At 71.1% G+C, this 57671-nt stretch carries 40 protein-coding genes, 2 pseudogenes and 1 riboswitch; of the genes and pseudogenes, 26 read left to right on the top strand and 16 right to left on the bottom strand.

The window, feature by feature from the left end; all coding sequences use genetic code 11:
• Positions 1–58: 58 nt before the first annotated feature.
• The 5 genes from JR065_RS17655 to JR065_RS17635 all read right to left on the bottom strand — a co-directional run bounded on the left by JR065_RS17655 (position 59) and on the right by JR065_RS17635 (position 9630).
• Positions 59–2488: a membrane-bound PQQ-dependent dehydrogenase, glucose/quinate/shikimate family gene (locus JR065_RS17655; RefSeq protein WP_206235686.1), complete on the bottom strand. Its 2430-nt coding sequence runs from the start codon at positions 2486–2488 to the stop codon at positions 59–61.
• Positions 2489–3004: 516 nt separating this feature from the next.
• Entirely contained in the window at positions 3005–4369 is a 1365-nt protein-coding gene (gene otsA, locus JR065_RS17650; RefSeq protein ID WP_206235668.1) for an alpha,alpha-trehalose-phosphate synthase (UDP-forming), read from the bottom strand.
• Positions 4366–6147, bottom strand: a complete 1782-nt coding sequence (locus JR065_RS17645; RefSeq protein WP_206235667.1) for a glycoside hydrolase family 15 protein — start codon at positions 6145–6147, stop codon at positions 4366–4368. Before JR065_RS17645 ends, otsA begins: the two co-directional genes overlap by 4 nt.
• Positions 6148–6259: 112 nt before the next feature.
• Positions 6260–7012: a trehalose-phosphatase gene (gene otsB, locus JR065_RS17640; RefSeq protein WP_206235665.1), complete on the bottom strand. Its 753-nt coding sequence runs from the start codon at positions 7010–7012 to the stop codon at positions 6260–6262.
• Between the two features lie 179 nt (positions 7013–7191).
• On the bottom strand, positions 7192–9630 hold the full coding sequence (locus JR065_RS17635) for a TonB-dependent receptor plug domain-containing protein (RefSeq protein ID WP_206235658.1): 2439 nt from the start codon (positions 9628–9630) through the stop codon (positions 7192–7194).
• A gap of 244 nt (positions 9631–9874) precedes the next feature.
• Here JR065_RS17635 and JR065_RS17630 point away from each other — a divergent pair, with 244 nt between their 5' ends.
• The 4 genes from JR065_RS17630 to JR065_RS17615 all read left to right on the top strand — a co-directional run bounded on the left by JR065_RS17630 (position 9875) and on the right by JR065_RS17615 (position 13817).
• Entirely contained in the window at positions 9875–10354 is a 480-nt protein-coding gene (locus tag JR065_RS17630; protein ID WP_206235657.1) for a DUF3574 domain-containing protein, read from the top strand.
• An 89-nt stretch (positions 10355–10443) separates the two neighbouring features.
• Positions 10444–10863 carry a GNAT family N-acetyltransferase gene (locus JR065_RS17625; protein WP_206235656.1) on the top strand — a complete coding sequence of 140 codons (420 nt, stop codon included), beginning with the start codon at positions 10444–10446 and terminating at the stop codon, positions 10861–10863.
• 106 nt (positions 10864–10969) lie between these two features.
• Positions 10970–12568, top strand: coding sequence for a hypothetical protein (locus tag JR065_RS17620; protein WP_206235685.1), 1599 nt, complete (start codon positions 10970–10972; stop codon positions 12566–12568).
• A gap of 58 nt (positions 12569–12626) precedes the next feature.
• Positions 12627–13817 (top strand): lysozyme inhibitor LprI family protein, encoded by a 1191-nt coding sequence (locus JR065_RS17615; protein ID WP_241093716.1) that lies wholly within the window; start codon positions 12627–12629, stop codon positions 13815–13817.
• A gap of 174 nt (positions 13818–13991) precedes the next feature.
• Here the strand turns inward: JR065_RS17615 and JR065_RS17610 are convergent, their stop codons facing one another.
• Entirely contained in the window at positions 13992–14696 is a 705-nt protein-coding gene (locus JR065_RS17610; RefSeq protein WP_206235655.1) for a glutathione S-transferase, read from the bottom strand.
• A gap of 267 nt (positions 14697–14963) precedes the next feature.
• Between JR065_RS17610 and clpB the strand changes: the two genes are divergently transcribed.
• From clpB to JR065_RS17540, 14 genes and pseudogenes are all read left to right on the top strand, one after another.
• A complete protein-coding gene (gene clpB, locus JR065_RS17605) occupies positions 14964–17549 on the top strand; it encodes an ATP-dependent chaperone ClpB (protein WP_206235654.1) in 2586 nt (861 codons plus the stop codon).
• 256 nt (positions 17550–17805) lie between these two features.
• Positions 17806–19638, top strand: a complete 1833-nt coding sequence (locus JR065_RS17600) for a serine hydrolase (RefSeq protein ID WP_206235653.1) — start codon at positions 17806–17808, stop codon at positions 19636–19638.
• Positions 19639–19878: 240 nt separating this feature from the next.
• Positions 19879–20110, top strand: a riboswitch (cobalamin riboswitch).
• Between the two features lie 122 nt (positions 20111–20232).
• Positions 20233–22125 (top strand): TonB-dependent vitamin B12 receptor, encoded by a 1893-nt coding sequence (gene btuB, locus JR065_RS17595; RefSeq protein ID WP_206235652.1) that lies wholly within the window; start codon positions 20233–20235, stop codon positions 22123–22125.
• Positions 22122–22694 carry a hypothetical protein gene (locus tag JR065_RS17590; RefSeq protein ID WP_206235651.1) on the top strand — a complete coding sequence of 191 codons (573 nt, stop codon included), beginning with the start codon at positions 22122–22124 and terminating at the stop codon, positions 22692–22694. Before btuB ends, JR065_RS17590 begins: the two co-directional genes overlap by 4 nt.
• Entirely contained in the window at positions 22691–23323 is a 633-nt protein-coding gene (locus tag JR065_RS17585) for a hypothetical protein (protein WP_429001882.1), read from the top strand. Before JR065_RS17590 ends, JR065_RS17585 begins: the two co-directional genes overlap by 4 nt.
• Positions 23320–23934 (top strand): cob(I)yrinic acid a,c-diamide adenosyltransferase, encoded by a 615-nt coding sequence (gene cobO / locus JR065_RS17580; RefSeq protein ID WP_206235650.1) that lies wholly within the window; start codon positions 23320–23322, stop codon positions 23932–23934. Before JR065_RS17585 ends, cobO begins: the two co-directional genes overlap by 4 nt.
• Complete coding sequence (locus JR065_RS17575) at positions 23931–25238, top strand: cobyrinate a,c-diamide synthase (protein ID WP_343237296.1); 1308 nt, start codon at positions 23931–23933, stop codon at positions 25236–25238. The genes cobO and JR065_RS17575 overlap by 4 nt, the downstream gene beginning before the upstream one ends.
• 58 nt (positions 25239–25296) lie before the next feature.
• The gene (cbiB, locus tag JR065_RS17570) at positions 25297–26217 is read left to right on the top strand and encodes an adenosylcobinamide-phosphate synthase CbiB (RefSeq protein ID WP_206235648.1); all 921 of its coding nucleotides are present in this window, start codon (positions 25297–25299) and stop codon (positions 26215–26217) included.
• Positions 26218–26316: 99 nt separating this feature from the next.
• Complete coding sequence (cobD, locus tag JR065_RS17565) at positions 26317–27309, top strand: threonine-phosphate decarboxylase CobD (RefSeq protein ID WP_206235646.1); 993 nt, start codon at positions 26317–26319, stop codon at positions 27307–27309.
• Positions 27306–28784, top strand: a complete 1479-nt coding sequence (locus JR065_RS17560) for a cobyric acid synthase (protein WP_206235645.1) — start codon at positions 27306–27308, stop codon at positions 28782–28784. Before cobD ends, JR065_RS17560 begins: the two co-directional genes overlap by 4 nt.
• Positions 28772–29329, top strand: a complete 558-nt coding sequence (gene cobU / locus JR065_RS17555; RefSeq protein WP_206235643.1) for a bifunctional adenosylcobinamide kinase/adenosylcobinamide-phosphate guanylyltransferase — start codon at positions 28772–28774, stop codon at positions 29327–29329. Before JR065_RS17560 ends, cobU begins: the two co-directional genes overlap by 13 nt.
• Positions 29326–30372 carry a nicotinate-nucleotide--dimethylbenzimidazole phosphoribosyltransferase gene (cobT, locus tag JR065_RS17550; RefSeq protein ID WP_206235642.1) on the top strand — a complete coding sequence of 349 codons (1047 nt, stop codon included), beginning with the start codon at positions 29326–29328 and terminating at the stop codon, positions 30370–30372. The genes cobU and cobT overlap by 4 nt, the downstream gene beginning before the upstream one ends.
• Positions 30369–30977 (top strand): annotated as a pseudogene (locus tag JR065_RS17545) (histidine phosphatase family protein); the annotation flags it as partial. The gene cobT and the pseudogene JR065_RS17545, both read left to right, overlap by 4 nt.
• A 143-nt stretch (positions 30978–31120) precedes the next feature.
• The gene (locus JR065_RS17540; protein WP_206235639.1) at positions 31121–31852 is read left to right on the top strand and encodes an adenosylcobinamide-GDP ribazoletransferase; all 732 of its coding nucleotides are present in this window, start codon (positions 31121–31123) and stop codon (positions 31850–31852) included.
• A gap of 9 nt (positions 31853–31861) precedes the next feature.
• Here JR065_RS17540 and JR065_RS17535 read toward each other — a convergent pair whose 3' ends face one another.
• Positions 31862–32671 carry an AraC family transcriptional regulator gene (locus JR065_RS17535; RefSeq protein WP_241093718.1) on the bottom strand — a complete coding sequence of 270 codons (810 nt, stop codon included), beginning with the start codon at positions 32669–32671 and terminating at the stop codon, positions 31862–31864.
• A 78-nt stretch (positions 32672–32749) separates the two neighbouring features.
• Between JR065_RS17535 and JR065_RS17530 the strand changes: the two genes are divergently transcribed.
• Positions 32750–33964 carry an MFS transporter gene (locus JR065_RS17530; protein ID WP_206235636.1) on the top strand — a complete coding sequence of 405 codons (1215 nt, stop codon included), beginning with the start codon at positions 32750–32752 and terminating at the stop codon, positions 33962–33964.
• A 76-nt stretch (positions 33965–34040) separates the two neighbouring features.
• Positions 34041–34925: an AraC family transcriptional regulator gene (locus tag JR065_RS17525; protein ID WP_241093715.1), complete on the top strand. Its 885-nt coding sequence runs from the start codon at positions 34041–34043 to the stop codon at positions 34923–34925.
• Between the two features lie 84 nt (positions 34926–35009).
• On the opposite strand, the gene ybaL is transcribed toward JR065_RS17525, so the two are convergent.
• Together ybaL and JR065_RS17515 are read right to left on the bottom strand one after the other, a co-directional pair.
• On the bottom strand, positions 35010–36701 hold the full coding sequence (gene ybaL / locus JR065_RS17520) for a YbaL family putative K(+) efflux transporter (protein ID WP_206235633.1): 1692 nt from the start codon (positions 36699–36701) through the stop codon (positions 35010–35012).
• A 215-nt stretch (positions 36702–36916) separates the two neighbouring features.
• Positions 36917–37135 (bottom strand): annotated as a pseudogene (locus JR065_RS17515) (inositol monophosphatase family protein); the annotation flags it as partial.
• A 359-nt stretch (positions 37136–37494) separates the two neighbouring features.
• Between JR065_RS17515 and JR065_RS17510 the strand changes: the two are divergent.
• On the top strand, positions 37495–39009 hold the full coding sequence (locus tag JR065_RS17510; protein WP_206235631.1) for an MASE1 domain-containing protein: 1515 nt from the start codon (positions 37495–37497) through the stop codon (positions 39007–39009).
• Here JR065_RS17510 and JR065_RS17505 read toward each other — a convergent pair.
• The 4 genes from JR065_RS17505 to JR065_RS17490 form a co-directional block, all read right to left on the bottom strand.
• Positions 38999–39430: a hypothetical protein gene (locus JR065_RS17505; protein ID WP_206235630.1), complete on the bottom strand. Its 432-nt coding sequence runs from the start codon at positions 39428–39430 to the stop codon at positions 38999–39001. The two genes, JR065_RS17510 and JR065_RS17505, sit on opposite strands and share 11 nt — an antisense overlap.
• A gap of 676 nt (positions 39431–40106) precedes the next feature.
• Positions 40107–42497: a TonB-dependent receptor plug domain-containing protein gene (locus tag JR065_RS17500; RefSeq protein WP_206235628.1), complete on the bottom strand. Its 2391-nt coding sequence runs from the start codon at positions 42495–42497 to the stop codon at positions 40107–40109.
• A 391-nt stretch (positions 42498–42888) separates the two neighbouring features.
• Positions 42889–43314 (bottom strand): VOC family protein, encoded by a 426-nt coding sequence (locus JR065_RS17495; RefSeq protein WP_206235627.1) that lies wholly within the window; start codon positions 43312–43314, stop codon positions 42889–42891.
• Positions 43315–43457: 143 nt separating this feature from the next.
• A complete protein-coding gene (locus JR065_RS17490; RefSeq protein ID WP_206235625.1) occupies positions 43458–45848 on the bottom strand; it encodes a TonB-dependent receptor plug domain-containing protein in 2391 nt (796 codons plus the stop codon).
• A 198-nt stretch (positions 45849–46046) separates the two neighbouring features.
• On the opposite strand from JR065_RS17490, the gene JR065_RS17485 reads away from it, so the two are divergent.
• Entirely contained in the window at positions 46047–47903 is a 1857-nt protein-coding gene (locus tag JR065_RS17485; protein ID WP_206235624.1) for an ABC-F family ATP-binding cassette domain-containing protein, read from the top strand.
• A gap of 99 nt (positions 47904–48002) precedes the next feature.
• Entirely contained in the window at positions 48003–48509 is a 507-nt protein-coding gene (locus JR065_RS17480) for a YcxB family protein (protein WP_206235623.1), read from the top strand.
• Positions 48510–48804: 295 nt separating this feature from the next.
• Here the strand turns inward: JR065_RS17480 and ampR are convergent, their stop codons facing one another.
• Positions 48805–49683, bottom strand: a complete 879-nt coding sequence (gene ampR / locus JR065_RS17475; RefSeq protein WP_206235621.1) for a LysR family transcriptional regulator AmpR — start codon at positions 49681–49683, stop codon at positions 48805–48807.
• A gap of 98 nt (positions 49684–49781) precedes the next feature.
• Here ampR and bla point away from each other — a divergent pair, with 98 nt between their 5' ends.
• From bla to JR065_RS17460, 3 genes are all read left to right on the top strand, one after another.
• Positions 49782–50672 carry a class A beta-lactamase gene (gene bla, locus JR065_RS17470; RefSeq protein WP_206235620.1) on the top strand — a complete coding sequence of 297 codons (891 nt, stop codon included), beginning with the start codon at positions 49782–49784 and terminating at the stop codon, positions 50670–50672.
• Positions 50673–51154: 482 nt separating this feature from the next.
• Positions 51155–52531, top strand: coding sequence for a HAMP domain-containing sensor histidine kinase (locus JR065_RS17465; RefSeq protein WP_206235618.1), 1377 nt, complete (start codon positions 51155–51157; stop codon positions 52529–52531).
• A complete protein-coding gene (locus JR065_RS17460) occupies positions 52528–52737 on the top strand; it encodes an antitoxin Xre/MbcA/ParS toxin-binding domain-containing protein (RefSeq protein WP_206235617.1) in 210 nt (69 codons plus the stop codon). Before JR065_RS17465 ends, JR065_RS17460 begins: the two co-directional genes overlap by 4 nt.
• Positions 52738–52768: 31 nt before the next feature.
• On the opposite strand, the gene JR065_RS17455 is transcribed toward JR065_RS17460, so the two are convergent.
• Complete coding sequence (locus tag JR065_RS17455; RefSeq protein WP_206235615.1) at positions 52769–54922, bottom strand: phosphocholine-specific phospholipase C; 2154 nt, start codon at positions 54920–54922, stop codon at positions 52769–52771.
• A gap of 90 nt (positions 54923–55012) precedes the next feature.
• Positions 55013–57403 (bottom strand): TonB-dependent receptor domain-containing protein, encoded by a 2391-nt coding sequence (locus JR065_RS17450; protein ID WP_206235613.1) that lies wholly within the window; start codon positions 57401–57403, stop codon positions 55013–55015.
• Positions 57404–57671: the final 268 nt, after the last annotated feature.

Below are 57671 nucleotides of genomic sequence, written 5' to 3'. Positions count from 1 at the left end.
GACAGGACCGGCCGTCGCAGGACGGCCGGTCGGAACCCGCGGCAGCGGTGGCGGGCGGCTATTTCGCCGCGGCGTCGTCGGGCAGCGCCCAGGCGATCACGCTGTCGCCGGACTTGGTCTCCATGCGGTCGTGGCCGCCGACCGCGGCGACGATATACTGCTTGCCGCCGACGGTGTAGCTCAACGGCGCGGCCTGCGGCCCGGCGGGCACGCGCACTTCCCACAGCAGTTCGCCGGTCTGGGTGTCGTAGCCGCGCAGGAAGTTGTCCAGCGCCGCGCCGATGAAGGTGACGCCGCCGGCGGTGGCCAGCGAGCCGCTGTTGTTGGGCGTGCCCAGTTCGAACTTCATCTTCGACGGGATCCCCATCGGACCCTGGTCGTAGCCGGTGCCCAGCGGGCGCCGCCAGATCACCTGCTGGGTGCGCAGGTCCACGCCGGAGAGGTAGCCCCACGGCGGCGCCACGCACGGCGTGTTCAGCGGCGACATCCACGGCTCCTTGCGCGCGCCGTAGGCCAGCCCTTCCTGCGCCATGTAGCCGGGCGTCCTGCTCTTGCCGTTGAACACCGAGACCACGCCCAGCCTGTCCATCTCCGCGCGCGGGTAGACGTGCTCGGTGTACGGCAGGCGGTTGCTGTTCATCACCATGATGCCGCGCTGCAGGTCCACCGACACGCCGCCCCAGTTGATGCCGCCATGGTTGCCGGTGAACGACAGCGAGCCCTGCAGGCTGGGCGGGGTGAACATGCCGTCGTAGCGCAGTTTCTTGAACTGGATGCGGCAGGCCAGCTGGTCGAACGGGGTGATGCCCCAGGCGTCGGACTCGACGATGGTCTCGTAGTCCTTGCTCGGCGCGCCGACGGTGTTCGGCATGCCCGGCGATACCGGCTGGGTCTTGGCGGTCCAGTCGCCGTGGTCGGTGCCCTGCGGCACCGGGATCTGCTGCACCGGCATGATCGGCTGGCCGGTCTGGCGGTCGAGCACGAACACCTGCCCGGACTTGGTCGCCTGGATCACCGCCGGGCGGGTGCCGCCGCCGGGAACCGGGAAATCGACCAGGTTCGGCTGCGGGCCGATGTCGTAGTCCCACAGGTCGTGGTTGACGGTGCGGAAGTGCCAGCGTTCCTTGCCGGTGGCCGCGTCGAGCGCGACCAGCGAGGCGGTGTATTCCTCTTCCTGCGCGGTGCGCTGCTTGCCGAAGAAGTCGCCGGCGGCGTTGCCGGTGGGCAGGTAGACCAAGCCCAGTTCGTCGTCGGCGGCCATCAGCGTCCACACGTTCGGGGTCGAGCGGGTGTAGGTCTGGCCGGCTGGCGGGGCGGCGGTTATCGCCGGGTTGCCCAGGTCCCAGGCCCAGCGCAGTTCGCCAGTGATCGCGTCGAAGGCGCGCACCACGCCGGACGGCGCATCGCGTTCCTGGCCGTCGCGGACCTGGCCGGTGGGCTGGATCACCACCCCGCGCATCACCACCGGCGGCGAGGTCGGGCCGACGAAGCCGGGCTTGGTGTTGCCGGTGTCCTTGTTCAGATCGACGTAGCCGTGGTCGCCGAAGCCGCTGCACAGCTGGCCGGTGAGCGCGTCGAGCGCGCCGAGGCGGCCGTCGACCATCGGCCAGAAGATGCGCTTGGCGCATTCGGCCACCGGTGTGGTGGCCTCGAAGTAGGACACGCCGCGGCAGGTGGTGGCGGCCACGCCGGCCATCGCCTTCGGGTTGGTCTTCGGGTCGAAGCGCCAGCGTTCCTTGCCGGTGGTCGCCTCGACCGCGATCACCTTCTGCGTCGGGGTGCAGATGTAGACCAGGTCGCCGACCTTCAGCGGAGTGTTCTGGAACGCGTAGCCGAGCTTGGAACCGGCCGGCTTGAGGTCGCCGGTGTGGAATTCCCAGGCCACCTTCAGGTGCTTGACGTTGCCCGGCGTGATCTGCGCGCCCGGCGAATAGTGGTTGGACAGGTTGGAGCCGGCATAGGCGGTCCAGTTGCCGGCGTCGTGGTTGGCGGCGACGTTGCCGTCCGGGCTGTTCACCGCGGCGCGGCTGAAGGCGGCCTGCGGCCGCTGCGCGGCCAGGGCCGGACCGGCCAGCTCCACGCTGCGCGGGAACAGCAGCGGGACCAGGATCAGCAGCGCGCCGGCGACCGGCAGCACGCCGGCGACCAGGATATAGCCCAGGCCCGACAGCGGCGCCAGGCGGCGCCGCGCCACCGGCCAGAACGCCAGCAGGACCAGGCCGAGCACCGAGATCATCGCCAGGCGCGGGATCAGCGCCCAGCCGTCCAGGCCCACTTCCGCCAGCGCCCAGGCCAGCGTGGCGGCCAGGGTCAGCCCGAACAGCCACAGCCCGACACGGCGGCCGACGGCAAGCAGCGCGCCGGAGACGGCCAGCGCGACGCCGGCCAGCAGGTAGTACCAGGAACCGCCGGCGGCGACCAGTTGCCCGCCCATGACGGCGAGCGCGATGCCCAGCAGGGCGATGACCACGGCATACGCGGCGAACAGCCAGGTACCGGGTCCGTGTTTTGAAGGGTGATGGTTCATTGGGATGGGGATCGTCCGGAGGATCCGACGGCGTCGCGGAGGGCTACGGCGTGGCACGGATCGTGGAGGGGAGCAGGCGAGGGCATGGCCGCATCGGCGGTGATCCTGCGCGCATCGGACATCGCGCCGCCCCTCCCAGGGTGCACAGGCGCGGTGCGTGGTGCGATTTTAAAGGAGGACGGTGTGCTGCCCGTGACGGCAGGCGGAACCTTGCGTCCCGCGAAAAGGGTTTACGCACACGATGTGATGGATACCCGTCTCTCGATCCTGCCTGGGAGCGGGCGCGCCGCCGGTTTCCGCGTCGCGGCCGTTCTTGCGGCGCTCCAGTTCACGCGTCTACGGCGGCGAAGCTGTGCGCGACTCCGGGCCTCGTGCCATCGGTCGCGACAGGCGCTGCCGGCGAACCGCGGCCGGAGGCTGGGCAAAGCCGCCTGCAGCCGCTCCCATGTCACGGGCCAACGGGCTGCGCGAAACGTCCTAGCCCTCCAGCGCTTGCAGGTAGCGCTGCCGCCAGGCGCCGATGTCGTTCTTGCGCAGGTGCTCCATCATCGTCTGCCAGCGTTCGATGCGCTTGGCCTTGGGCAGCGAGGCGGCGGTGGCGATGGCGTCGGCGACGCCGTCCAGGTCGTGCGGATTGACCAGCAGCGCCTCCTTCAGCTCGTCGGCGGCGCCGGCCAGCAGCGACAGCACCAGCACGCCGGGGTTCTCCGGGTCCTGCGCGGCCACGTACTCCTTGGCGACCAGGTTCATGCCGTCGCGCAGCGGCGTCACCAGGCCGACCTGCGCGGCGCGGTAGAAGCCGGTCAGCGTGGCATGGGTGAAGTTGCGGTTGACGTAGCGCAGCGGCGTCCAGTCCGGCTCGGCATGGCCGCCGTTGATGTGCCCGGCGATCTGCTCGAGCTGGTTGCGCAGTTGCTTGTACTCGGTGACGTCGCCGCGCGAGACCGGCGCGATCTGCAGGTAGGTGAGGCTGCCGCGCTGGTCCGGATGCCGCTCCAGGTAGCGCTCGAAGCCGAGGAAGCGCTCGGGCAGGCCCTTGGAGTAGTCGAGCCGGTCCACGCCGATCGCCAGCTGGCGGTCGCGCAGGCTGCTGCGCAGGTCGCGCACCGCCGGCTTGGCCACCGCCGCGCGCGCCTGCTGCGCGATCAGCTCGGTGTCGATGCCGATCGGGAACTTCTCGGCGCGGAAGCGGCGCCCGCCGGGCGCTTCCAGCACGCCGTCCTTGATCACCTTGCCGCCGCCGAACAGGCGCACGTAGGCCTGGAAGCGGTCCACGTCGCGCTGGGTCTGGAAGCCGACCAGGTCGTAGGCGTAGAAGCCGGAGAACAGCCGCGCATGGTCGGGCAGGGCCTGGATCAGGTCGGCCGACGGGAACGGCACGTGCAGGAAGAAGCCGATCTTGCAGCCGATGCCGCGCTCGCGCAGCAGCGAGGCCAGCGGGATCAGGTGGTAGTCGTGGATCCACACCGTGTCGTCCTCGCGCAGCAGCGGCGCGAGCTTCTCGGCGAACATCGCGTTGACCCGGCGGTAGCCCTCGCGGGTGGCGCGGTCGTAGTCGACCAGATCCAGGCGGAAGTGCAGCAGCGGCCACAGCGTGCGATTGGCGAAGCCGTTGTAGTACGCGTCCAGGTCGGCGCGGTTGAGGTCCATGGTGACGAAGTGGATGTCGCCGTGGTTCTGTTCGTGCACCGCGCCGCTGTCGCCGCGCACGGTCTTGCCGCTCCAGCCGAACCAGACCCCGCCGCGCTCCTTCAGCGCCGCCAGCAGCCCCACCGCCAGTCCGCCGGCGCGGTTCTCGCCGGGCAATGCCACTCGATTGGAAACAACCACTAATCGACTCATGAAGCCTCCTGCCAGCTGCGCGACAATCGCATCGCGGCGATGATCAGGCCGACGTGCGAATAGGTCTGCGGGAAATTGCCCCAGGCCTCGCCGTTGTCGAAGGCTAGATCCTCCGACAGCAAGCCCAGGTGATTGCGGCGCGCGAGGATGCGTTCGAACAGCTCGCGCGCCTCGTCCTTGCGCCCGATCGCGGCGAGCGCGTCGATGTACCAGAACGTGCAGATGGTGAAGCTGGTCTCCGGCTCGCCGAAATCGTCCGGCGCCACGTAGCGGTACAGCGCGTCGCCGTGCTTGAGGTCGCGTCCGATCGCCTCGACCGTGGCGACGAAGCGCGCGTCGTCCGGCGCGATGAAGCCGATGTCGGCCAGCAACAGCAGCGAGGCGTCCAGGCGGTGGCCGCCGAAGGTGTCGGTGAAGTGGCCCAGCTGCGGGTTCCACGCCTCGGCCAGCACGCGCGCATGGATGCGCTCGGCGCGCTCGCGCCAGTAGGCCACGCGGTCCTCCAGGCCCAGCCGCGAGGCGATCTTGGCCAGGCGGTCGCAGGCGGCCCAGCACATCGCGCTGGTGTAGGTGTGCACCTCGGCGCGGCCGCGGAACTCCCACAGCCCGGCGTCGGGCACGTCGTGCAGCGCGAACGCGCGCTCGCCCAGCGGTTCCAGGCGCAGGAATGTGTGCGTGTCGCCGGGGTCCTTCAGCCGCAGGTCGAAGAACAGTTGCGTGGACGCCAGCACCACGCTGCCGTACACGTCGTGCTGCTTCTGGATCCAGGCCAGGTTGCCGCGCCGCACCGGGCCCATGCCGCGGTAGCCGGCCAGCGACTCGACCTCGTGTTCCTCCAGCGCCGCCTCGAAGCCGATGCCGTACAGCGGCTGCAGGTTGCCGTCGGTGGTGGCCAGGTTGAAGATGTAGCCGAGGAACTGCTCCATCGTGCGGGTGGCGCCGAGCCGGTTCAGCGCGCGCACCACGAACGCGGCGTCGCGCAGCCAGCAGTAGCGGTAGTCCCAGTTGCGCGGGGTGTCCGGCGCCTCCGGGATCGACGTGGTCATCGCCGCGATGATCGCGCCGCTGTCCTCGTACTGGCACAGCTTCAGCGTGATCGCGCTGCGGATCACCGCGTCCTGCCAGTCCAGCGGCACCGACAGGTAGCGCACCCATTCGCGCCAGTATTCCTCGGTGCGTTCCTGGGCTTCCTGGATGTAGCCGGTCAGCGAGCGGGTCAGCGATTCGTCCACGCCGAGCATCAGGTTGACCGGGTGGCTGAGCACGAACGGCAGCTCGTCGCGGACGAAGCGCACCGGCACGTCGGTGGTCAGGCGCAGGGTGAACTCGGGCAGCAGCCAGCGCACGTGGTTGCTGCCCCATGTGCTTTCCGGCTTGCGCGCGCCCCAGTCGGCCAGCGGCCGCGCCAGCACGCGGATGCGCGGGTTGCCGGCCAGCGGCCGGATCTGGCGGATGATGCTGACCGGCCGGTAGAAGCGGCCGTGGTTGCGCCAGCGCGGCGCGAAGTCGATCACCTCCACCGCGCCGCCGTGCGCATCGCGCAGCACGGTGCGCAGGATCGCGGTGTTGGCCAGGTAGTGCTGGTCGCTGTCGACGAAGTCCTCCAGCTCCACGCTGAAGTCGCCGCCTTCGTGGTCGCGCGGCGACAGCAGCGCGCAGAACGCCGGGTCGCCGTCGAACGCGGGCAGGCAGCTCCACACCACGCGCGCGCGCTTGTCGACCAGCGCGCCGAAGCTGCCGTTGCCGATCACGCCCAGGTCGAGATTGGGGGCCGTCATGAATGAAACGGATCCTTTGCCGGAAGGGGGAAGGCGAACGCGAGCGATGCCGCGCGCAGGCGACCGGGGCCGGCGAAGCGCTGCCAGGGCCGGGCCCGCATGCAGGCGCCGATCATGCCGCGTTGTCGCGCAGCCACGCGTGCACGCCACGCGTGTCGGGCAGCGCGAACGTGGCCTGGCTGCCGGCGCGGCGGCCGACCAGCACGCTCCAGCCGCCGGCGCGGTTGGCCGCGGCGAAGCCGAACTCGTCGGTGAGGTCGTCGCCGACGAACACCGGCCGTCGCCCCTGGAACGGCGCCTGCTGCAGCAGCCGCTCCACCGCCAGGCCCTTGTCGCTGCCTTCGGGGACGAACTCGACGACGTGGTCGCCGGGCTGCAGGCGGTAGCCGGGCAGCGAGCCGATCTGCTCGTGGGCGAAGGCGGCGACCTGGGCGGCGGCATCGGGCGCGCCGCGCCAGTGCAGCGCCAGGCTGGCGCCCTTGTCCTCGACCAGCACGCCAGGGTACGCCTGGGTCAGGTGCGCGGCGCGCTGGTGCAGATCGTGCAGCCAGCTCGAGGTGTCGGCGGGCATTGCCGCGCGCGCATCGCGGTCGGCGCGCAGCTCGTGCCCGTGCAGCCCTGCGGCCGGCAGCCGCAACGGCGCGAACAGCTGGTCCAGTTGCGCCAGCGGACGCCCGCTGACCAGCGCCAGCGCGCCGTGCAGGCGGTCGCTGATGCGGCCTACCGCCTCGCGGACCTCCGGCAGCAGCACCACGCCGTCCGGCCGCGAAGCGAAATCGATGAGGGTGCCGTCCACGTCCAGGAACAATGCGCAGGCATCGTCCAGGCGCGGCGGCGGCGGTCGGAGGGGGAGCGCGTCAGCCATCGGTTCATGATGAACGAGACAGCGTTAGCGCCAGGTGGAGCGGACTGCGCGGACCGGGCCTGCGAAAGCAGTGCGGGGCCGAACGCGACCCCGCACTCACCAAGACGCCGCCGATCCGCCTGCGACAGCGCGCAACCCGCTTTACCGGGTCCCTGGTCCCCGGTCCCAGGTCCCGACAATCAGAACGTAAACCGCACCCGCCCGTAGTAGTACGCGCCGTTGCTGCCGATCGGCGACAGCACGTCGTAGGGCAGGTTGCCGAAGTAGTAGATGTCCTCGTTGGACAGGTCGGAGTAGTTGTCGGTGAGGTTCTGTCCGCCGAGGGCCACGCTCCACTGCGGGGTGATGCGGTACTCGACCTCGGCGTCGAGCTGCCACTCGGCGCCGTAGGTCTGCCGCGGCACGAAGCCGTCGCCGAAGTCGAACACGCGGGTGGCGCTGCCGTAGCGGCTGACGCGGGTCTGCAGCGCCCAGCGCGCGTTGCTCCAGTTCGCCGCGAACTGCGCGCGGGTGCGCGGGCTGGCGTCGGTCAGCGTATTGCTTTCCTCCACCCCGAACAGCACGTAGTCCGGGTTCAGCGCCAGCAGCTGCGCCGGCGTGGCGACCACGTTCTCCAGTTCGGTCTTGGCGTAGCTCCAGGTGCCGGTCAGCAGCAACTGGCCGTCGCCCAGCGCCTGGCGCCAGTTGCTGACCAGTTCGGCACCGCGGGTGCGGGTGTCGGCGGCGTTGACGAAGAAGCTCGCGCTCTGCAGGCCGGCGATGCCGAAGTTCTGCTGCACGAACGCGGTCAGCGCATCGCCGCCGATGTCCTCGGACAGCGCGATGCGGTCGTCGATGTCGATCTGGAACAGGTCCAGCGACAGGTCGAAGTGCTCGCCGATGCGGCTGGTGAAGCCCAGGCTGTAGTTCAGCGACTTCTCCGGCTTCAGTTCGCTGGCGCCGAGCGCGCGCGCGATCGGATTGTTGACCGACAGCAGCCGCCCCTGCAGCAGCTGGCCGGACGCGTCGTAGCCGGTGGAGGTGGCTTCGTAGCCGATCTGGCTCAGCGACGGGGCGTGGAAGTTGTTGGAGACCGCGCCGCGCAGCGCGAACGCCGGCACGAACTCGTAGCGCGCGGCCAGCTTGCCGGTCAGCTCGCCGCCGAAGTCCTGGTAGTGCTCGTAGCGCGCGGCCAGGTCGGTGGAGAGCTTGTCGCCGAACTGGCTGGACAGGCTGGCGTAGGCGCTGGCGACGTTGCGCGACAGGTCGGCTTCGTCCTGCGGGGTCAGCCCGCCGCCGGCCTGGGCGCCGGTCGGGCGGTCGGCGTAGGGCCCGGCCGCGTAGCTGGCCGGGTCGCCGGCGCCGGTGCGGTAGTGCTCGCGGCGCAGCTCCACGCCGGTGCCGAAGGTGTGGCTGGCGCCGGCGGCGTCGAACACCCGGCTCAGGTCCAGGTTGGCCACGGCCTGCTCGAAGGCGTAGTCGCCGGTCTTGAAGCGGGTGGGGCTGTCCGGGCCGAGCGAGGCGTTGAGCGAGTGCTTCAGCCGGTAGGTGAAGTCGTTGCGTCCGTAGTCCACGCTGGCGTCGTAGGCCCAGTCGCCCCACTGCCCGCGCGCGCCGCCTACCGCCTGGGTGTCGCGGTTCTCGCCCAGCGACACCGGGCGGTAGCCGTCGGGATAGCGCTGCGTCCAGTTGGCGTCGCTGTCGGGGTAGCGGAAATAGTTGGCGCCCTGGGTGTCGCGCTGGTTGTAGGTGCCGAAGAAATAGAACTCGCTGGTCTGGCCGAACGGCAGCTTGCCGTTGATCCAGGCGTTGAGGTCCTTGCTGGCGCCGTCGCCGAGCACGTAGTTGCGCCGGCCGGCCAGGGCCAGGTTGGCCGGCGTCTGCGCCTCGAAGAACGGGATCTGGTCGTAGCCGGCGCGGTTGGTGGCCTCGCGGTTCTTCAGTTCCAGGCCCACCTTGAAGTAGCCGCCGTCCTCGCCCAGGCGGGTGCCGACCTTGCCGCTGAAGTAGCCGGTCTGGCCGTCGGTGACGCGCCGGTCGATCGGCTCGACCTCGGTGTGGTGGGCGCCGAAGCTGGCTTCCAGCGCGCCGCTGTCCGGGTCGTCGTCGAGGATCACGTTGATCACCCCGGCCACCGCATCGGAACCGTACTGCGCGCCGGCACCGTCGCGCAGCACTTCGATGCGCTTGATCGCGCTGACCGGGATCGCGTTGAAGTCGACCGGCGTGGTGCCCTTGCCGATCTTGCTGTCGGTGTTGACCAGCGCGCTGTTGTGGCGGCGCTTGCCGTTGACCAGCACCAGCACCTGGTCCGGCGAGAGCCCGCGCAGCTGCGCGGCGCGGACGTGGTCGGCGCCGCCGGAGTTGGACTGGCGCGGGAAGTTGAACGACGGCAGCAGCGCCTGCAGCGCGCTGCCCAGTTCGCCGTTGACCACGCCGGCCTTGCGGATGTCCTCGGCGCTGAGCACGTCCACCGGCACGGTGGATTCGAGCACGGTGCGGTCGCTGGCGCGGGTACCGGTGACGATCACCGTGTCCAGGTTGGTCGCCTGCGTGGCATCGCCCTGCTGGGCCATGGCGGGGGACGCCAAGGCCACGGCGATGGCCAGGCTCAGCGGTGCGGCGTACGGTCGGAACATGCGGAAGGCTCTCTCTCTGGGAAGCGGAATCGAAGGCTGCGCGCCGGCCGCCCAAAGGCGCTGCCGGCGCGAGAAATTATTTTTGCTACATCCATCCGGATGAAGCGATATATTATCTTACCGTTAATGCCGCGGCGCGGCGCCTTCCTTCCGGGATGGCATCAGCTGATGCCCGCCGGTTATCGGGCGCTTGCGCCGGCCAACCTCTACCATCGCCGCTTCCGTTTCCCCTCGAGATATGCCGATGCTGCTCCGCGCTCCGCTGCTTGCCGTGTTCCTGGCCCTGTCCGCCTGCGCCAGCGTGCCGCCCCCCGGCGCGGACGCGCCAGCCAAGGTCAGCGCCACCTTGCAGGGCGACGCGTCGCGCCCGGCGCAGGCGAGCGGCTGGGTGCGCAGCGAGCTGTACTTCGGCGTCGGCGAGGAAAGCGGCCCGGCCGACCGTCCGCAGGCCGAGCCGATCAGCCAGGCGCAATGGCGCGCGTTCCTGGACAAGGAGGTCACGCCGCGCTTCCCCGACGGCCTGACCGTGTTCGACGCCTACGGCCAGTGGCTGTTCCGCGGCGCCAAGGAACCGAACCGGCTCAACACCAAGGTGCTGGTGATCCTGCACGAGGACACGCCGCCGCGCCGCGCCGACATCGAGGCGATCCGCCTGGCGTGGAAGCAGGCGACCGGGCACCAGTCGGTGCTGTGGTCGCGGCAGCCGGTCGAGGTGTCTTTCTGAAGCCGGGACTCGGGACTGGGGACTCGGGACCCGGAAAAGCGGGGGCGGCGACGTTCGCGATCCGCCAGGACGATCTGTCCGGTGTCGCGGTGCGTGCGCTGCTGGAGTACCACCTGCAGCAGATGCATGCGCAGTCGCCGCCGGGCAGCGTCTATGCGCTGGACCTGTCCGGCTTGCAGCGTCCGGATGTGACCGTGTGGAGCGTCTGGCGCGGCGATGCGTTGGCCGCGGTCGGCGCGTTGCGCGTGCTGGACGACGGTGGCGGCGAGCTGAAGTCGATGCGCACCCATCCGGATTTCCTGCGCCAGGGCGCGGCCGCGGCGCTGCTGGAGCACATCGTGGCCGCCGCGCGCGCCGCCGGCCTGCGCCGGCTGAGCCTGGAGACCGGCAGCGGCGCGGCCTTCGACGCGGCGCTGGGCCTGTACCGGCGCCGCGGCTTCCGCAATGGACCGGCCTTCGCCGATTACGTGCCGAGCGCGTTCAACCGGTTCCTGCATCTGGCGCTGTAGTCGCGACGCGATGCGCAGGCCGGGATGCTGCATCCCTGTTCGCGCGCCAATCCGCAAGCGCCGCTTCCATTACCATCCATCGATCCCTCACGTGGCCATCGCCCGCATGCCCAGTATCGCTCCTTCTACGTCGCGCCCGCGCTGGTTCGTCGCCGGCGACCTCAACGGTTTCTTCGGGCTGGTGGTCGACAACCTGTCGATCCTCGGCTTCATCACCATGGCCCTGGTCGGGATCTTCCAGTTCCCGGCCGAGGTGATCTACACGCGGATGATCCCGGGTACCGCGCTCGGCGTGCTGATCGGCAACCTGCTGTACACCTGGATGGCGCGGAGGCTGGCCGCGCGCAGCGGGCGCAGCGACGTCACCGCGATGCCGCTGGGCCTGGACGCGCCGACCAGCATCGGCATGGCGCTGCTGGTGCTGGGGCCGGCGTTCGTGCGCTACAAGCAGCAGGGCCTGGACCCGCAGGCGGCGGCGATCGCCACCTGGCACCTGGGCATGGCCTCGCTGGTGGTGATGGGCGTGCTGAAGACGGTGCTGTCGTTCTTCGGCGACGCGGTGACCCGCGCGCTGCCGCGCGCGGCGCTGCTCGGCTCGATCGCCGGCATCGCGCTGGTGCTGATGGGCTTCCTGCCGCTGCTGGAGACGCTGCGCGCGCCGCTGGTCGGCCTGGTCGTGCTGGGCCTGCTGCTGTACGTGCTGATCGCCAAGGGCCGGCTGCCGTACGGCCTGCCGGGCGTGCCGGTGGCATTGGTGCTGGGCACCGGCCTGTACTACTGGTTGAATGCGGCCGGCTACGGCATCCCCGGCTACCAGGCGCCGCACTGGGTGGCGCCGCAACTGGTGCTGCCGTGGCCGAACCTGGGCTTCCTCGCCGGCCTGCCCGACACGGTGCCGCTGCTGCCGTTGCTGCTGCCGTTCGGGCTGCTGATGGTGGTCGGCGGCATCAACGTCAGCGAGAGCGCGCGCGCGGCCGGCGACGACTACCGCACCCGCGACATCCTGCTGGTCGAGGCCTGCTCGACGCTGGTCGCCGGGGTCTGCGGCGGCGTCGCCCAGACCACGCCGTACATCGGCCAGCCGGCCTACAAGCACATGGGCGCGCGCAGCGGCTATACGCTGCTGACCGGGCTGTTCATCGGCCTGGGCGGCATGCTCGGCCTGGTCGCCGGGCTGGTGCAGTGGCTGCCGCTGGCGGTGCTGGCGCCGATCATCGTGTACGTGGCCATCGACATCACCACCCAGGCGTTCCAGGCCACGCCCAAGCGCCACGCCGGGGCGATGGTGCTGGGCTTCCTGCCGTCGGTGGCCTATCTGCTGGCGATCAAGGCGCCGGGCTGGATCCCGCCGGACAAGCTGGCCGCGCTGACCACCACGCTGGACGGCCACGGGCTGCCGGAACTGGCGGTGATCTTCACCCTGGGAAACGGCTTCATCATCACCGCGATGCTGTGGACCGCGGCGGTGGCGGCGATGGTCGATGGCCGCCTGCGCCGGGCCGCGGCGTTCCTGCTGGTGGCCGCCGGGTTGACCCTGTTCGGGCTGATCCATTCGGTGGACGCGCGCGGCGGCATCTACCTGCCGTGGACGCTGAGCGGGCTGCCGAAGCTGATCGCCTGGCAGTTCGTCGGCGGCTACGTGGCGCTGGCCGCGCTGCTGGGCCTGCTGTCGCTGCAGAAGCCGCGCGCGGTGGCGGTGGACTGAGCGACACTGTCGCGGCCGGCGCTGCGCCGGTCCACGAACGGGCAAGCATGCGATGCAGATGAAAACCACACGGATGTACGCGCTGGCCGCCACGGCGCTGGCGGCGCTGGCGCTGCTGCCGGGCGCCATGGCGGCCTCGTTCGATTGCGCCAAGGCGACTAGCCGCGTCGAACGCCTGCTGTGCGACGACAAGGCGCTCGGGGCGCAGGACGAACAGCTGGCCGAGCGCTACGCGGCGCTGCTCGACGCGCTGCCGCGCGGCGAGGTGCGGTCCGCGCGCGACGCGCAGCGCGCGTGGCTGGCGCAGCGCAATGCCTGCCTGCAGCAAGCCGCTGTGGCGGCATGCGTGCAGCGTACGCAGCAGGCGCGCCTGCACCAGTTCGACCCGCTGGACGCCGCGGCGGCCGCGCGCCTGGATCGCATCATCGCCGGCATTCCCGCGGCGCCGGCCGCGGCCGCGGCGCAACTGCGCGACTACGACGGCCCATTGGCCTCGGCCTGGCTGGCGTACCTGCAGCGCTTCGTGCCGGCCGCCGGCGTCGCCGCAGGCGAGGCGCGCAGCCGTTTCGCGGGCGCGAGCGCCGCGCTGCGCAAGCAGGACACGTTCGCCGCCTCGCTGCTTGACGACACCGCCAACGACAAGGCGGCACCGGCCGGCATGGCCGAACTGACCCTGCTGCGGATGTGGATCGAGCGCAACTACGGCGACGACGCGCGCCCCTACGTGCACTGCTTCGTGTTCGAACGCCAGGGCGCGCTCGCCTACGACGCGATGGGGCCGCTGTACGGGTCGACCCGCGACGGCTCGGCGCCGGTCTGCGCGCCGCAAGGGGACCTGTTCCGGCAGCCCGCCTGGAAGCAGCTGCGCGCGGCGATCGAGCCGACCGAACAGCAGTACGGCATGGACGCGGGCACGATCCGCTTCGCCACCTTCGCCGACTGGCGGGTCATCGAACTGCGCGCGACGGTTTCGCCCCTGCTTTACCTGCAGCCGCAGCTGCGCAAGCGTTATTCCGGCGATGCCGCCTCGGCGATCGACGACTGGAGCGGCGAGGGCGCCGGCGACGAAGGCCGCGACATCGCATGGCCGGACAGTCAGCGCAAGCGCGCGCTGGCGCTGTTGCCGCAGGTGCGCCAGGCCACCGCCAGCTGGCTGCAGGGCGACAAGCGGCTCGCACCGGCGCAAGCCGCCCAGGCCGCCGCTGCGATCGTCGACGTCTGGGTGGTCGCGCACCTGCAGGGGCCGTGACCGCCAGCGCGCGGTCCGTGCCCGACGGACCCGAGCCTGGCGCAAGGCGCATGCGGCTGCGCGGAAACCGGCGCGGCCGAGTTTGCGGCCGTGGCGCCGCTACGGGCATGCCGATGCTGCAGGCGCCGCCGCCGATGCGTGCCGGTCCGTGCCGGCGGCAGGTGACGCCCGCGATCAGCCATCCAGCTCGGGATAGTGGCGGAAGATGCCGTTCTCGTTGAACGGCAGCCTGCGCTCGGAGCCCAGGTACGCGGCAATGTTGGGACGCTCGGACACGCGCTGCTGCAATGCGCGCAGCAGCGGCAGCCGCGGCGCGAGCTTCTTCATCGCGTTGGGGAAGGCATAGTCCAGCCCGCACATCAGTTGGAACAGCGACAGGTCCACGTACGAGTGTTCGCGCAGCGCATGGCGGCCGCCGCCCTGGTCGAGCACCTGTTCGAAATAGCCGAGGAACTTCGGCAGCCGCTGCGCGCGCAGATCCGCCGCGCGGCGCTTGGCCTCGGCCTTCTGCTCTTCGTAGTACAGCGCGCTGGCGACCGGATGGTGGCTGTCGTGCACCTCGGCGACCAGGTCGGCGATGGTCAGCTGCAGCTGCAGAGCCTGCAGGCGGCGCGCGTCGCTGTCCGGCACCAGGCCCAGCGACGGACCCAGGTAGTGCAGGATGTTGGCCACCTGCGCCACCACCAGCCGTCCGGATTTCAGGAACGGCGGCGCGAACGGGCGCGCGCCGGCTTGCTTGCCCTGCAGGAACGCGTCCATCGCCTCGTCGCCTTCCTCGCGGGCGACGTCGCGGTAGGCGGCGCCGGCGTCTTCCAGCGCCAGCCGCACGAACTCGCCGCGGCCCTGGATCCCGGTCCAGTAGTAGAGGTCGTAGCGCATCGGGGCTCCGTTGGGGGAAAACGACAGGCTAAGGCGCCGGCCGGAAGCATTGCGTGAGCGCCGGCGGCCGGCCGGTGCGCGCGCGCGGGCGGGCCTGCGGCCGGCCGGCCGTTTCCGGCGGGATGTCGGGCTGAGGCGCTGAGACACCATCGCCCGCGCAGCGGAAGGGCGGTCGACCGGCGTCTCGCAAGGCCTTGAAACACGCCGCGCCAACCGCATCTGACTAGCATGCCGGCAGTGGCCGGCCCTTCATCAGAGGAATTCCCGATGCGGATGGACAAGCTCACCTCGCGTTTCCAGCAGGCGCTGGCCGACGCCCAGTCGCTGGCCGTGGGCCGCGACCACACCATCGTCGAACCGTTGCACGTGTTCACCGCGCTGCTCGACCAGCAGGGCGGCAGCACCCGCTCGCTGCTGGCGCAGGCCGGGGTCAACGTGCCGGTGCTGCGCGAACGCCTGGGCGAGGCGCTGGAGAAACTGCCCAAGGTCACCGGCCAGGCCGGCAACCTGTCGATCGGCAACGATCTCAGCCGCCTGCTCAACCACACCGACAAGCTGGCGCAGCAGCACAACGACCAGTTCATCGCCAGCGAATGGTTCGTGCTGGCCGCGGCCGAGGACAGCGGCGCGCTGGGCATGGCGCTGCGCGCCGCCGGTGCCGACAAGAAGAAGATCGAGGCGGCGATCGAGAAGCTGCGCGGCGGCGAGAGCGTGCAGTCGGAGAACGCCGAGGACCAGCGCCAGGCGCTGGAGAAGTACACCATCGACCTGACCGCGCGCGCCGAGAGCGGCAAGCTCGACCCGGTGATCGGCCGCGACGAGGAAATCCGCCGCACCATCCAGGTGCTGCAGCGGCGCACCAAGAACAACCCGGTGCTGATCGGCGAGCCCGGCGTCGGCAAGACCGCGATCGTCGAAGGCCTGGCCCAGCGCATCATCAACGGCGAGGTGCCGGAAGGCTTGCGCGGCCGGCGCGTGCTGTCGCTGGACATGGGCGCGCTGATCGCCGGTGCCAAGTTCCGCGGCGAGTTCGAGGAGCGGCTCAAGGGCGTGCTCAACGACCTGTCCAAGGCCGAGGGCCAGGTGATCCTGTTCATCGACGAATTGCACACCATGGTCGGCGCCGGCAAGGCCGACGGCGCGATGGACGCGGGCAACATGCTCAAGCCGGCGTTGGCGCGCGGCGAGCTGCACTGCATCGGCGCCACCACGCTGGACGAATACCGCAAGTACATCGAGAAGGACGCGGCGCTGGAGCGGCGCTTCCAGAAGGTGTTCGTCGGCGAGCCGACGGTGGAGGACACCATCGCCATCCTGCGCGGGCTCAAGGAGCGCTACGCGGTGCACCACGGCGTGGAGATCACCGACCCGGCGATCGTCGCTGCGGCGACGTTGTCGCACCGCTACATCAGCGACCGCCAGTTGCCGGACAAGGCCATCGACCTGATGGACGAGGCCGCCTCGCGCATCCGCATGGAGATCGATTCCAAGCCGGAGGAACTGGACCGCCTGGAGCGGCGGCTGATCCAGCTGAAGATCCAGCGCGAGATGCTGAAGAAGGAGAAGGACGAGGCCAGCCGGCAGCGCCTGGCCGACCTGGAAAGCGACATCGACAAGCTCGAGCGCGAGTTCTCCGACCTCAACGAGGTATGGAAGTCGGAGAAGGCCGCCTTGCAGGGCGCCACCAAAATCAAGGAGCAGATCGAGCAGGCGCGGGTCGAGCTGGAGGCGGCCCATCGGCGCCAGGACTACGCCAAGATGAGCGAGATCCAGTACGGCCTGCTGCCGAACCTGGAGAAGCAGCTCGCCGCGGCCGGCGATGCCGAGCAGCACGATTTCAAGCTGGTGCAGGACCGCGTCACCGCCGAGGAGATCGCCGAGGTGGTGTCGCGCTGGACCGGCATCCCGGTCAACAAGATGCTCGAAGGCGAGCGCGACAAGCTGCTGCGCATGGAGGACGACCTGCACCAGCGCGTGGTCGGCCAGCAGGAGGCGATCAAGGTCGTGTCCGACGCGGTGCGGCGTTCGCGCGCCGGCCTGTCCGACCCGAACCGGCCCAGCGGCTCGTTCCTGTTCCTGGGCCCCACCGGCGTGGGCAAGACCGAATTGTGCAAGGCGCTGGCCGAGTTCCTGTTCGACAGCAGCGACGCGATGATCCGCATCGACATGAGCGAGTTCATGGAGAAGCACAGCGTGGCGCGGCTGATCGGCGCGCCTCCGGGCTACGTCGGCTACGAGGAGGGCGGCTATCTCACCGAGGCGGTGCGGCGGCGCCCGTATTCGCTGATCCTGCTCGACGAGGTGGAGAAGGCGCACAGCGACGTGTTCAACATCCTGCTGCAGGTGCTCGACGACGGCCGCCTCACCGACGGCCAGGGGCGCACGGTGGATTTCCGCAACACCGTCATCGTGATGACGTCCAACCTGGGCTCGCACCAGATCCAGGAGCTGTCCGGCGACGGCTCGGCCGAGGCCTACACGCAGATGAAGGCGGCGGTGATGGGCGTGGTGCAGGCGCACTTCCGCCCCGAGTTCATCAACCGCCTGGACGACATCGTGGTGTTCCATCCGCTGGACAAGGCGCAGATCAAGCAGATCGCCAGGATCCAGCTGCACGGACTGGAGAAGCGCCTGTCCGAGCGCGGCCTGCGCATCGAGCTGACCGAGCGCGCGCTGGAGCTGCTCGGCAACGTCGGCTTCGACCCGGTGTACGGCGCGCGCCCGCTCAAGCGCGCGATCCAGTCGCAGCTGGAGAACCCGCTGGCGCAGCGGATCCTGTCGGCGCAGTTCCTCAGTGGCGACACGATCAAGGTCGATGCCGAGGGCGGGCAGCTGGTGTTCGTCAAGGCCTGATATGGCATCGCACGGGCGGGCCGCTGCCGGCGGCCCGTGCGGATCTCCGGGTCCGGATGGCGCGCATGGACGCCGTATGCGATGGCCGGGCGGCGATGCGCCGCTTGGGCGCGCGCAGGCGGTCCTGTGCGGCGGGCGCGCGTCTCCTTGCCGTGGAGCGCGGCGTTCGCCGAAGCCGGCGACGATGATCGCCTGGATTGCTGGATCTTCAGCGGCAGCCAGCCGCTGATGCGCGACGTCGTCGCCGGCCGCTAGGGTGGCCGAAGCCGTCACGTCGATCGCGACGCCGTTGCCCACCGCTACGCGATACCGTGAAGGCACTGCTGGCGGATTGATGCAGCCGAGATGGTTGGCCGCAGATGGTCAATCGCCGGCAGCGGCAATGCCGGCGTTCGCCGCAATAACGCGGCGCATCGCGGCGTTGGGTAAGGTGGCAGGTTCCCGACCAGGAGAACGGCTGATGAAGCTTCGATTCGTGGCGTTCGCGTTGACGCTTGCCGCTGGCAATGCCCATGCGCTTACCGATGCCGAGCTGCGCCAGATCGTCGATCAGCGGCTGCTGGGCGACCGCACCGGTGCCTGCCTGGCGGTGGCGCTGATCGAGAGACAGGCGGTCATCCGCACCTATGCCTGCGCCAATCCCGACGACGCTCCGCGTATCGGCGCCAACAGCGCCTTCGAGATCGGCTCGGTGACCAAGACGATGACCGCCGCATTGCTGGCCGATCTGATCGGACAAGGCAAGGCTTCGCTGGACGATCCGCTTTCCGAATATCTCCCGCGAGACATCCGGGTGCCGGTGTTCGAAGGCCAACCGATCCTGTTGCGCCATATCGTCACCCACACCTCCGGCCTGCCTGCGTTGCCTTCGCGGATGGGCGCGGCCGATCCGGCCGATCCTTATGCCAAGCTCGATGCGGCCGCATTGCTGGCTTCCCTCGCCGACGTCGAACTCGCCCGCGCGCCGGGCAAGCAGTTCGAATATTCCAATTTCGCCTCGATGCTGCTGTCCTATGCCGTCGCCAAGCGCGCCGGCGAGGATTACGAAACGCTGATCCACAGACGCCTGTTCGCACCGCTGAAGATGGATCGCGCCTACGTCGAGCGGGCTCCGGCAGGCATCCGCGCCGCCCAGGGCCATTCGTCCAATGGCCAACCGGTGCCGGCGTGGAACTTCGGCGTCGATCTGGCCGGCGTCGGCGGCGTGCGTGCGACGCTGGACGACATGGCGAAGTACGTGCAAGCGCAGCTCGGGCAGGCTCAGGCGCCCATCGCCAAGGCGCTGCGGCTGAGCCAGCAGCAGGTATCGGAACAGCCGCCGATGGCGATGAACTGGATGCTGCTATCCGTTGCCGACCGCGTCGTCCATCTGCACGAAGGCGCTACCGGCGGTTTCTCCGCATTTGTTGCCTTCGATCGCGGGCGCCAGCGCGGCGTGGCCATTCTTTCCGACACCAGTTGGATCTCCACCGGTGGGTTGCAGGGACTGGGTCTGCACCTGCTCGACGACAGTTTCCCGCTCGGCAAGCCGCGCAAGCGCGTGCCCGCGCCTGCGGAGTTGCTGGATCAGCTGGCGGGCCAATATCACATCGCCGGCGGCTTGAAGATGGAGCTGCGGCGCAAGGACGATGCGCTGATCATCCATCCGCAGGGCCAGCGCGAGTACGCGATGGCGTTCGACGACGCCGGCGATTTCTACCCGCTGGAGTTCGATGCGCTGCTGCAGCCGCAGCGCAAGGCCGATGGCAGCTATGTATTCACCTGGCGCCAAGCCGGTGCGGCGTTGCCGGCAACCCGGGTCGATGCTTCGCAGAAGCCGGCGTTCGCGCCGCCGGCGGCCGCTTTGAAGGATTATCCGGGCGAATATCCACTGGCGCCGGGTTTCGTGCTGACGGTCAGCGAGCGCGACGGCAAGCTGTTCGCGCAGGCCACCGGACAAGACGCTTTTGCGCTGGAGGCGGTGGCCAGGGACGCATTCGAAGCCGCCGCCTACGGCATCGAACTGACATTCGAGCGCGATGGCGATGGCAAGGTCAACGCGCTGGTCCTGCGCCAGGCGGGGCAGGCGCGGCGCGGCCTGCGGCAGTGATCCGATGCTCCCGTTTTCCGCAGCGGGCGTTGTAGGTGGGTGCCGGTGTGCCGACACCGTCGGTTCGGGATGAAGCCGTGCAGTGAACGCTCTGTGGCGACCGACCGGCGCCGGCATGCCGGCGCCACTCCTGCAAGGGAGTGTGCATCAGCCCCGCGGCGCCGACGGCGCGCCGCCTTGGCCGGGGCCGCGCCTACGCGCAGCGCACGGACACGTTCCCCAACGACCTCCGCCACCTGCTAGCATGCCCGCACCCAAGGTGACCGCCGGCTCGGCCGGCGGTTGAAACGGGAATCCGGTGCGCCGGGCCGCGTGCGATACGCGAGCCGGCAATTCCGGAGCTGCCCCCGCAACGGTAGGCGAGAACACGCTCCGCAACAGGCCACTGTGCATTCGCATGGGAAGGCGCGGACCGGAAGGCGACAGGCCTTCGCTCGCAAGCCCGGAGACCGGCCTTGGGCATGACCCGGCACGCGGTGGGCGTTGTCATGGATCGCGCATGCGGCGCTGCCGTGCGCGCGCTTCGTGGTGCCTTGCCGCCTGCCGTCCATCCATCGCTACCGCGCGGGCAGGCGCGGCAAGGAGTCGTCGTTCATGCAGTCCCGAACTGTTTTTCCGCGTCGCGCCGCATTGGCGTCGGCGCTTGCGTGCGTGGTCGCCCCGGCGCTGGCCGAGGGCGCGGCCGTCGACCTGGACCGGCTGGTGGTCACCGCCAGCCGCACCGCGCAGAGCCAGGATCGCGCGCTGGCGCCGGTGGAGGTGATCGACCGCGCGCAGATCGAGCGCCGCCAGGCGCTCTCGCTGCCGGAACTGCTGCGCGGCGAGGCCGGCGTGTCGATGGTCAACAACGGCGGCGCGGGCAAGACCAGCTCGCTGTTGCTGCGCGGCACCGAGTCCGACCACGTGGTGGTGCTGGTCGACGGGTTGAAGGTCGGCTCGGCGACCAACGGCGGCGCCGCATGGCAGGACATTCCGCTGGAACAGATCGAGCGCATCGAGATCGTGCGCGGGCCGTTCTCCAGCCTGTACGGCTCCGAAGCGATCGGCGGGGTGGTGCAGATCTTCACCCGGCGTCCGCCCGGCCGCTTCGCGCCCAGCGCCAGCGCCGCGATCGGCAGCGACGCCACCCGTCGCTACGGCGCCGGGCTGGCCGGGCGCAGCCAGGCGCAAGGCGAGCGGGGCGGCTGGTACGCGGTCAACGTCGCGCACGAGGAGACCGCCGGCATCAACGCCTATCTCAATACCGCCTCGCGCTACTACGATGCCGACCGCGACGGCTACGCCAACGATTCGCTGAGCGTGCAGGGCGGCTACCGCTTCAACGAACGCTGGGACGCCGACCTGCGCGCGCTGCGCGCGCGCAGCCGCAACGAGTACGACGGCAGCGCCAACGACATGGCCAAGGGCGTGCAGCAGGTGGTCGGCGGGCGCCTGCGCTACGCCGCCAGCGGCGCGCTGGACCTCAGCGCCAGCCTCGGCGAGACCGCCGACCTCAGCGATGCCTACCTGCGCGGCGCGTATTCGTCCGCGTTCGACACGCACCGCAAGCTGGGCTCGCTGCAGGCGGACCTTGCCGCCGGCTCCGGCACGCTGAGCCTGGGCTACGACTGGCAGCGCGACGACGTGGACGCCAGCGACGCCTACGACGTGGAACGGCGCATCAACCGCGGCGCCTTCGCGCAGTGGCAGCAGCGCATGGCGGCGCAGTCGCTGCAGGCCAGCGTGCGCCGCGACGACAACGGCCAGTTCGGCGGCAAGACCACCGGCAGCGTGCTGTGGGGCTGGGACCTGCACCGGCACCTGCGGCTGGGGGCGAGTTTCGGCACCGCGTTCAAGGCGCCGACGTTCAACGAGCTGTACTACCCGGACTACGGCAATCCCGCGCTGCGCCCGGAGACCTCGCGCAGCGTCGAGCTGAGCCTGCGCGGCGACTACGCCTGGGGCGCGTGGACGCTCAATGCCTACCAGACCCGGGTCGACGACCTGATCGCCTACGATCCGGCGCTGACCGATGCGGCGCATCCGTTCGGCCAGCCCAACAACATCGACCGCGCGCGCATCCGCGGCGCCGAGGCCGGCTACGACACCGCGCTGGCGGGTTGGACGCTGCGCACGCGGCTGACCTGGCTGGACCCGCGCGCCGACGGCGCGGTCAACCACGGCAACTGGCTGCCGCGACGCGCGCGGCGCAGCGGACGCATCGATGCCGACCGCCGCTTCGGCGCGTTCAACGCCGGCGCCAGCGTATTCGGCTCCGGCGCGCGCTACGACAACCTGGGCAACAGCGCGCGGCTGGGCGGCTACGGCCTGGTCGACCTGCGCGTGGGCTATGCGTTCGGCCGCGACTGGAGCGTGGCGCTGGCGGCCAGCAACGTGTTCGACCGGCGCTACCAGACCGCGGCGTACTACGCCCAGCCCGGACGCAGCTATCTGCTGACGCTGCGCTACCATCCGGCGGCGGACGCGGCGGCGGGAGAGAACGGATGAGCGCGCGCGCGCCGTACGCCCAGGCCGGCATCTGCGTGGCGGTCGCGGCGACGATGGTCGCCACCCGCTTCCACCATTTCGGCGACGCCTTGCACCTGCCGGACGCGTCGATGGCGCTGTTCTTCGTCGGCGGCCTGTACCTGCGCCGGCACGCGGCCTTCATCGCCTTGCTGCTGCTGGCGCTGCTGATCGACTGGGCGGCGATCGCGCTGGCCGGGGTCAGCGATTTCTGCGTCACCGCGGCCTATGCGGCGCTGCCGCTGGCCTATGCGCTGCTGTGGTACCCGGCGCGCGCGTATGCGCCGCGGCTGAGCGCGCGGCCGGCCTCGCTGGGCGCCGCACTGCTGCTCGGCGTCGCGGCGGCGGCCGCGTCGTTCCTGGTCTCCAACGGCGCGTTCTACTGGTTCGGCGGGCGCTATGCGGATCCGCACTGGTCGCAGTACCTGGCCCGCGCCTGGCAGTGGGGGCCGCTGTTCGTGCGCAGCACCGCGTTCTATCTGGCGGCCGCGCTGGCCTTGCACGCGCTTGCCGTCCGCGCCTTTCCTTCCCGAACCCTGGAGTCCGCATGAATGCACGGTCCGCTCCCGCCGCTCGCTCCGCTTCGGCGCCGCTGCCGCCGGCAGGATTGCCGCTGGCCTCGGCCGTCGCGCAGGCCGTCGCCGGGCTGATGCTGGCCGCGCTGATGGTCTGCACCCGCGGCCAGCACTTCGCCAGCGTCGATGCGTTGCCCAGCGCGTCGTGGGCGGTGTTCTTCCTGGCCGGCGCGCTGCTGCGCCCGTGGTGGCCGTTGCCGGCGCTGTTCGCGCTGTCCAGCGCGCTGGATCTGGCCAGCCTGGCGAGCGGCACGATCAGCGACTGGTGCCTGTCGCCGGCGTATTGGGCGCTGGCGCTGGCCTATGCCGCGCTGTGGTGGAGCGGCCGCGTATACGCGCGGCACCTGCACGACGGGCGCTGGCGCAGCGTGCCGCGCCTGGCGATCGCGCTGCTGCTCGGCGCCAGCGTCGCCTACCTGCTGTCCAAGGGCGGGTTCTGGTTCTTCTCCGGCCGCTATCCGGATCCGGACTGGGCCGGCTTCATCGCCCGCATCCCGCACTACTATCCGCGCGCGCTGGGCCCGCTGGCCGGCTACGCCGCGCTGGGCGTGCTGCTGGCGGTCGCCGCGCAGCGGCTGCGCGCGCGCGCCGGGGCGCGCGCATGAACGCCGCCGGACGCGACGCCGACGCGCACTACCGCGAACGCGCGCAGCGCAAGAAGGAACTGATCGACCGCCGCATCGCGCGCGCGGACATCGACCGCGGCGTGGTGGTGGTCAACACCGGCAACGGCAAGGGCAAGAGCTCGTCCGGCTTCGGCATGTTGGCGCGCTCGCTCGGCCACGGCCTGCGCTGCGGGGTGGTGCAGTTCATCAAGGGCAGCTTCTCCACCGGCGAGGAAGCCTTCTTCCGCCGCTTCGACGACAGGCTCGACTACCACGTGATGGGCGAGGGCTTCACCTGGGAAACCCAGGACCGCGCGCGCGACACCGCCGCCGCGCAGGCCGCCTGGCAGGTGGCGCGCGGGATGCTGGCCGACGCCGGCACCGATTTCGTGCTGCTCGACGAACTCAACATCGCGCTGGTGAAGGACTACGTGGCGCTGGACGAGGTGCTCGCCGCGCTGGCCGCGCGCCCGCCGCGCCAGCACGTGGTGATCACCGGCCGCGGCGCGCCGGACGGGCTGATAGCCGCCGCCGACACCGTAACCGAGATGCGCCTGGTCAAGCATGCGTTCAAGGCGGGCATCAAGGCGCAACTGGGGATCGAACTGTGAGCGCCGCGCCGCGCGCGTGCCCGGCGCTGCTGGTGTCCGCGCCGGCGTCCGGGCAGGGCAAGACCAGCGTCACCGCCGCGCTGGCGCGCTGGCATGCGCGGCAGGGCCGGCGCGTGCGGGTGTTCAAGACCGGCCCGGACTTCCTCGACCCGATGCTGCACGCGCAGGCCAGCGGCGCGCCGGCCTACCAGCTGGACCTGTGGATGAACGGCGAGGACGACGTGCGCGCGCGGCTGTACGCCGCCGCCGGCGAGGCCGAGCTGATCCTGGTCGAGGGCGTGATGGGGTTGTTCGACGGCGATCCGTCCAGTGCCGATCTGGCCGAGCGTTTCGCGCTCCCGGTGCTGGCGGTGATCGACGGCGCGGCGATGGCGCAGACCTTCGGTGCGCTGGCCGCCGGCCTTGCGTGCTACCGCCACGGCCTGCCGATGTACGGCGTGGCCGCCAACCGCATCGGCAGCGCGCACCACGCGCGCCTGCTGCGCGAGAGCCTGCCGCCGGACCTGCACTGGCTCGGCGCGTTGCCGCGCGATGCCGCGCTCGCCTTGCCGGAGCGGCACCTGGGCCTGGTCGCCGCGGCCGAGGTGACCGACCTCGACGCGCGCCTGGACGCATTGGCCGACGCGTGGGCGCAGCATGCGGCGACCGCATTGCCGCCGCCGCTGGCGTTCGCGCCGGCGGCGCTGGCGGCGGTGCCCGAACGTCTGCGCGGCGTGCGCATCGCGATCGCGCGCGACGCCGCGTTCTGCTTCCTGTATCCGGCCAACCTGGATCTGCTGCAGACCGCCGGCGCGCAGTTGCGGTTCTTCTCGCCGCTGGCCGGCGAATCACTGCCCGACTGCGATGCGGTGTGGTTGCCGGGCGGCTACCCGGAACTGCATCTGCAGGCGCTGGCGCAGCGCCACGACCTGCACGCCGCGCTGCGCGACCATGCCGGCGCCGGCAAGCCGCTGCTCGCCGAATGCGGCGGCATGCTGTTCCTGCTGGAGCAACTGGCCGATCGCGACGGACAGGCGGCGGCGATGGCCGGCCTGCTTGCCGGCCATGCCGCGCTGCAGCCGCGGCTGGCGGCGCTGGGCCTGCAGGAGGTGGCGTTGCCGGAAGGCACGCTGCGCGGGCACACCTTCCACTACGCGCGCGCCGAAATGGCGCTGGCGCCGCTGGCGCACGCACGCAATCCCAACGGCGGCCCCAGCGCCGAGGCGGTGTACCGGCAGCGGCGCCTGACCGCCAGCTTCGTGCACTTCTACTTTCCGTCCAATCCTGCCGCGGCAGTGGCGTTGTTCGAGGGGGCGGCGGCATGAACCCCAGTGCTGCCTTCGTCATGACGGTTCCGCGCACGTGCCACCATGGCCGTTGCCCATGCTGCTGCTGACCGCCATCGCCGCGATAGGGCTGGACCTGCTGCTCGGCGAGCCGCGCCGCGCGCATCCGCTGGTCGCGTTCGGGCGCCTTGCGCAATGGCTGGAGGCGCGGCTGTACCGCGACCGTCGCGGCGCCGGGCTCGGCGCGTGGGCGCTGGCGGTGTTGCCGCCCACGCTGCTCGCCGGCGCGCTGCAATGGGCGCTGTGGCGCTGGTCGCCGTGGGCGGCGGCGGGCCTGGCCGCGCTGGCGCTGTATCTGGCGCTGGGCCTGCGCAGCCTGGGCGAACACGCGCGGCCGGTGATCGCGGCGCTGCGTGCCGACGATCTGGCCGCCGCGCGCGCCGCGGTCGCGCGCATCGTCAGCCGCGACACCGCCGCGTTGGATGCCGCGCAGATCGCCACCGCGGCCACCGAATCGGTGCTGGAGAACGGCAGCGATGCGGTGTTCGGCGCGCTGTTCTGGGGCCTGCTGCTCGGCGCGCCGGGCGCGGTGCTGTACCGGCTGGCGAATACGCTGGATGCGATGTGGGGCTACCGCAACGCGCGCTACCGGCGTTTCGGCTGCGCCGCGGCGCGCATCGACGACGCGCTCAACTACGTGCCGGCGCGCCTGACCGCGCTGAGCTACGCGCTGCTCGGCCGCACGCCTGCGGCGCTGCGCTGCTGGCGCCGGCAGGCGGGGGCCTGGAAGAGCCCCAATGCCGGGCCGGTGATGGCGGCCGGCGCCGGCGCGCTCGGTGTGCGCCTCGGCGGCGCGGCGCCGTACCACGGACAGTGGCAGGAACGCCCGCCGCTGGGCGAGGGCGCGGCCGCCGACGCCGCGTCGGTCGCGCGCGCGCTGTGGCTGGTGCGGGGCACGGCAGTGCTGTGGCTGGCGGCGATCGCGCTGGCGACGGCGCTGCCGGAGACCGCCGCATGAGCGCGCGCCGCATAGCCGGCCGTGCGCGCCGCGGCACGGTCGCGTGCCAGCGCCACCCGTGCCGCACCCGGCGCAACTTCGATGACTGGAGATCCGCGCATGCTTGAACATGGTGGCCGCCTGTTGCGCGCCGCGCGCCGCTACGGCATCGCGCCGGCGCAATGGCTGGACCTGTCCACCGGCATCAGCCCGTTCGCATGGCCGGTGCCGGCGATTCCCGCGCGCGCCTGGCAGCGGCTGCCGGAGGACGACGACGGCCTGCTCGAGGTGGCCTGCGCGTACTACGGCGCGCCGCAGCTGCTGGCGGTGGCCGGCTCGCAGGCGGCGATCCAGGCCCTGCCGGAGCTGCGCGCGCGCAGCCGGGTCGGGGTGATCGCGCCGGGCTATGCCGAGCATGCGCACGCCTGGCGGCGCGCCGGCCACGCGGTGGAAACGCTGCCCGCGGCGCAACTGCTGGCGCAGGCGCCGCGTCTGGACGTGATCGTGCTGATCCATCCGAACAATCCCGGCGGCGAGCGCTTCGAACGCGACGCCCTGCTCGCGCTGCACGCGCAGCTGGCCGCGCGCGGCGGCTGGCTGCTGCTCGACGAGGCGTTCATGGACGCCACCCCCGAGCACAGCCTGTGCGGCGAGACCGAACGCGACGGGCTGATCGTGCTGCGCTCGGTCGGCAAGTTCTTCGGCCTGGCCGGCGCGCGCGCCGGCTTCGTCGCCGCGGCGCCGGCGCTGTTGCGCGCGTTGCGCGAGCGCCTGGGGCCATGGACGCTGAGCGGGCCGTCGCGGCACGTGCTGGGGTTGGCGCTGGCCGATCGCGACTGGCAGCCGCAGGCGCGGCTGCGGCTGCAGGTGGCCGCCTCGCGCCTGGCCGCGCTGCTCGCCGCGCACCAGCTGGCGCCGAGCGGCGGCTGCGGCTTGTTCCAGTGGTGCCGGCACGCCGCCGCCGCCGAGCTGCACGAGGCGCTGGCCGCGCGCGGCATCCTGACCCGGCTGTTCGAGGTGCCGCCGAGCCTGCGCTTCGGCCTGCCGCCGGACGACGCCGGCTACGCGCGGCTGCGCGACGCGCTGGGCGAGATCTGCGGGGCGCGGCGGTGAGCGCGCGCGTGCTGATGGTGCAGGGCTGCACCTCCGATGCCGGCAAAAGCACGCTGGTCGCCGCGCTGTGCCGCTGGCTGCACCGGCGCGGGGTGGCGGTGGCGCCGTTCAAGCCGCAGAACATGGCGCTGAACTCGGCGGTGACCGCCGACGGCGGCGAGATCGGCCGCGCGCAGGCGGTGCAGGCGCAGGCATGCGGGCTGCCGCCGCACACCGACTTCAATCCGGTGCTGCTCAAGCCGCACAGCGACACCGGCGCGCAGGTCATCGTGCACGGCCGCGCGGTGGCCACGCTCGACGCGGCCGCCTACCACGACTACAAGCGCATCGCGCGCGAGGCAGTGCTGGCCTCGCACGCGCGCCTGTGCGCACGCTACGCAGCGCTGGTGGTGGAAGGCGCCGGCAGCCCGGCGGAGATCAACCTGCGCGCGCACGACATCGCCAACATGGGCTATGCCGAAGCGGTGGACTGCGATGTGCTGCTGGTCGCCGACATCGACCGCGGCGGCGTGTTCGCGCACCTGGTCGGCACCCTGGCGCTGCTGTCGCCGAGCGAGCGAGCGCGCGTGCGCGGCTTCGTGATCAACCGCTTCCGCGGCGACCTGGCGCTGCTGCAGCCGGGGCTGGACTGGCTGCAGCGGGAAACCGGCAAGCCGGTGCTCGGCGTGCTGCCGTACCTGCACGGCCTGCAGCTGGAAGCCGAGGACGCGTTGCCGCAGGCCGCTGCCGCCAAGCCGCAGGCGCGGCTGCAGGTGGCGGTGCCGGCGCTGCCGCGGATCAGCAACCACACCGATTTCGATGCGCTGGCCGCGCACCCGCAGGTGCAGCTGCGTTTCGTCGGCCCGGGCCAGGCGCCGCCGGCCTGCGACCTGATCGTGCTGCCCGGCAGCAAGTCCACCCGCGCCGATCTGGCCTGGCTGCGCGCGCAGGGCTGGGACGCGGCGATCGCGCGGCACCTGCGCTACGGCGGCAGGCTGCTGGGCATCTGCGGCGGGCTGCAGATGCTCGGCCGCGCGGTACACGATCCGCACGGCATCGAAGGCGCGGCCGGTTCCAGCGACGGGCTGGGCTGGCTCGACCTGGACACCACGCTGGCGCCGCGCAAGCAGCTGGGCCAGGCGCATGGATGGCTGGCCTTCGCCGATGCGGCGGTGAGTGGCTACGAGATCCATTGCGGGATCAGCGCGGGGCCGGCGCTGGCGCGGCCGGCCCTGCGCCTGGACGACGGCCGCGGCGACGGCGCGATCTCCGCCGACGGCCAGGTGCTGGGCACCTATCTGCACGGCCTGTTCGATAGCCCCGACGCGCTGGCGGCGCTGCTGGGCTGGGCCGGCCTGGACGATGCCGCGCCGCTGGACGTGCGCGCCTTGCGCGAACGCTCGCTGGAGCGCCTGGCCGACATGGTCGATACGCATCTGGACCGGCGTTTCCTGTGCGCGCAGTTCGGCCTGGAGGCGCCCGCATGCACAGCCTGATCCTGGGCGGCGCGCGTTCGGGCAAGAGCGCGCTGGCCGAGCGGCTGGCCGTCGCCAGTGGCCGCGAGGTGGTCTACCTGGCCACCGCGCAACCGCTGGACGGCGAGATGGACGCGCGCATCGCCCGGCACCGCGCGCAGCGGCCCGCGCATTGGCGGCTGGTCGAGGAGCCGCTGGCGCTGGCCGCGGCGCTGCGCGCCGAAACCCGTGCCTCGCGCTGCGTGCTGGTCGATTGCCTGACCCTGTGGCTGAGCAACCTGCTCGGCGCGCCGGACGCATCCGCGTTCGCGCGCGAACGCGACGCGCTGCTGGCGGCGCTGCCGCAACTGCCCGGGCAGGTGATCCTGGTCGGCAACGAAGTGGGGCAGGGCGTGGTGCCGCTGGGCGAGCTCAGCCGCCGCTTCGTCGACGAGGCTGGGCGCCTGCACCAGGCGCTGGCGGCGCGTTGCGGCCAGGTGGCGTTCGTCGTGGCCGGCCTGCCGATGCTGCTCAAGGGCGGGCCGCTGCCCACGCACGAAACGCATGACCTGGGAGCACCGCAATGAGGGACGATTGGATCGCGCAGCCGTGTCCGGCGCCCGATGCGCGCGCGCGCGACGCGGCGCTGTCGCGGCAGGCGCAACTGACCAAGCCGCCGGGGGCGCTGGGCATGCTGGAGACGGTGGCGGTGCAGCTGGCGGCCTGGCAGGGCCGCGAACGGCCGACGCTGGAGCGGGTGTGGATCAGCGTGTTCGCCGCCGATCACGGCGTCGCCGCCGAAGGCGTATCGGCGTTCCCGCAGGCGGTGACCGGGCAGATGCTGCGCAACTTCGCCGGCGGCGGCGCCGCGATCGCGGTGCTGGCGCGGGCGATCGGCGCGACGCTGGACGTGGTCAACCTGGGTACGGTCAACGACCCGGGCGAGATCGCCGGCGTGCGCCGCGCCTGGATCGCCCCAGGCACCGCCAACCTGTGCCAGGCGCCGGCGATGAGCGCGGCGCAACTGCAGATGGCGCTGCAGGCCGGCGCCGACCGCGTGCGCGCCGCGCGCCTGGCGCATGCGCAGCTGTTCGTCGGCGGCGAGATGGGCATCGCCAATTCCACCGCGGCCGCGGCGCTGGCCTGCGCGCTGCTGCCGGCCGCGGCGGCGGAACTGGCCGGCGCCGGCACCGGGCTGGATGCGGCCGGCATCGCGCGCAAGGTCGCAGTGATCGACCGCGCTCTGGTGCTGCATGCCGAGGCGGGCGATCCCGTGCAACGGCTGCGGCGGCTCGGCGGCTTCGAGATCGCCGCGCTCGCCGGCGCCTACATCGCCGCGGCGCAGGCGCGGATCCCGGCGCTGGTCGACGGCTTCATCGCCAGCGCCGCGGCGTTGGCCGCGGTGCGGATCAACCCGGGCGTGCGCGACTGGCTGCTGTTCGCGCACCGCTCGCACGAACGCGGCCACGCGCGCCTGCTGCGCGCGCTGGAAGCCACGCCGCTGCTCGATCTCGGCCTGCGCCTGGGCGAAGGCAGCGGCGCGGCCAGCGCGGTGCCGTTGCTGCGCCTGGCCTGTGCGTTGCACGGCGGCATGGCGACGTTCGCCGAGGCCGGGGTTTGCGGCGCATGAGCGAGCTGCGCATCGACCTGCTGCGGCACGGCGACACCGGCCGCCGCGGCTATCGCGGCCAGCTCGACGACCCGCTCAGCGGACGCGGCTGGGCCCAGCTCAACGACGCGGTCGACGGGCACGAATGGGACTGGATCGTGGCCTCGCCGCTGCGTCGCTGCGCGCAGTTCGCCGATGCGTTGGCGCGCCGGCGGCGGCTGCCGCTGACCCTGGACGCGCGCCTGGCCGAATACCATTTCGGCGATTGGCAGGGCGTGCCGATGGCCACGCTCGCCGAGCGGCACGGCGACGCGCTGGGCCGCTTCTGGGCCGACCCGGTGGCGCATCCGCCGCCGGCCGCCGAGCCGTTCATGGCTTTCGTCGCGCGCCTGCGCGCCGCGCTCGATGCGATCGTGGCCGGACGTGCGCCGGCCTGTGCGCGGGTGCTGGTGGTGACCCACGGCGGCGCGATCCGTGCGCTGCGCTGCATCGCCGAGGCGCGCGCCTTCGCCGACGCCAGCGCGTTCGACGTGGCGCATGCGTCGCTGTATCCGTTGCGCTGGCCGCCAGCGCACGGCGCCGCCGGCGCGTCGGCGCAGGCCTCCACCTGCGCGCACGCGCCGGCGCCCGCGGCGACGTTGCGACCAACCGTGGAGCGGCCGCGCGATCCGCCATCGGGCGCCGGCTGCGCCGCAGCGATCGGGCATGCGCAGGACGCCACCGCGCCCGCGCCGGCACGCGGCGCGACCCCGGGTCCTGCCCGTCGGCGATGATCGACGGCCTGCTCGCCGCGTTGGGCTTCCTCACCCGCCTGCCGGTGCCGGCGCGCGTGTTCGAACGCGATGGCGCCATGGCGCGCTCGCTGCCGTGGTATCCGCTGGTCGGCGCGCTGCTCGGGGGGGCGTTGTGCGCATTGGCGTGGTGCCTGCGCGACGCCGCGCCGCTGCTGGCGGCGGCGATCGTGCTCGCCGCCTGGGTGTGGCTGAGCGGCGGCCTGCACCTGGACGGGCTGGCCGACAGCGCCGACGCCTGGGTCGGCGGGCTGGGCGATCGCGCGCGCACGCTGGCGATCATGAAGGACCCGCGCAGCGGCCCGGCGGCGGTGGTGGCGGTGGTGCTGGCGCTGCTGCTGAAGTTCGCCGCGCTGGCCAGCCTGCCGGCGCAGGGCTGGGCGCTGCTGTGGCTGGCGCCGCTGCTGGCGCGGACCGCGCTGGCCGCCGCCTTCGCGTCCACGCCGTACCTGCGCACCGCAGGCCTGGGCACGGCCCTGGCCGGTGCGCGCCGCGCGCCGTGCGTGTGGGCCATCGCCCTGGCGCTCGCCGCGGCCCTGGCGGCCGGCGCGTGCGGGGCGATCGCGGTGCTCGCCGCGGCGGCGACGTTCGCGCTGTGGCGGCGCGCGTGCATGCGCCGCCTCGGCGGCATGACCGGCGACACCTGCGGCGCGTTGGCCGAGCTGGCCGAAACGGCGGTGCTGGTCGCGCTGGCGCTGTGGCTGGGATGAAGCGCGCGATCAGCCGAAGAAGCGGCTGGGCGGCTGGCCGAACTGGCGCCGGAACATCGCCGTGAACGCGCTCGGGCTGTCGTAGCCGAGCTCGACCGCCACGTCGATGACGCGGTCGCCGGCGGCCAGCCGTTCCAGCCCGCGCAACAGCCGCACCTGCTGCCGCCATTGGCCGAAGGTCATGCCGAGTTCGCGCCGGAACAGGCGCTGGATCGTCTTGACGTCCAGGCGCAGGCGCAACGCCCAGTCCTGCAGCGTGCGCGCGTCGGCCGGGTCGGCCTCCAGCGCCGCGCAGACCGCCAGCAGCCGCGCGTCGCGCGGCTGCGGCAGGTGCAGCGGCAACGCGGGCAGGGCGTGCAGCTCGTCGAGGATCAGCCGCATCAGCCGCCCGTCGCGCGAGTCCGGCGCGTGGTCCCACGGGATCGGCGCCGCGCTGCGGATCAGTTCGGCCAGCAGCGGCTTCACCTCCACCACCGCCGGTTGCGCCGGCATGCGCTCGATCGCCTCCGGGCGCACGTAGAGGCTGCGCATCTGCAGCGCGCCGATGCTGCGCACCGCGTGCTCGGTGCCGGCCGGCATCCACAGCGCGCGCGTGCTCGGCACCACCCAGCGCCCCTGGCCGGACATCACCACCATCAGCCCGTGCATCGCGTAGACCAGCTGGTGGCGGGCATGGCGATGCGGCGCGATGTAGGTGTCGGGCGGATAGTCGACCGCCTTGCAGACCACGTCGGCCGGCGCGCTGTCCACGCCCGACGCCAGCGCCGGGGAGAGGGTGACGATGCCCTTTTCGCGATGCTTGCTGGCCATATCTCGCAGGAAGGTCGTGTCGGCGCACCCTACCATGCGTCGCTCGCCCGTCGGGCGCCGGCCGTCGCCCCTGGAGCCTGCGATTCCATGTCCACCGTGAGTACTCCCGTTCCCGCCGCGCGCCGCCCGGTCGCGGTCGGCATCCTGGTCGCGATCACCTCCTCGCACCTGATCAACGACATGATGCAGTCGCTGATCCTGGCGCTGTATCCGATCCTCAAGGGCCAGTTCCAGCTCAGCTTCGCCCAGGTGGGCCTGATCACGCTGACCTACCAGTTGACCGCCTCGCTGTTCCAGCCGCTGATCGGGCTGCGCACCGACCGCCGGCCGGCGCCGTATTCGTTGCCGCTGGGCATGGGGTCCACGCTGTGCGGGCTGCTGCTGCTGGCCTATGCGCCGAGCTTTGCGATGGTGCTGCTGGCCGCGGCGCTGGTCGGCGTGGGCTCGGCGATCTTCCATCCGGAGTCGTCGCGGATCGCGCGGCTGGCCTCGGGCGGCCGGCACGGGATGGCGCAGTCGGTGTTCCAGGTCGGCGGCAACGCCGGCACCGCGCTCGGGCCGCTGATCGCCGCGGCGGTGATCGTGCCCAACGGCCAGCACAGCGTGGCCTGGTTCGGCGGCGCCGCGCTGCTCGGCATCGGCCTGCTGTCCTATGTCGGCCGCTGGTATGCGCTGCACCTGCATGCCGCGCGCGCCACGCCGCGTCCCGCACCCGCCGCGGCGCCGCTGCCGCGGGCGATGGTGACGCGGATCATCGCGATCCTGCTGGTGCTGATCTTCTCCAAGTACTTCTACATCGCCGGCATCAGCAGCTACTACACCTTCTACCTGATCCACCGCTTCGGCGTGTCGGTGCAGAGCGCGCAGCTGCACCTATTCGCGTTCCTGCTCGCCTCGGCGGCCGGCACCGTGATCGGCGGGCCGGTCGGCGACCGCATCGGGCGCAAGCCGGTGATCTGGGCCTCGATCCTGGGCGTGGCGCCGTTCGCGCTGGCGCTGCCGTACGTGGGGCTGCACTGGGCCACGGCGCTGACCGTGGTGATCGGCTTCGTGCTGTCCTCGGCGTTCTCGGCGATCCTGGTGTACGCGCAGGAGATGATGCCCAGCCGCATCGGCACCGTGTCGGGGCTGTTCTTCGGCTTCGCCTTCGGCATGGGCGGGCTGGGCGCGGCGGTGCTCGGCCTGCTGGCCGACCGCGCCGGCATCGAGTTCGTCTACCAGGCCATGTCCTTCCTGCCGCTGCTCGGGATCGTGGCGGCGCTGCTGCCGGGACGGCGCGCGGCGCCGCCGGGCAGGCCTTAGCGCGATCGCGCAAGATCGGGACCGCCGTGCGGCCGCCGCCATGGGAGGCTGCGGTCCTCGCCTACCGGAGCCCGCCATGAACCTCGCCGCACGCCACGCCTATGCACGCGCCATCGAGCGCGTCGTCGCCCACCTGCAGAAGGCGGTGCAGGACAACGCGCCGCTGCCGGACCTGGCCGAGCTGGCGGCGGTGGCGCACCTGTCGCCGTTCCATTTCCACCGCATCTACCGCGCGCTGACCGGCGAGACGGTCGGCCGGACCGTCGCCCGGCTGCGCCTGCTGCGCGCGCTGCAGCTGTTGGGCGGCACCGCGCGACCGGTCACCGAGGTGGCGCTGGCGGTGGGCTACGAGACCTCGCAGGCGCTGGCGCGCGCATTCCGGCAGGCGCTGGATGCCACCCCGAGCGAACTGCGCGCCGCGCCGGAACGGCTGCAGGCCAAGCAGCGCGAGCTGGCGCAGCCGGCGGTGGCGGCCGACGCCGCGGCGCCGCTGCAGGTCAGCGTGCAGACCCTGGCGCCGTTCGAGCTGGTGGTGCTGCGCAAGCGCGGCGCCTTCGACGATCTCGACCGCGGCTTCGGCCGGCTGTTCGCCTGGGCGATGCGCGCCGGCATCGCCGAGCGCCTGGAGCGGCTGGTGGGCATCCCGCTGGGCGACCACCGCGACCTGCCGCCGCGCGACCTGGAATTCGACTGCGCGATGGGATTCGCCGCGGCGGTCGATCCGCCGCCGCCGCTGCAGCGGCGCGTGCTCGGCGGCGGCCTGTACGCGGTGCTGCGCCACGTCGGCCCCTACCACGAGCTGGACGCCGAGGTGGACCGGTTGATCGCCGGGTGGCTGCCGGGCAGCGGCCATCTGCTGCGCGATCAGCCGCTGCACTTCCACTACCTGGACGATCCGGAGGAGGTCCCGGCGTCCATCCTGCGCGCGGACATCTGCGTGCCGGTGCAGGCGGCCGGATGACGGCGGCGAACGCCGCGCGGCATCGCCGGGATCCCCGGTCCTGCCACCCGCGCGACAGCCGCGGCGCGCAGGGACGATCCGACCCTAGATCGGCGCGGCCTGCTTGCGCAGCGCGCGGTACGGCGGGGTGGACATCACCATCTCCGCCAGCGAGTAGGCCAGCTCGCGCTCGGCCATCACCGTGCCGTCGGCGCCGTGTTCCAGCAGGTGCTTCACTTCCGCATCGCTGTGCGCGCGCGCGAGCAGGGTCAGCGACGGATTGAGCGCGCGCAGCTTGGCCAGCGCTTCGCCGGCCTCCAGCGGCTGCGGGATCGCCAGGATCGCGATCTTGGCCTTCTCCGGATGCGCCTCGGCCAGCACCTTGTCGGCGGCGGCGCTGCCGCGGATGCCGGGGATGCCGTCGGCGTGCGCGCGCTCGACGTGGTCGCGGTTGTCGTCGATCACCAGCACCGGCACGCCGCGCTCGCGCAGCACCGCGGCCAGCGCGCTGCCGACCCGGCCGTAGCCGATCACGATGGCGTGGTCGGCCAGGTCCAGCGACGGGCCCGGCGGCAGTTCCGCTTCCACCGTCACCGGCGCCTCGAGCGCCTGCCGCGCCTGCCAGCGGTCCAGCCAGGTGAACAGCAGCGGGTTGGCGATGATCGACAGCAGCGCGCCGGCCAGGATCAGGTCGCGCCCGGTTTCCGGCAGGATCGCCAGGCTCACCCCGAGCCCGGCGAGGATGAAGGAGAATTCGCCGATCTGCGCCAGGCTGGTGGAGATGGTCAGCGCGATGCCGGTGGGGTGGCCGAACGCGCGCACGATCACGAACGCGGCCAGCGACTTGCCCACGGTGATGGTCAGGAACGTCGCCAGCACCTGCCACGGGTGCTCGAGCAGGATGCGCGGATCGAACAGCATGCCCACCGAGACGAAGAACAGCACCGCGAACGCGTCGCGCAGCGGCAGCGAGTCGCTGGCCGCCTTATGGCTGAGCTCGGATTCCTTCAGCAGCATGCCGGCGAAGAACGCGCCAAGCGCGAACGACACCCCGAACAGCGTGGCCGAGCCGAACGCCACGCCCAGCGCGATCGCCAGCACCGACAGCGTGAACAGCTCGCGCGAGCCGGTCGCAGCGACCCGCTCCAGCGTCCACGGGATCACCCGGCGGCCGACCACCAGCATCACCACCACGAACGCGGCCATCTTCAGCAAGGTGATGCCCAGCGCGGCCAGGATCGAGCCGGCGCTGCCGCCCTCGCTCTTGCCGCCCAGCGCATCGGCCAGCGCCGGCAGCAGCACCAGCGCCAGCACCATCACCAGGTCCTCGACGATCAGCCAGCCGACCGCGATGCGGCCGCGCTGGGTCTCCAGCAGGCGCCGCTCCTCCATCGCGCGCAGCAGCACCACGGTGCTGGCCACCGACAGCGCCAGGCCGAACACCAGCCCGTGCAGCGTCGGCCAGCCCATGCTGTAGGCCAGGCCCCAGCCGAGCAGGGTGGCGACCGCGATCTGCGCCAGCGCGCCGGGGATCGCGATCCACTTCACTTCCATCAGGTCTTCGAGCGAGAAATGCAGCCCGACGCCGAACATCAGCAGCATCACCCCCAGCTCCGACAGCTGGTTGGCCAGCGCCTGGTCGGCGACGAAGCCCGGGGTGAACGGGCCGACGCAGATGCCTGCGATCAGATAGCCGACCAGCGGCGACAGCTTCAGGCGATGGGCGAGCGTGCCGAGGATGAAGGCGAGCGCGAGGCCGACGGCGATGATGTCGATGAGGCTGGTGTCGTGATGCATTCAGATTCGCTGGCTAGATGAGCCCGGAGTTTCGCCGATGGGGCAGGTATCGGGCAAATCGCGGTGCGCTTCGCCCGGCATGCGAACGGCCCGTGGACGCGGGAAGGCGGCGGCGGTCTTCGTGTCGTCAAGCCGCCGGCTGCACCGGCGGACGTCTCATCGGGGCCACAGGGCATGGCCGGTCTGGCGGCAGTGGCTGGGTTTGGGGAAGGGCGGCGCCCGTCGGCCAGGGCCTGGACCACGCCGGGCACCGGCGCGCCCTGGTGGATCAGCGCGATGGTGACGCTGAACTCGCCGTTGCGCTTGACGAACCCGCGGGTGCCGTCGAGCGGGTCCATCAGCCAGTAGCTGGTCCAGTGCTGGCGGGTGTCCCACGCGATCGCCGCCGATTCCTCGGACAGCACCGCCAGGTCGGGGGAAAATCGCTCCAGGCCTCCTCGTCTGGCGTACCGTCTGCAGGTACCGGAAACGCCGCCCGATTGCAGTCAAGCCGCACCGCTCCTGCCCGGCCGGGGCAGGCCGACGTCATCGCGGCGGCGGAGCGTCGGCGAAGCGCCGTAGGCCCCGTACCGCAGCCCTTCTCAATGCTGCGTGATACGCCGAGCGTCCAAAATCGTGCCGTGGGTGATACATGACGAGTGGGATGCCTGTCCCAGCGCGCGCGAAATTCCCCGCAAACCCCTGTCGTACAAGGCATTGCCGCCGCCGCGCACTCGGCAAACTGTCTACTGTGCGGGTTCGCGGCGTGATGTATGTTTGCGCCAATTGGGCATCCTGCCAAGGATAAGGTGGCATGGCTACACTGAAAAAAATCGCCGGCGGCATCCTTCTGAGTGCGGGTTACTGCGCGCTCTACATGCTCGTATGGCGCTGGTCGGTGGACCAATGGTTCCTTCCGGCAGGGGTGCGCGCGGCCGCGTTGCTGTTCCTGCCTTACCGGCTCTGGCCCTATGTGCTGCTGGGCGATGCGGCCGCATTGCTGGCGATGCGCGTGCCGATGGCCAACCACAACGGCGTGAGCGAGTTGTGGGCGTATCTGAGCCCGTTCCTGGTGGCGCCGTTGTTCGCGCTGTTGCCGTGGACCTTCCGCAGCCGGTTTCCCGCCTCTTCGGCCGTGCAGCGCTGGTTGCCGTTGCTCACCGTGGGCCTGGCGGTATGGGGCCTGCTGGTCAACAAGGCGGTCAACGCGATGTTGGAGGGCCCCGCCGCATTCATTACATTGGAACACAGCGTCAGATACGGGATCGGCAGCTATCTGGGCATCCTGATGTTCGTGCTGCCGACCTTGCTCTGGCTGCGTCGCAAGGCCGACAAATCCCTGCCCAGCAAATTGCTGCGCGACTGCGCGATCGCGGTTCTCGCCGTGGCAGGCATCTTCGCACTGGCCATGGCCACGCCGGGGCTGCTGCACCAGTTCATATTGCTGATGCTGCTGGTGCCGGGGGTCTGGCTGACGCTGTCGCACGGTTGGCGCGGCTCGGCGGTAGGGGTGGTGCTGGCCAACCTGGCGGTCGCCATGTCGCTGCCGCGCTCGAACTATGCGGGCGCCTACGATCAGCAGGGATTCGATGTGCAAATGCTGATTGCCGTCGCCGCGACGATCCTGTTCGTGCTCGGCTCGAAGATTTCCAGCGCCTTCCGGCAAGCGCGGCACCTTGGCTATGCCGAGCAGCAGGCGCTGCAGGTGGCGCAGGCCAGCTACATGTCCGCCGAGCGCACGCTGCGCAACCGGGTGATCGAGTACACCGACATCCATACCCATCTCAACAAGCTCAGCCGCGACATCGCCTCCTCGCTGAAGGAACGCGGCCACTACGCCGCGGCCATGGAGATGAACCGTACCGGGGTGATCCAGACGCAGCTGCTGGACGACTATGTCGCCGCGCTATATCCGCTGGACATCGAGACCCAGGGGCTCTACGGCGCGTTGAAGTCCATCGCCTTCGCCAATGCCTGCGACACCGAGGTGGAGACGCGGCTGCGCGGCGAATCCCGGCAGCTGTCGATCGGCCTGCAACTGGCGGCGTATCGCTGCGTGCTCAATGCGATGGAGATGCTGCCGCGCAGCGGCCGGCATCGGATCACGGCGCGCGTGTGGAAAGGGCGGGGCCGGCGCGGCCTGCTGGTGACGATCGCCGCCGATCCGGCGCTTTTGCTCGGCGGCAGCGCAAGCAAGAGCGTGGACGAGATCGAGTGGGAGTTGGCGAGCCGGCTGAAAGCCCATGACGGCCTTTGCCGGCGCCGTCATGAGCTGAAGATCAGTTTCCTTGTCTCCGAACCGTCGGAGCGGCGCCCGGTCACTTCTTGATGGTGACGGTCCACGCATCGCCGTTGGCGGTGCTGGACTTCTGCACGGTGAAGTAGCGCGCATCGTAGAGCACGGTGCCGCGGCTCGGGTCCAGCGTGTCGACGATGCTGACCCGATCCACGTCCTTGCCCATCGGAGTCACCCAGGCGGTGTTTTCGATGCGTGCCACTGCCGCGCGGACCTGCCCGGTGGCGTCGTTGATCTGCAGGTAGGTGACCCCGCCGCGCTCGAACTGATAGACGCTTACGGCCGGGTTGGTCGACAGGTCGGTTGCGGCCGGCATGCTTTCGCCCAGGCCCTGTGTCGCGATGTGGTTGCCACCGCCGGTGGGGCAGCAGGTTTGCGCGTAGGCGTTCGTCGTCAGCGCCAAACACAGCAGTGCACCGGATGCCAGCAGTGTGGTTCTCGTGGTCTGCGTCATAGCTGTTTCCTTTCCCTGTTCAGGGAGCTAGCCTGCCGTTCAGGCGCCACCACATTACGCGAATCGGCCGCCACGCCTGTTGACAAATGCAGGCCATGATTATGTCCGCGCGGACATCGCGATTAAGTCGTTCATGAATCAAGCGCCGTGTTCCACGCCGAAAAACGATTGTGCGGGACTTGCAGGCTCTATACGGTGCTCGCGATTCATTCGTGCCGACGGGGAATGACCGCTTCGTTTCGACGTCATTGGGAACAGAATCTCGGGTATGTCGCTTGCCGCGGCCACTGAGAGCGATTTCAGTCCGATAACGAAGCAGTCGGCTTTCCGGCTCCCGGTACCGTAGCAGCCGTTCCATCCGAGCCGGGCAGGGGCGACAAGCGCGAGACAGGCTCGGCGCATTCGGTTAGGCGAGGAGTTCAACGGACAGCGGGAAACCCGTCGCGACCTGACTGCCCCGCCGCCTTCGCCGGAGTCATTGCCGACACGTTCCAGATTGGCGCGCGTGCCTGGCGCGCTAGAACCAACCGTGCGCGTTGCTGTTTCAACAGGACGACAGGTTCATCGCGCCGCTCCTGCATTGGCGCGACGGTCCCTGCAATGGGAAAAGCCCCGGGCGTGCGCCGAGGCTTTTCTGCTCAGGCCGGCAGCATCGACTGGCGCCGCCCAGCCGGGCTCACCATTTGTAGTTGACGTTGGCGTAGGCGAACGCGCCGTTGAAGCCGAACGGCGAGGAAGTGCTGTACGGCAAGTAGGTACGGGTGCCGGCGCCGGCGCGCGACTGGTCGGGGTATTCGTCGAGCACGTTGTCGCCGCCGATGGTGAAGTCCCAGTTGCCCAGCTTGTAGCTGGCCGCCAGGTCCAGCGTCCATTTCGCCGCGTAGGTCTGGTCGGCGGCCGGGGTGGTGCCGAAGTCGGTGAACTGGCCCCAGCGCGTGGCGGTGGCGGTGAATGCCCAGTTGCCCGGCGCCCACACGCTGCTGAGGAAGAACTTGTCGCGCGGCGAACCCTTGGTGATACGGCCGATCTCGGCGCGGCCGATGCGCACCGCGGTCGGGTCGATCGCCTCCAGCACCGCCGGGTTGTCGGCGATCTTCTCGATCTCGGTCTTGTTGTAGTTGTAGCCGGCGGTCAGATCCAGGTTGCTGTTGCTCAGCGCGATCTTGTAGGTGCCGACCGCGTCCACGCCCTGGGTCTTGGTGTCGATGGCGTTGGTGAAGTAGCGGCCGCCGCCGATGCCGGCGTAGCCGTTGGCCTGCAGGTAGTTGCGCACCGCGGTGGAGGTCAGGTTCTCCGACAGCACGATGCGGTCGTCGATGTCGATGCGGTAGGCATCGACGGTGATGTACAGCGCCTCGACCGGCTGCAGCACCAGGCCCAGGCCGTAGTTCTTGGACTTCTCCGGCTTCAGCGGCTCGGCGCCGAGCGCGACCGCGGCCGGGTTGTCGGTGCGGAAGGTGCCGATCTCGAACGGCGTGGCGGTGATGCTGCCATCGGGCTGGGTGACGTTGATGAAGTTGGTGGCGATGGACTGGAAATACTGCTGCTGCAGCGACGGCGCACGGAAGCCGGTGGAGGCGGTGGCGCGCAGCGCGATCTTGTCGGTGAAGGCATAGCGCAGCGACAGCTTGCCGGTGCTGGTGTCGCCGAAATCGCTGTAGTTCTCGTAGCGCCCGGCCAGGCCGGCGGAGAGCTTGTCGGTGATGTCGCCTTCCAGATCGACGTAGGCCGAATAGCTGTTGCGGTCGTAGTGACCCGAATCGCTGGGCTTGAAGCCGGCGTAGACCTGCGCGCCCGGCAGCAGCGTGCCGTTGGCCGAGGGCACCCCGCCGTTGAGGTAGGAGGCCACGTCGCCGGGCGATTCGTTGAACTTCTCGCCGCGCCACTCGCCGCCGAAGGCCAGCGTCACCGGATAGGCCAGGCCGATCTCCAGCGACTTGCTGAAGTCGGCGTTGAGCAGGTTCTGGGTGACTTCCAGCGAACCTGCATAGAAGTCGGTGGGGCTGCTCAGGCCCATGCTGTTGTTGAGGCTGTTCTTGACCTCGAAGCTGAGATTGTTGCGGCCGTAGTTGTAGCTGATGTCTATGCCCAGCCCGCCCTCGGTGCTGGTCTTGAAGCCGCCGACCCAGGAGATGTCCTTGCTGACGTTGTAGATCTGCGGCAGGAAGCCGTCGGGATAGATCTCCGGGCGGTTGCGGTTGTCGCCGGACCAGCGGAAGTAGCCGTTGGACAGCACCTCGCGGCGGCTGAGCATGCCGTAGGAATAGAACGTCAGGTACTCGGCCGGGCTGTACTGGCCGTTGTAGGAGAACGCGCCCTGGTCGATGTCCGGGTCGCCGTAGCGCTGTTGCACTTCGCCAAGATACGGCTTGGCGCGATCGGTCTGGTCCTGGTGGCCGGCCTGCGCAGCGAAATGCACGCTGCCGGCCTCGCCGAACCTGACCCCGGCATCGCCGGACAGCTGGTACTGCTCGCCGTCGCCGGCGCTGTACTGGCCGTAGCGCGCGGCGATGCTGCCGCCGTCGCCGCTGCCCTTGAGCACGATGTTGATGACGCCGGCGATGGCGTCGGAGCCGTATTGCGCCGAGGCGCCATCGCGCAGCACCTCGATGCGCTCGACCGCGGCGATCGGGATGGTGTTGAGGTCGGCCGGCGACGAGCCGCGGCCCTGCGCGCCGTTGAGGTTGACCAGCGCGGTGGTGTGGTAGCGCTTGCCGTTGACCAGCACCAGCACCTGGTCCGGCGACAGGCCGCGCAACTGCGCTGGACGCACTGCGTCCGAGCCGTCGGTGATCGCCGGGCGCGGGAAGTTCAGCGACGGCACCGCCCGCGACAGCGCGGTGGCCAGTTCGGTGGTGCCGGTGGACTGCAGCATCTCCGGCGAGATGATGTCGATCGGCGATGCGGATTCGGCGACGGTGCGATCGGCCACGCGGGTGCCGGTGACGATGATGGTGTCCAGCGTCTGCGCGCTGGCGGAGCCGGAGCTTTGGGCGGATGCGGGCGCGGCGGTGACGGCTAGCGCGATGGCGACGGCGGTAGCGAGGGGACTGGGCGTGCGTGGCATGCGTGACGACTCCGAGTGGGGAATGAGGGCACCGCAGCGGACCCCTCCCGAGCCGCGGCGTGTTGCGGCAACTGCGGTGCTGTCGCAACGAGTAACCCGAAGCGCATCCGATGTCAATTTTTAGTTAAAGTTGCGCTTGCAACCGTCATCGTTCCTGTGCTTGACGTCACGGGCTGCGCCTTGCCAAGCGCCGGCATGGGCCGCCTGGCGTGCCGACAGCGACATGCCGATGCCTCGCAAGATCCTGATCGCGCCGATCATGGCCTGGAGATCGCACGCCAGGTGGTCGCCCTGTACACGCTCCGGCCGTCGTCGCGGTCCTTCCGGCTGCATCGCGCGTCCGCTTGCTTCGATGGCGGCAGGCGCGCTTGGTCCAGCGCGTGCGGCCAGTTCAGAAGGCGATCTGCACCGCGTCGGCGCTGCGTTGCGCGGGCCCGTGGTACACCGCCTCGAGGTTGTTGCCGTCCGGATCGAGCACGAACGCGGCGTAGTAGCCGGGATGGTACGGACGCAGCCCCGGCGCGCCGTTGTCGCGCCCGCCGTGGGCCAGCGCGGTGCGGTGGAAGGCATCGACCATCGCGCGGTCGCGCGCCTGGAACGCGAGGTGGTGGCGTCCGGTCAGCTCGCCCTGCGCCAGCGTGTCGCGGTCGGACACGAACAGTTCGTCGGCCCAGAAATAGCCCTCGCCCTGGCCGCCGAGCGGGATGCCCAGCTCGCCGAGCACGGCGGTGTAGAACGCCTGGCTCGCCTGCAGGTCGCGCACCACCAGCTGCAGGTGGTCGATCAGGCGCCCGCGGTACAGTCGCTCGGTTTCCATGTGCATCGCTCCGCCGAAGGAAGATGGCGCGTGTGATACCACCGTTTTCACCCTGATTTGTTCAGGTGGCGTAGACGCGCCGGCGCATGGCGCGAAACGACAACGCCCCGGACTGGCCGGGGCGTCGTCGTGGTGCGTGAAGCCTACCAGCGGTAGTTGATCCGCCCGTACACGTAGGCGCCGTTGAAGCCGTACGGCGAGTAGTTGCTGTACGGCAGCATGCCGTAGGTGGAATTGATCAGGTTGGTGGTCTTGTCCGGGTATTCGTCCAGCAGGTTGTCCGCGCCCAGGGTCAGGGTCCAGTTGCCGCTGGGCTTGAAGCTGGCCGAGGCATCCACCACCCAGTTGGCGTCGTAGGTCTGGTCGCGCGCGGCGCTGGCGGAGTTGCGCACGGTGAAATCGCCGTAGCGCGTGGCGGCCAGGTTGAAGTCCCAGTGCTGCAGCTTCCAGGTGCCGCTGAGGATGATCTTGTCCTTCGGGAAGCTGTCCTCCAGCCGGCCGACCTCGTCGCGGCCCAGGATGGTCTGGGTCGAGCCGATGTCCGCCAGCGCCTGCGGCTGCTCGACCGCGCGGGTGATCTCGGTCTTGCTGTAGCCGTAGCTGGCGGTGAGGTCCAGCGCGCTGGCCGCGAACGGGATCGTGTAGGTGCCGACCAGGTCGACGCCGCGGGTGCGGGTGTCGGCGGCGTTGGTGAAGTAGCGCACGCTGGTCACGTTGGCGTAGCCCAGGCCCTGCAACTGCGCCAGCACGGCGGCGTCGTTGAGGTTGGACGAGAGCAGGATGCGGTCGTCGATCTTGATCTGGTACGCGTCCAGGGTCACGTACAGGCGTTCGACCGGCTGCAGCACCAGGCCCAGGCTGTAGGACAGCGAGGTCTCGGCCTTCAGCGGGGTGGCGCCCAGGGCCTGGGCCACCGGGCTGTCCACCGGGAAGGTGCCCGATTCGAAGAAGCTGCCGTTGATGTAGCTGCTGGTGACCGCCTGGTATTGCTGCTGCGCCAGCGACGGGGCGCGGAAGCCGCTGGCCACGGTGCCGCGCAGCGCCACCTGGTCGGTGAACGCGTAGCGTGCGGACAGCTTGCCCGAGCTCTTGCTGCCGAAGTCCGAGTAGTCCTCGTAGCGGCCGGTGAGGCCGGCGGAGAACTTGTCGGTGAAGTCGGCTTCCAGCCCGGCGTAGACGGCGTAGTTGTGGCGGTCCGAATGCACGGCGTTGGCCGGCGAGAAGCCGGCGAAGCCCTGCGCGCCGCCGGTGGTGCCGGTGTAGGAGGCCGGCTCGCCCGGCGACTGGTTCCATTTCTCCTGGCGGTACTCGGCGCCGAAGGACAGCGTCACCGGATAGGCCAGGCCCCACTCCAGCGGCTGGGTGAAGTCGGCGTTGACGATGTTCTGGGTGTACTCCAGCGCGCCGTCGTAGAAGCTGCTCGGGCTGTCGGCGCCCAGGCTGTAGTTGATGCTGTTGCGGGTGTTGAAGTCGATCTTGTTGTAGCCGTAGTTGTAGCTCACGTCCCAGCCGAAGCCGCCTTCGGTGCTGCCCTTGAGCCCGGCCACCAGCGAGCGGTCCTTGGAGTACTGGTTGATCTGCGGCACGTAACCGTCGGGATAGGTCTGCGCCAGCAGCGCGCTCTGCCCGCTGTGGTTGCGCGAGCGGTAGAACGCGAAGGAGGTGATGTCGCGGTTGCTGGCGAGGGCGGTGGCGTAGCCGGTGACGTTGTCGCTGAAGCGGAACTCGCCGTTGGCCGAGACCGCGGTGGCGTCGACCTGCGGGTCGCCGTAGACGAAGGTGGTCTGGCCGATGCCGGGATAGTTGCCGGTGTTCGGCGCGACGCCCTGGTAGGGGCCGGCGCGGTTGGTCTCGTCCTGCTGGCTGATCTGGCCGGCCACGTGCAGGCTGCCGCGTCCGTCGCCGAAGCCGACCCCGGCGTCGCCGGAGAGCTGGTACTTCCCGCCGTCGCCGGCCGAGTACTGGCCGTAGTCGGCCGCCAGGCTGCCGCCTTCGCTGGCGCCCTTGAGCACGATGTTGATGACCCCGGCGATGGCGTCGGAGCCGTACTGCGCCGAGGCGCCGTCGCGCAGCACTTCCACGCGTTCGATCGCCGCGATCGGGATCGCGTTGATGTCCACCGCCGAGGCGCCGCGGCCGATGCTGCCGTTGACGTTGATCTGCGCGGAGGTGTGGCGGCGCTTGCCGTTGACCAGCACCAGCACCTGGTCCGGCGACAGCCCGCGCAGCTGCGCCGGGCGGATGCCGCTGGTGCCGTCGGTCAGCGCCGGGCGCGGGAAGTTCAGCGAGGGCAGCGCGCGCGACAGCGCGGTGGCCAGCTCGGAGGTGCCGGTGGACTGCAGCGCTTCGGGGGTGATGATGTCGATCGGCGACTGCGATTCGGCGACGGTGCGGTCGCTGACCCGGGTGCCGGTGACGATGACGGTGTCCAGCGTGCTTGGCGTCGCCGCGGTGTCGGCGCTCTGGGCGAAGGCGGGAACGCCGGCGAGGGCCGCGACGACGGCGATCGCGAGCCGGGAAACAGGGTGATTCATGAACTCTCCAATACAGCGGGCGGGCCTCTGAGGGCCCGATGGGGGCGGAACGGCGGCGCTGCGGCGAAGACCGCGAGAAGGGGCCGGGAGGGTGGCCCGCGCACGCCTGAGCGTCAATTATTCGTTAACGGTAGAATCGTGTCCCAGGAAGCATGCTCATCTGCATATTCCCAACGGTTCTTTGGACGCTCTCCCCCGATGATTTCGCTACGTAATTTCGCCATGCGCCGCGGCGAGCGGCTGCTGTTGTCCAACGTCGATCTGACCCTGCATGCCGGCTACCGCGTCGGCGTGGTCGGGCGTAACGGCACCGGCAAATCGAGCCTGTTCGCGGCGATCCGCGGCGAACTGGAGGCCGACAAGGGCGACGTGGAGCTGCCCGGCAAGCTGCGCATCGCCAGCGTCGCGCAGGAGACGCCGTCGCTGCCCGACCCGGCGTTGGACTTCGTGCTCGGTGGCGACACCGACGTGGCCGCCGCGCTGCAGGCCGAGGCCGACGCGCTGGCCGCCGAGGACTGGGAGGCGGTGGCCGCCGCGCATGTGCGCCTGGAAGAGGTCGGCGGTTACGACGGCACCGCGCGCGCCGGCAAGCTGCTGCACGGCCTGGGCTTCCCCGCGGCGACCCATTCGCGCGCGGTGCAGGACTTCTCCGGCGGCTGGCGGGTGCGGCTGAACCTGGCGCGGGCGCTGATGATGCCTTCGGACCTGCTGCTGCTCGACGAGCCGACCAACCACCTGGACATGGACGCGGTGCTGTGGCTGGAACAGTGGCTGCTGAAGTACCCCGGCACGCTGCTGCTGATCAGCCACGACCGCGAGTTCCTCGACAACGTCGCCACCCACACCCTGCACCTGCATGGCGGCGGCGCCAAGCTGTACGTCGGCGGCTATACCGATTTCGAGCGCCAGCGCACCGAGCAGCTGCGCCAGCAGCAGATCGCGCACGAGAAGGAACAGGCCGAGCGCGCCCACCTGCAGAGCTTCATCGACCGCTTCAAGGCCCAGGCCAGCAAGGCCAGCCAGGCGCAGAGCCGGATGAAGCGGCTGGCGAAGATGGCCGGCACCGAGGCGGTGCGCGCCGAGCGCGAGTTCCGCATCGAGTTCGCGCAGCCCAACCGCCTGCCGCATTCGCTGATCCGCCTCAACCACGCCGATTGCGGCTACGGCAGCGAGGTGATCCTGCGCCAGGCCGGCTTCGGCCTGGAGGCGGGCGACCGCATCGGCCTGCTCGGCCCCAACGGCGCCGGCAAGTCGACCCTGGTCAAGAGCCTGGTCGGCGAGATCCCGCTGCTCAGCGGCGAGCGCAGCGCGCACCCGGACCTGCGCATCGGCTATTTCGCCCAGCACACGGTGGAGTCGCTGCACGAAGGGCAGTCGCCGATCGACCATTTCCGCGACCTCTCGCCGGACGCGTCGATCCAGTCCTTCCGCGACTTCCTCGGCAAGTGGAACTTCCCCGGCGACCGCGCTTTCGAGGTGGTCGACGGCTTCTCCGGCGGCGAGCGCGCGCGCCTGGCGCTGGCGCTGATCGCCTGGCAGCAGCCCAACGTGCTGCTGCTCGACGAGCCGACCAACCACCTGGACCTGGAGATGCGCGAGGCGCTGGCCGAGGCCTTGAGCGACTTCGAAGGCGCGATCGTGATGGTCTCGCACGACCGCCACCTGATCGGCCTGGTCTGCGACACCTTCTGGCGCGTGGCCGACGGCGTGGTCGAGCCGTTCGCCGGCGACCTGGACGAATACGCCGCGTGGCTGCGCAGTCGCCCGGCCGCGCAGGGCACCAAGCAGAAGATGGCCGAGGTCGCGCCGACCCCGCCGCCGCCGGTCAAGCCGCTGCCGGCGAAGAAGCCGCCGAACCCGCACAAGCTCGCCGCCGCCGAGAAGCGCGTCGGCGAGCTTGAGGCGGCGCTGGCCGAGCTCGATCGCCAGCTGGCCGACCCCAAGCACTACGCCGATGCCGAAAAGATGGCGGTGCTGGGCCGCGACCGCGAAGCCACCGCGCAGCAGCTGGCGCAGGCCGAGCAGAGCTGGCTGGAGCTGATCGAAGGGGCGTAGGCGGTCCGAAGCGGCGCCGCGGCGGGCTGCCGCTGACGCCGCGCGCACGCCGGTTCGCTAAGCTGTGTGGCGCGAGGCGAGCGGACCACGGAGCCAGTCATGATCAGCGGCATCATCAGCGCGGACGACCATCTGGCGGCGCAACGCCTGCACACCCGGCACCAGCTGCGGCGCGTCTTGTCGGTGATGGCGGCCATGCTGCTGGTCGGGCTGGCGCTGTTGCTGGTGCTGGGGCCCGAGGGCAGGGTGTTCGGCGTCTTGCTGATCGGTGCCGTGGTCGGCGGCCTGGTCGGTCTTGGCGTCACGCGTGCGTGGATACTGCCGCGCAAGGTGCGGCGACTGCACGCGCAGCAGGCCACGCTGCGGCATGTCGTCACCTATGTCTGGGACGAGACCGACATACAGGTCTCGTGGTCGGGCGGACAGTCGCGCCGCCCCTGGTCCGATTTCGTCCGCTATCGCGAGGACGCGCAGGTAGTGCTGCTGTATCACAACGACATGTTGTTCGAGGTGGTGCCCGTGGCCTGGTTCGCCGATGCCGCGCAGCGCGACGAATTCAGGCGCCTGGCGTCGCGGGTGGGAACCGCCGCACCGGTCGTCGTGTAGCTGCCGGCGGGCGGGCGCCTGCGGCGCGTGCGCCCCGGACGACGTGTGCGGGGCAGCGTAGAACACGCGCCTGTGGTATCGGTACCGGCGTCCGCCGCCATCGCGCTAGAGCATCGGCTGATGCACCGGCCGTGCGGCTGGCCGCTCCGGCGAAAATGGCAGTAGCCGATGTTTCGGCATGCCTTGGCCGTTGCGGTGGCCCCCCCCCCGGCGTTAGCGGCGCCTGCCTTGCCCCGCGGCCGCCGGCAAGCGTAGCGGCCTGCGCTTTGCGGATACGGCTGCGCCGGCGCCGCGCTCAATCCGTCGCACGCTGCCGTTCGGCCAGCAGCCATTCGCGCAGGCGGCGCCCGGCATCGCTTTCGGCGCGCGAGCGCAGGCGGGTGAGCCAGTAGCGGCCAAGGTCGATGCGCACCGGGAACGGGCACACCAGGCGGCCGGCATCCAGGTCCTGGGCGAACAGCGGCAGTGGCAGCAAGGCTACGCCGGCGCCCGCCGCCGCGGCGCTGGCCAGGGTCAGCGACGAATCGCAGATCGGCCCGCTGGCGAGTACCTCCGGGGCGCCGGCGGCCTGCAGCCAGCGTGGCCACTCGTCCAGCCGGTAGGAGCGCAGCAGCGGCACGCCGCCCAGGTCGGCCGGGGTGCGCAGCGCGCGCGCCAGCGCCGGCGCGCATACCGGCGCGAACGCCGCGTCCAGGATCGGCGTGGCGCACTGGCCCTGCCAGTCGCCATCGCCGAAGCGGATCGCCAGGTCCAGGCCCTCGCCGGCCAGGTCGACCCGGTTGTTGTGGGTATGCACGCGCAGTTCGATGCCCGGATGCGCGGCGTGGAAGGCGTCCAGTCGCGGCAGCAGCCAACCCACGGCGTAGGTGCCGACCACGCCGATGCTCAGCGTCTCGCGGTAGCGGCCGCCGGCGAAGCGCTGCAGGGTCGCGGCGATGCGGTCGAAGGCCTCGGTCAGCACCGGGTGCAGGCGCAGGCCTTCGTCGGTCAGTGCCACCCCGCGCGGCAGGCGCTGGAACAGGACCACGCCCAGGCGTTCCTCCAGCCGCTTGATCTGGTGGCTCAGCGCGGCCTGGGTGACGCACAGTTCGGCCGCCGCGCGGGTCAGGTTCTGGTGCCGCGCGGCGGCCTCGAAGGCGCGCAGGGCGTTCAACGGCAATGGCGGGCGGATCATCGGAAGGCATCAATTCTGCTCATGACTCCGATTGAATAACCTCGCTGGTGGCCGGCGGTCAAGCTGCGCATGATCGGCGCTTCGGACGGAGGTGGACGATGCTGGCGAGACGACGATTCCTACAGGGCATGGGGCTGGCGGTGGCGGCGCTGGCCGCGGGCGGGGCAAGCGCGAAATCCACGAAAGACGGGGTTCAGACGCTGTCGCAGCGGCTGGCCGAGATCGAGCGCCGCGCGGCCGGGCGACTGGGGGTGACGCTGCTCGACGGCAGCGGCCAGGTGCTGGGCGGGCAGCGCCAGGACGAGCGCTTCCCGATGTGCAGCACCTTCAAATTTCTATTGGCGGCGGCGGTGCTGCAGCGGGTCGATCGCGGGGAGCTGGCGCTGGAGCGGCGCGTGCCGGTCCGCGCAGCGGACATGGTGTCGCACGCGCCGGTCACCGAGCGCCATGTCGGCGGCGACCTGAGCGTGGTCGAGCTGTGCCGGGCGACGATGATCTTCAGCGACAACCCGGCGGCCAACCTGCTGCTGCCGCTGGTCGGCGACCCGCCCGGGCTGACGCGCTTCCTGCGCGCGCTCGGCGACACGCAGACCCGCTCGGACCGCAACGAGCCGACGATGAACCAGTTCGCCATGGGCGACCCGCGCGACACCACCACCCCGGCGGCGATGGCCGCGACCATGCGCGCGCTGCTGCTCGGCGACGCGTTGCTGCCGGCCTCGCGGCAACGCATGACCGGGTGGTTGATCGACAACCGCACCGGCGACGATTGCCTGCGCGCCGGCCTGCCGCCGGACTGGAAGATCGGCGACAAGACCGGCAGCAACGGCACCGACACCCGCAACGACATCGCCATCGTGTGGCCGCCGGGCCGGCGCGCGCCGCTGCTGCTGACCGCCTATCTCAACGGCGCCCAGGTCGACAGCGCGGCGCGCGACGCGGCGCTCAAGGCGGTGGCGGTCGCGGTGCGCGAGACCCTGGCGGGCTGAGCGTTCGCGTGCTGCCGCGTCCGGCGGGGCCATGCGCGACGCGTCGCGCATGGTCTGCGGCACCGCCGGTAAGTGACGCGTAAGGAGAATGCCGCGACACTCGCGGCCTCTCCTTCGCCCGGTCGCTCCAGCGCATGCCGTCGCTGCCACTCATCCGCGTCCTGCCAAGCTGTCGTGTCCGCCGCCCGCGCGGGCACCGGGGCATGAGGGATGCCTGCGTCCGGACGGGCAGCCACGGTCCATCGGCGGCTGGACGCAGCGGCTCGGGTCCCGTGCCGCTTGGCGCAAGCCCGAGTTCGTGTGCCGACCGCCGCTGCCACCTCGGCGCTCGCCCCTGGTCGTGGAGGAATGCAAAAGCGCGAGCGGGCAACGGCACGCACGGGATCGTGCCGCTCGAAGGGGGCCTGCGCGGTGGGCCGGCGCATCGAACGCGACCGTGCGCGGGATGCGCGTGCCGGGCACCGATCTGAAAGAATACGGCCATGCGCCTGCTGCCCCCGATGCCCCGTAGCCTGACCTTCCGGCTGATGTTGGCGGCGCTGGCCGGCATGGCCGCCGCGGTCGTGGCGGTGGCGATCCTGTTTCCGTTGACCGCTGCGTTTACGTCGCTGTACGACAGCGAGTTGGCCGAGCATGCCGACGACGTCGCCAACGGCCTGCGGGTGACTGCGGAGGGTGCCTCCGTGCACCTGACCCCGCGCAACGCCCTGTCCTACGAAGCCTTGCTCAAGGACACCGCCTACTGGGTCACCGATGCCGCCGGGCGCACCGCCGCGCAGAGCACCGAAGGCACCGCGCTCACCGTGTTGCGGCGACTGCCGCCGGACGTGCGCGAGTTCTCGCTGCCCAACCCGGGCGAGGACATCCTGTTGCGGGTGGCGACGCGGCACGTGCGCCAGGCGGGGCAGGACTACACGGTGCGGGTGGCGCGCAGCAGCCGCATGGTGAGCACGCTCAACGACTACGAGAACCGCCTGTACCTGCGCGCAGGCCTGGTCGTGATGGCGATCGCGCTGGGCGTGTTCTGCGCGGTGGTGTACTTCACCGTCGAGCGCATGCTGCGGCCGTTGCGCCGCGCCTCGGAGGCCGCGGCGCATATCGAACCGCGCAACCTGTCGGCGCGGCTGCGCGTGGACGGCGTGCCCACCGAGCTGAAGCCGCTGATCGAGGCGTTCAATGCGGCGCTGGCGCGGCTGGAAGCCGGTTACCGGGTGCAGCAGGAGTTCCTGGCCGCCGCGGCGCACGAGCTGAAGACCCCGCTCGCGCTGCTGCGCGCCGAGATCGAACTGGGCGGCGGCTCCAACCGCGAGATGCTGCTGCGCGATACCGACCTGATGGCGCGCCAGGTCCACCAGCTGCTGCACCTGGCCGAGGTCAGCGAGGGCCACAACTACCGGGTCGCCGCCATCGATCCGCGCGAGGTGGCCACCGACGCGGCCGCCTACCTGGCGCGGCTGGCCGAGCGCCGCGGCAACGAACTGGTGCTGCAACTCGAACGCGAGCCCGGGAACGCCCTGCAGGCCGACGCCGGCGCGTTGTTCGTGCTGGTCAAGAACCTGTTGGAGAACGCGCTGCAGCATTCCCCGCCCGGCGCCACGGTCACCCTGTGGCTGGGCGACGATGCGCTGCGCGTGACCGACACCGGACCGGGCGTCGCCGCGGCCGAGCGGGCCTCGCTGTTCAAGCGCTTCTGGCGCGGACCGCGCAGCGAAGGCGCCGGGCTGGGCCTGGCCATCTGCCGCGAGATCGCCGATGCGCACGGCTGGGACATCCGGTTGTGCGAGGACGCCGGCGCGGCGGGGGCGAGCTTCGAATTGCGTTTCGAGCGGACGGCGTCCGTCACGGCGGCTCCGGCATGACCCAGGCCGCAGACGCCGCGCTGCATTCGCGCGTGCTCGCGCTCGCCGGCCGCCTGGAGCGCTGCCCCGAGCGCGTGCGGGAGTGGTATCGGCACGACCCGATCCGCGCGTTCGGCGGGCGTACCGCGGCGCAGATGGTCGGGCAGGGCGAAGGCGAGCGCGTGCTCGCCTTCCTGTCGGCCATCGTCGAGGCCGACGGCCGCTGAGGGCGGCGACGACGCGGCGCGGGGCCGCGCCTCAGTCCAGCACCGGTTCGCCGCTCACCTCGGCCTGGTACAGCCGCGCCGCGCCGCCCAGCTCGGGATCGGTCAGGCCGGGGCGGCCGGTTTCCACGCGCCCGGCCAGGCGCTGGCGGCCGCCATCGGCGTGCAGCAGCCACAGGTCGTACCAGCCGGCGCTCGGCGCGGCCGGCCAGCGATGTTCGGCCACCGCGCCCGGGGCGACCTCCAGTTCCAGCGTCGGCATCGCCTCGGCATAGGCACCGGGCCGCACCCGCACGCGCTGCGCCTGCGCGCCGTCGTGGCGCACGCGCAGGCGCAGCGCGTGCGGGTCGTCGCCGGCGCTGTCCACGTCGGCGACCAGGGCCACGGCGTCGCCACGCCCCTGGTAGTGACGGTGGAAGCCGTTGGGGCCGAGCAGCCACAGGTCGTAGCGGCCCTCGCGCAGCGGCCAGCGTGCTTCGAGCGGCCTCGTCCCGGCCACGGTGTAGCGGCGCGGGATCGCGTGCAGGTCGAGCCGGTCGTAGGCGTGCAGCACCGCCGCGGCGCCGGGATTGTCCAGCTGCAGCGCCACCTCGGCGCCCGCGGCGTGGTGCTGCAGGCGGGTGCGCAGGCGGTACGGCAGCGCGCGCGAGGGCCGGCTGCCGCGCGCCTGCTGCGGCGGCGCGAGCGCATGCGGCAGCGGCGGGGTGGTGTGTTCGCGCAGCGCCGCGGCGCGCGCGGCCGCATCGGCGGTCGCCGGCAACGCGGCGAAGAACGGGCGCGTGTCGGCCTGGCGGAAATCGAACGCATCGACCAGGTCGCCGCACACCGCGCGCCGCCACCGGCTCAGGCTGGGCGCGGCGACGCCGAAGCGGCGCTCGAGCAGGCGCAGCACCGAGGTGTGGTCGTAGACCTGCGAGTCGATCCAGCCGCCGCGGCTCCACGGCGAGATCACGTACATCGGCACCCGCGGCCCCAGGCCGTAGGGGCGGCCGCGCAGCTCGGGCAGGTCGGCCTTCTCGTCGCCCGGCGCCGGATGCAGGTGGTATTCGCCGTCGGTGGCCACGGCCGAGGCGCCGGCCCAGCCGCCGCGCGCGGCGGGATCGGGCGAGGGCGGCGCCGGCGGCGGCACGTGGTCGAAGAAGCCGTCGTTCTCGTCGAACATCAGCAGCAGCGCGGTGCGTGCCCAGACCTTGGGGTCGGCGGTCAGCGCATCGAGTACCCGCGCGGTGTAGGCCGCGCCTTGGGCGGGGCTGGACGGATCCGGATGCTCGCTGCCGGCGGCGTCGGCGATGACGAAGCTCACCGCCGGCAGCCGCGCGGCGAGCACGTCCTGGCGCAGTTGCGCCAGCCCGCGCGTGCCGACCCCGCGCTCGCGCAGCTGCGGATCGTGGCCGGGCGCGCCGCGCCAGGCGGCGCGGAACGGGGCGAAACCGGCCAGCGGGTTGTCGGTGAAGTTGTCGGCCATGTCCTGGTAGATCTGCCAGGACACGCCGGCCTGCTGCAGCGCCTCGACGTAGCTGCGCCAGCGGTAGTCGTCGGGATGGCCGCCCAGTTCGGGAAAGTTGTCGTGCGAGTTGGCGATCACCGGGCCGCCGCCGCGCGCGTGCGGATCGTTGTGGCCGGTCCACAGGAACACGCGGTTGGGGTTGGTGCCGGCCTGGATCGCGCAGTGGTACGCGTCGCACAGGGTGAAGGCCTCGGCCAGCGCGAACTGGAACGGCAGGTCGCCGCGCTCGTAGTGGGCCAGTGCATGGTCGTGCTTGGCCGCGGCCCAATGGCCCATGCGGCCGTGGTCCCACGCGTGCTGCGCGTTGGGCCAGGTATGCGGGGTGCCGGCCACGCGCATGGTGCCGAAGTCGCGCGCGGTATGCAGCGGGAACGGCGCCAGCAGCCGCGTGCCGTCCTCGCTCGGCTGCAGCCAGACGCTGCGCGGCGCGACGCCGGGCAGCGGCGGGGCCGGGATCGGGAAGCGGTCGCCGAAGCCGCGCACCCCGGCCAGGGTGCCGAAGTAGTGGTCGAACGCGCGGTTCTCCTGCATCAGGATCACCACGTGCTGCAGGTCCTGCAGGGTGCCGCTGCGCACGTCCGGGGCGATCGCCGCGGCGCGGGCGATGCTGGGCGGCAGCAGCGCGGCGGCCGCGCCGGCGACGCCGGCCCGGAGCAGGCGGCGGCGGGGAAGATCGATCATGGCGCGGGCACCGGCTGTGCGATGGGGCGAGGTGTCGTCGCCGGCGGCGCGATGGCCGCCGGCGAAGGCGTCAGCATGGCCGCTGCGCGGTCACAGATCCAGCGTCAGGGTCAGGCCGACCGTGCGCGGCGCGGCGATGAACGCGTTGTCGCTGCCGTCCACGCCTTCCAGGTAGCGCTTGTCGGTGAGGTTGCTGACGTTGAGGTCCAGCTTCATGCCTTTGAGCTGTGCCGACAACTCCGACAGGCTCAGGCCCAGGTGCGCGTTGAAGGTGGTGACCCCGTCCAGGCTGCGCGTGTTGGAGGCATCTAGGTAGCGCTTGCCGAGGTAGCGCCCGGAGACGCCGAACGCCCAGGCCTGGCCCTGCCAGTCAGCCGAGGCCACCAGCGTGGTGCGCGGCTGCCCGATCACCTGCGAGCCCGGGTCGATCTCCAGCGCGGCGTCGCGCTCGGCGTCGCCGCTGCCCAGGTAGGTCGCCTTGTTGTAGGTGTAGGCGCCGTTGATCCGCCAGCCGTTGTCCCAGCCGTAGCCCAGCGCCGCTTCCACGCCGCGCGCGTGCACGCCGCCGAAGTTCTGGTACACGCCGTCGGTCTCGCCGAGATAGTCGATGCCGTCGACGAAGCTGGCCGGCACGTAGACGATGCGGTTGTCGAAGCGGATGTCGTACAGGGTCACGCTGCCGGTCAGCGGCCAGCGGCTGACGCGCAGGCCCAGCTCGATGTTGTCGGCGGTTTCCGGCTTGACCCGGCTCAGCGCCACCGGATCGGTCTCGCCGAGCACGCCGGAGGGAATCGCGGCGAAGTTCTGCGAGTAGCCGGCGAAGACCTCCATGCCCTTGACCGGGGTGGTCCAGGTCAGGCCGGCGGACAGCAGCGGGTCGGAGTGCGAATCGGATTCGACGTGTTCGCTGGCGCCGATGCGGCGATCGCGGGTCTGGTCGACGAAGAACTGCTTGACACCCACGCGCCAGGCGAAATCGCCGTAGCGCATCATGTCCTCGACGTAGTACATGCGCTCGTCGGTGTCGTAGCGGTCCTTGAACTGCACCCAGTACGGGCTGTGGTCGAAGGCGATGTTGGTGCCGACGTTGAGCAGCCGGTGCCAGTCGCGGGTGACGCTGCGCTGGTATTTCTCCAGCCACACGCCGGCGCGCACGGTGTTGTCGATCGCGCCGAGGGCGGCGCGCCATTCGGCATCGGCGGTGAAGCCGGCGCGGTCGTTGTCGTAGTGGCTGTGGCGGTAGGACTGCACCGGCGTGGAGCCGGCCGGGTAGCAGGCCGGGCTGGATTCGGCCGGCACGCCGGCGCTGCCGCTGCAGCCGGCGATCATCGTGGCCGCCGCGCCGGACGGGGTGACGAAGTAGATCTTGCCCAGGTCGCCGCCGCCGTAGACGGTGCGCCCGCCTGCGTATTCGGACTCGGGGCGGCCGGCGCCGTCGGCGGTCACGTCCACCAGGTACGGCGGGATCCAGTCGCCGCGCCCTTCCATGCGGTGCGCGTAGCCGGCGAGGGTGGCCTTGAAGCCGTTGCCGCCGTCGAACGCGCCGCGCAGGTAGCCGAAGGTGTTCTTGCGCAGCGCGCGCGAGCCGGAGCGGTAGTTCTGATCCAGGTAGGGGATGCCGGTCAGCGTGCCGGTCAGCAGGTCGTGCTCGGGATCGCGCGCGAACTGCTCGGGAGTGACGCTGGTGTATTCGGACTCGTCGGCATCGTCGTAGGACAGGTAGCCGCTGAGCTTCCATGCGCCCAGGTCGCTGTTGAACTTGCCGGCCAGGTGGTCGCGGGTGGTGTGGCCGCTGCCGTCGATCCAGTCGTCGTTGCTGCTGTGCGAGGCGCTGATCCAGGCCTTGGTGGTGCCGAGCAGGCCGGTGTCGTAGCGCGCGTAGTACTTGCGCGCGTCGTTGTCGCCGATGCCGGCGGCCAGGCGCACGCGCTGCTCGTCCAGCGGCTCGCCGGTCAGGTAGTTGAGCGTGCCGCCGAGCGCTTCGTTCGAGCGCGAGGCGATGTCGGCGGTGCCCTGGCTGACTTCCACCGTCTCCAGGTCGAGCATGTCGATGAAGCGGTTGGCCTTGGCGCCGCCGCCATAGCCCGAGCCGCCGTTGGGCAGGCCATCGATGGTGGTGCCGATCTGCTGGGTGTCGCGGTTGCTGACGAAGCCGCGCATGCTGATCTGCGTGCCCCAGTCGGACGAGCCGAACGCGTCGGCTTCGGTCACCACCACGCCGGGCAGCTCGTTGAGCACGTCGTTGACGCTGCCCATCGCGAACTGGCGGTCGAGCATCTCCTTGCTGACGCTGGTCTTGGCGTAGGTGGTGGCCTGGCCGACCACCTGCACCTGGTCCAGCGTGGAGACCTGCTCGCCCGCCGCGGCGGGCGCCGCGGCAGCCTCGGCGTCGCTGGCCGCTTGGACGTGGGCGACCATTGCTGACAGCAGCAGGGCCAGCGTGGTCCGCCGCGGGACACGGAAACTTTTCGGAAAATTCATCAAGGGTGAACGCTTGCGTGTGGGGGATCGTGATGGTGTCGACACTGGGTTGCGTGCGTGTGACTGTGGGTCTGCGGCCCGGTGTGCATGCTGCAAGATGCGGTGCGCCGTTCCTTCTCCCATCGGGAGGAGGTGGCCCGTAGGGCCGGATGAGGGTACGGGCGAAGCCTCGTGCACTCAGCTCAGCGAGTCGCTTTTGCGCCGTACCCTCACCCCAACCCCTCTCCCGGTGGGAGAGGGGCTAAGGCACGCCGCGGCTGTTCCTTCT

Origin of the sequence: Xanthomonas sp., from assembly GCF_017163755.1 — a bacterium.
In the GTDB taxonomy this organism is placed as follows: Bacteria; Pseudomonadota; Gammaproteobacteria; order Xanthomonadales; family Xanthomonadaceae; genus Xanthomonas_A.
Note: the sequence above shows the minus strand (reverse complement) of the source record. Positions and strands in the feature narration are given on the sequence as shown.

Coding starts and splice junctions, on each gene's coding strand:
- otsA (WP_206235668.1), bottom strand. CDS start 4,369: ATGAGTCGATTAGTGGTTGTTTCCAATCGAGTGGCATTGCCCGGCGAG.
- JR065_RS17645 (WP_206235667.1), bottom strand. CDS start 6,147: ATGACGGCCCCCAATCTCGACCTGGGCGTGATCGGCAACGGCAGCTTC.
- otsB (WP_206235665.1), bottom strand. CDS start 7,012: ATGGCTGACGCGCTCCCCCTCCGACCGCCGCCGCCGCGCCTGGACGAT.
- JR065_RS17635 (WP_206235658.1), bottom strand. CDS start 9,630: ATGTTCCGACCGTACGCCGCACCGCTGAGCCTGGCCATCGCCGTGGCC.
- JR065_RS17630 (WP_206235657.1), top strand. CDS start 9,875: ATGCTGCTCCGCGCTCCGCTGCTTGCCGTGTTCCTGGCCCTGTCCGCC.
- JR065_RS17620 (WP_206235685.1), top strand. CDS start 10,970: ATGCCCAGTATCGCTCCTTCTACGTCGCGCCCGCGCTGGTTCGTCGCC.
- JR065_RS17615 (WP_241093716.1), top strand. CDS start 12,627: ATGAAAACCACACGGATGTACGCGCTGGCCGCCACGGCGCTGGCGGCG.
- JR065_RS17610 (WP_206235655.1), bottom strand. CDS start 14,696: ATGCGCTACGACCTCTACTACTGGACCGGGATCCAGGGCCGCGGCGAG.
- clpB (WP_206235654.1), top strand. CDS start 14,964: ATGCGGATGGACAAGCTCACCTCGCGTTTCCAGCAGGCGCTGGCCGAC.
- btuB (WP_206235652.1), top strand. CDS start 20,233: ATGCAGTCCCGAACTGTTTTTCCGCGTCGCGCCGCATTGGCGTCGGCG.
- JR065_RS17590 (WP_206235651.1), top strand. CDS start 22,122: ATGAGCGCGCGCGCGCCGTACGCCCAGGCCGGCATCTGCGTGGCGGTC.
- JR065_RS17585 (WP_429001882.1), top strand. CDS start 22,691: ATGAATGCACGGTCCGCTCCCGCCGCTCGCTCCGCTTCGGCGCCGCTG.
- cobO (WP_206235650.1), top strand. CDS start 23,320: ATGAACGCCGCCGGACGCGACGCCGACGCGCACTACCGCGAACGCGCG.
- cbiB (WP_206235648.1), top strand. CDS start 25,297: ATGCTGCTGCTGACCGCCATCGCCGCGATAGGGCTGGACCTGCTGCTC.
- cobD (WP_206235646.1), top strand. CDS start 26,317: ATGCTTGAACATGGTGGCCGCCTGTTGCGCGCCGCGCGCCGCTACGGC.
- cobU (WP_206235643.1), top strand. CDS start 28,772: ATGCACAGCCTGATCCTGGGCGGCGCGCGTTCGGGCAAGAGCGCGCTG.
- cobT (WP_206235642.1), top strand. CDS start 29,326: ATGAGGGACGATTGGATCGCGCAGCCGTGTCCGGCGCCCGATGCGCGC.
- JR065_RS17540 (WP_206235639.1), top strand. CDS start 31,121: ATGATCGACGGCCTGCTCGCCGCGTTGGGCTTCCTCACCCGCCTGCCG.
- JR065_RS17530 (WP_206235636.1), top strand. CDS start 32,750: ATGTCCACCGTGAGTACTCCCGTTCCCGCCGCGCGCCGCCCGGTCGCG.
- JR065_RS17525 (WP_241093715.1), top strand. CDS start 34,041: ATGAACCTCGCCGCACGCCACGCCTATGCACGCGCCATCGAGCGCGTC.
- ybaL (WP_206235633.1), bottom strand. CDS start 36,701: ATGCATCACGACACCAGCCTCATCGACATCATCGCCGTCGGCCTCGCG.
- JR065_RS17510 (WP_206235631.1), top strand. CDS start 37,495: ATGGCTACACTGAAAAAAATCGCCGGCGGCATCCTTCTGAGTGCGGGT.
- JR065_RS17505 (WP_206235630.1), bottom strand. CDS start 39,430: ATGACGCAGACCACGAGAACCACACTGCTGGCATCCGGTGCACTGCTG.
- JR065_RS17500 (WP_206235628.1), bottom strand. CDS start 42,497: ATGCCACGCACGCCCAGTCCCCTCGCTACCGCCGTCGCCATCGCGCTA.
- JR065_RS17495 (WP_206235627.1), bottom strand. CDS start 43,314: ATGGAAACCGAGCGACTGTACCGCGGGCGCCTGATCGACCACCTGCAG.
- JR065_RS17490 (WP_206235625.1), bottom strand. CDS start 45,848: ATGAATCACCCTGTTTCCCGGCTCGCGATCGCCGTCGTCGCGGCCCTC.
- JR065_RS17485 (WP_206235624.1), top strand. CDS start 46,047: ATGATTTCGCTACGTAATTTCGCCATGCGCCGCGGCGAGCGGCTGCTG.
- JR065_RS17480 (WP_206235623.1), top strand. CDS start 48,003: ATGATCAGCGGCATCATCAGCGCGGACGACCATCTGGCGGCGCAACGC.
- ampR (WP_206235621.1), bottom strand. CDS start 49,683: ATGATCCGCCCGCCATTGCCGTTGAACGCCCTGCGCGCCTTCGAGGCC.
- bla (WP_206235620.1), top strand. CDS start 49,782: ATGCTGGCGAGACGACGATTCCTACAGGGCATGGGGCTGGCGGTGGCG.
- JR065_RS17465 (WP_206235618.1), top strand. CDS start 51,155: ATGCGCCTGCTGCCCCCGATGCCCCGTAGCCTGACCTTCCGGCTGATG.
- JR065_RS17460 (WP_206235617.1), top strand. CDS start 52,528: ATGACCCAGGCCGCAGACGCCGCGCTGCATTCGCGCGTGCTCGCGCTC.
- JR065_RS17455 (WP_206235615.1), bottom strand. CDS start 54,922: ATGATCGATCTTCCCCGCCGCCGCCTGCTCCGGGCCGGCGTCGCCGGC.
- JR065_RS17450 (WP_206235613.1), bottom strand. CDS start 57,403: ATGAATTTTCCGAAAAGTTTCCGTGTCCCGCGGCGGACCACGCTGGCC.